We start from the raw sequence: 55,901 nt of genomic DNA, 5'->3' as shown, positions 1-55,901 counted from the left end.
CGTCAGCCGGGGGCGGCCGCGGCGAACCGTGCGAGCGTCTCGAAGTCGCCCTCGCGCAGGCCGGTGCGCGGGTTCACGTGGTGCAGGAGGGCGGGGCCCGGATGGCGGGCGGCCACGTACGCGGTGTCCGCCGGGCTCTGTTCGTCGTCCACCCATGCGAACGGGCGCCGTCCCGCGTACGTGAGGATCGCCTCCGTCTTCCGGTGGACGCCGTCCGGCCGCTCCGTCAGCAGCGTGTCCCCGAAGTCGACGTACGGCAGCTCGGGCAGGCCGACGACGGGAGCGATCCACCGATTGGCGGCGTCCATCCACGTAGTGGCCCAGCACAGGTCGAAGCCGAGACCGAGCAGCGCCCGCCCGTGGCCGGGGTGGAGCCACACCCGTAGGGGGCGGCCGGGCCGCAGGGCCACCAGGATCGTGGTGTAACCCTCGGGCGGACGCCGCGGCCCCGCCGCGTACGGGTTGAGGGGGCCGTCCACATCGAGGAACAGCAGGGGTCTGCTCACCCCGCCAACGTACGGCAGCGGGCGGCCGGCGCACCGGAAGGTTCTTTCTCGCGGGCGCAGGCATAGCGGGGGCCCGTCCGGAGCGTCACACGGGGCAGAGGGGACGGGCACATGCCCGGCCGGGGAAAGAGAAGGTGACGATGGATGCCGAAGGGCAGGAACGATTCCGGGAGTTCGTGGCGAACCGGTCGTCCGCGCTGCTGAAGACGGCCGTGCTCCTCAGCGGCGGGGACCGGCACGCGGCCGAGGACCTGCTGCAGAACGCCCTGATCAAGGCGGCCGGCCGCTGGCACCGCATCGACGAACCCGAGGCGTACGTACGGCAGATCCTCTACCGGCAGCAGATCAGCCGCTGGAGGCTGAAGTGGCCGCGCCGTGAACTGAGCGTCGCCGAGCCGCCGGAGGGGACGGCGGACGCGGACACCTCCGCCGCGGCCGACCTGCGCCTGCTGATGCGCGGGGCGCTCGCCCGGCTCACCGCCCGGCAGCGCACCGTGCTGGTGCTGCGCTACTTCGAGGACCTGCCGGAGGCCGACGTGGCCCGGCTCCTGGGCTGCTCCGTCGGAACCGTGCGGTCCACGACGCACCGCTCCCTCGCCCGGCTGCGCGCCCTCGCCCCCGAACTCGCCCCCCTGGCGCCGGCCGACGGCGAAGAGCGGCCGTCCCGTGACTTCTCGCCGATGGAGGCGCGCCCGTGAACGTCGAAGAACTGGTACGCGAGTCGCTCCGCGAGCAGGCCCTCGAACAGCCGCCGCTCGGCGCGGAGTTCGCCGATCGGGTGCTGGCCGTGCGCCGCCGCCGCACGCGGGCTTTCGCGTCCGCCGCCGCGGCCACCGCCGCCGTGGTCACCGTCGCCGTGGCGGTGCCGCTGCTCGGCTCCGGCAAGGACGAGGTGCGCCTCGCGAGCGAGATGAACCGCAGCGACATCATCGCCCACCCCGGCCAGACCCCGCCCAGGGACCTGATCGCGGCGGGCGACACCGCGCTGGCCGCCTACTACACCCTGCACCGGGTCGAGCGGAGCGCGAAGACGGCCGTCAACACCCGTACGTACTCCCTGCTGGACCAGAAGACCGGCAAGTACGTGAAGACGGCCAAGTGGTCCTTCGTCAGCGTCGCGCCGGGGATGCGCACCGCCGCCGTCCTGGAGAAGAAGCTGCCCGCGAAGCGGATCGGCGTGCTGGACCTGCTCACCGGCAAGGTCGAGCGCTGGATCCCGGCCGCCCGCGGCGTCGGGTCCGTCGAGTTCTCGCCCGACGGCGGCAAGCTGGTCGCGACGACGTACTCCGAGAACCCCGACCTGGTCTACAAGGCGGACTACGACAGCGACGGCGACGGCAAGAAGAACGACTGGATGCCGTCCTACGACCAGTCGCACCGCACCGGCTTCTACGTCGTCGACGTGGGCTCCGGCACGAGCTCCTGGGGCGGGGTGGAGAAGGAGACGTCGGAATCCGGGGGCGTCAACCCCCGCCAGGACTTCTCCTTCAGCGCCGACGCCGGACTGGTCTACTCGGGGCTCACCTCCGAGCCCTCCGAGCAGTACTACGACCTCAAGGGCAACAAGGTCCCCGAGCCCGCGAAGGAGAAGTACCTCCACTGGTACGTCCAGGCGCGGCTCTCGCCCGACGGCAAGCTCGCGGCCGGGGATTTCGCGGGCGGGGCGAAGACCACGGCCTCCGAGATCCTCGACCCCTACACCGGCAAGAGGGTGGCCAAGGTGCACGGCCAGCAGCTGCTGGCCTGGGTCGACAACAAGCGGCTCATCGCCTGGGACATCGAGCCCGGGACCAACGAGTTCCACAACCGGCTGATGCTCGTCACCATCGGCAGCGACAAGGTCGTCCCGCTCAGTGGTTTCCGCAAGGGCGACGAGAGCGGGGGCGGGCGCTGGACACCGGTCTTCGCCCGGCGCTGACGCGTCGGGCGACGCGGGGCGGGTGTCGGGAGCCGAGGGGCCGGGCTGGCCGGGGACCGGCCCGGCCCGTCAGGACGGTGGGGGCGGACGGGGGTCGGCCCCACCCGTCAGGACACCTCGGCGACCAGCCGCTCGTACGCGGCCAGCAGCCCGTCGGCCGCCTCGCGCCCGGCGGGCCGCAGCGGCGCGCGGACCGGTCCGGAGGGCAGATCGAGCCGGGCGAGGAGCGCCTTCGCGGTGACCGCTCCGGGCAGCCCCGCGGACATCATCAGCTCGGTCAGCCCGATGGTCAGCCGCTGCCTGCGCGCCGCCTCCGCCGTGTCACCGGCGTCGAACGCGTCGAGCACGGAACGGAACTGACGGGGCGCCACATTCGCGACCGTGGACACGTATCCCGCGCCACCGATCGCGTACAGGGCGAGGACCTGCTCGTCGCAGCCCGCGTAGAACGCCAACTCCGTGTGCGCCAGCACCTTCTGGGTGCCGAGGAGGTCGTACGCGCAGTCCTTGACCGCCACGATCCGGGGGTGCTCCGCCAGCCGGATCATCGTCGCCGGTTCGATCCGGGTCCCGGTGCGGCCGGGGATGTCGTAGAGCACGATCGGCAGTCCGCAGGCGTCGGCGACGTCCCGGAAGTGGGCCTCGACGGCGTCCTGGGGCGGCCTGCTGTAGTAGGGCGCGGTGACCAACAGCCCGTCCGCGCCCGCCTGTTCGGCCGCCAGGGCCAGTTCCACGGTGTGCCGCGTATCGGCGGTGCCCACCCCCGCGACGACCGGCACGTGCGGGCCGACCGCCGAGCGCACCGCGCGCACGAGCGCGGACTTCTCCGCGTCCGAGGTCGTCGGCGACTCACCCGTGGTGCCGGAGAGCACCAGGCCGTCGCACCCCTCGGCGATCAACCGGACGGCGAGCCGCCGTGCTCCGTCGAGGTCTAACGCGCCGCTCTCGTCGAACGGGGTGACCATCGCGCAGAGCGCGCGGCCGAAGGGGGCGCCGGGTGCCACCCGTGCGGTGCCCGGGGCGGTGCCAGGAACGGTGGCCTGCGTACTCATGCGGTGTCCTGTGTGCTCATACCGACAGTCTCGGCACCCGGACAGTGAAGCTCCACTTAATTCTGCTACGAGATATTGGGCGCGTTCACTACACAGTCGCGGCAGTGAGGGCGGGAGGCACTGGTGCCAAGCGGGCCCCTCATGGGTCACCATGACGGAGTCGGAGTCGACGGCAGGTCACGGGAGGCACGATGAGGCTGGGCAAGGCACTCGCCACCGGAGTCGCGGAGGAGACCGGCACCACCGAGCAGGAGGCCGACCTCCGGGTCGCCGAGGCCATGGAGGAGATCGACGCTCCGTCGCCCGAAGAGGTCCCGGTCGCCCGATGAGGCTGCGGCTCCCCGAGGAACGCCCGACGGAGCCGCCGACCGGATACAAGATCGCCCACCCGGTGCTGTCCCAGGACGGCACCCGGGCCGGGTTCACCGGCGTCTCGCTCGGCGGCGCGCTGCCGTACGGAGTGCTGGACGAGGCGCGCTGCGTCTACGGACGGCGCCACCGTGCACCCCACCGCCGCTGCGACTGCGGCTTCCACTGCGTGCACGACCGCGCCGCGGCCCGGGCCCTGCTGTGCACCGCCGAGCACCGGGCGGCGGTCCTGCTGGAGGTTTCGGTCCTCGGCGCCTACATCCGATTCGAACACGGATTCCGGTACGCCCGCCAGCGGGTCCGGACCGCCACCGTCGGCCCCTGTGCCTGCGGAGCCACGGCCGTGGCCCTCGCCGACGCGGCCTGGGGGCGCCCGGGGTGGCTCGCGCTCACGGCGGCGTGCGCGGGATGCGTACGCGGCCGTACGTCGCTGTCGCTCGCCGGATTCGCCCGCCTCGCCGGTGAGGGGCTGAGGGTACGAGCGGCCGACGGGATGGCTCTCCCGCCCGCCGAACAGGGCCTGCGCGAGCTGGTCGCGGAGGCCGCGTTCCTCCAGGCGCGGCTCGACGTGTTCCAGAGCCAGTTGGCGCGTCTGGACGAACGGGGACCGCAGGGGTAGCCCCCGCCGGTCCGGGTACCCGGCCCTCCTCAAGCGAGAGGAGGCGGGACACCGTGACCGGGATCATGAACAGCAGGCCCGTGCGGGACGAACACGGGAATCAGTCGGTGGGCGAGCTCGTCGGGCAGGCCACCGAGCAGCTCTCCCAGCTCGTACGCCAGGAGATGACCCTGGCCAAGGAGGAACTGGCCGAGAAGGGCCGGCGCGCGGGCAAGGGCGGCGGGATGATCGGCGCGGCCGGCGCCGTCGGCTACGTCGGGCTGATGGCCCTGGCCGGCACCGGCGTGGCCGCCCTCTCCCTGGTGTTGCCGGTGTGGGCCGCGGCGCTCATCGTGACGGCGGTGCTCTTCGTGATCGCCGGAGTACTGGCGGCCATGGGCCGGGCACAGCTGCGCCAGGCCACTCCGCCCACACCCGAACGGGCGCTTGACAGCGTCAAGGCCGATGTCGACGAGATCAAGGAAAGGGCGCATCGATGACGAACGACAAGACGGGCGCGGACGCCGCGAAGGCGGCCGGAGCACAGGTCCCCGGTGTGCAGCCGGGCACTGACACCGCCGGGGCCACCGCGGGCGCCAAGCCCGGTTCGGACGCCCCGGAGTCGGTGGGCGCCAAGGGCCCCGAGGAGCTGCGGCGGCAGATCGAGGAGACCAGGAGCCGGCTCGGCGACACGGTCGAGGAACTCGCCGCGAAGGCAGACGTGAAGGCCCGCGCCCGGGCCCGCGCCGCCGACCTCAAGGACAAGGCCGGCGCCATGACCGTCCAGATGAAGGGCACCGCCGGCCAGGCGGGCCAGGTCGTGCAGACCAAGGCCGCCCAGGCCGGACACGTCGTGCAGGGCAAGGCCGCCCAGTGCGGTCACGTCGTGCAGGAGAACATGCCGGAGCCGGTGCGCAACGCGGCGTCCACCGTCGTCCAGGCCGGACGTCGGCACCCCGGCCCCGTCCTGATCGGCGCGGGCGTGATCCTCGCGGTCTCCCTGATGCTGCGGCGCCACAACGGACACCACTGACACCGGCGGCACCGGCGGGCCCCCTGCCGGCGCCGACCCGGACGCCACCAAGCGCGCGACACCGCGCCAGTGCCCCTGAGAACCACGGCACTGGCGCTTCGTCGTGAGTGGGGGCGGGAGGTGGAGGCGTAGCAGCCGAACCGGGCGCGGAAGGCGGGGACTTGGGAGCAACGCCGGGCGTCGCGCCGGTGGTGGGGCGTTGAAGCGGCGCCGGGCATCGCGACGGCGGCGGGTGCGGGGGCGGCGGGCATCGCGATGGTGGCTGGGACGAGGGTGTCGCCCGGTGGCGGGGACTTGGGAGCCGCGTCGGACATCGTGACGGTGGGGGTACGGGAGCGGCTCCGGGCATCGCGACCGTGGTGCGGGTGCGGGAGCGGCGCGTCGGGCATCGCGACGCCGGCAGGGGTGCGGACGTAGGCGCGGCGGCCGCGACGACGAGCGGCGACGGGCGGGACCGACCAGGTCCCGCCGCCGTCGCCGCGTACGGTGGCGCCGCCGGACGGCACCCGCGTCCGGTGCGGCGCCGCCTCAGCCCGTCCTGCCGCCCTGCGCCGCCCGCGCCCGGGCCTCCCGGAGGGCCCGCAGCCGCGGCGGCCACTTGCGGGTGTCCCGCGGCTCCACGTAGGGCTCCTCGGTGGCCGGCTGACCTCCGGTGATCGCGCGCTGGCGGGCGAGTTCCGCGTCGAACTCCAGGCCCAGCAGGATCGCCAGGTTCGTCAGCCAGAGCCACACGAGGAAGATGATGGCGCCCGCGAGCGCGCCGTACGTCTTGTTGTAGGAACCGAAGTTGGCCGCGTAGAGGGCGAACCCGGCGGAGGCGGCCAGCCAGACGAGCGTGGCGAGGACGCTGCCGGGGCTCACCCAACGGAATCCGCGGTCACGGACGTTGGGGGCCGCCCAGTACAGCAGGGCGATCATCAGGATCACCAGTACCAGCAGTACGGGCCACTTGGCGATCGACCAGGCGGTGATCGCCGCGTCGCCGAGCCCGACCGCGGTGCCCGCCCGCTCGGCCAGCGGACCGGTGAACACGACGATCATGGCGCTCACCGCGAGCATCACCATCAGGGCGATGGTCAGGATCAGCCGCAGCGGGGTGACCTTCCAGACGGGGCGCCCCTCCGGCAGGTCGTACACCGCGTTCGAGGTGCGGATGAAGGCGGCGACGTAACCTGACGCGGACCACAGGGCGAAGAGCAGGCCGACGATCGCGAGCACGCTCCCCGTGCCGCCGCTGTCGCCCAGCTGCACGACCGCGTCGTGCAGGATGTCGCGGGCCGGCCCGGGGGCCAGGTCGCCGACGTTGTCGAGGAGTTTGTCCGTGGTGCGCTGTCCGGCCACGCCCAGCAGGGACACCAGCACCAGCAGCGCGGGGAACATCGACAGCACGCCGTAGTACGTCAACGCGGCCGCCCGGTCGGAGAGTTCGTCGTCCATGAACTCCTTCGCCGTGCGTCGCACCACCGCCCACCAGGAGTGCGCGGGCAACTCGGAGGGGCTGTCCTTCTCGGTCAGCCCCTCTCTCTCCGGATCCGGTCGCTTCTCGTCCATGACCTGACGTGTCTCCCGAAACGGCGCCGTGAAGCCGCCCCGGGAAGCCGAATCCTGCTTCGGTGCCCGGCGGGGCGCGGCCCGCCGACAATCCGAGTCGCCTGGACAAATTAATTTTTCGGTGAGACCGTGGAGGCATGCTGGACGTGACCGTGATCGAGGACGCAGAGGCCGCCGCCGCCTCCCTGGACCCGACGAGGGCCCGGCTGCTGGCGGAGCTGGCGGCCGGCCCGGCGTCGGCCGCCATGCTGGCGGGGCGGGTCGGGCTGCCCCGCCAGAAGGTGAACTACCACCTGAAGACCCTGGAGCGGCACGGCCTGGTCGAGCTCGCGGGCGAGCGCCGCAAGGGCAACGTCACCGAGCGGTTGATGCGCGCGACCGCGGCGTCGTACGTCATCTCGCCGCTCGCTCTCGCCGCCGTGCAGCCCGACCCCGACCGCTTCCGGGACCAGCTGTCCGCGCGGTGGCTGCTCGCGCTCGGCGCCCGGCTCGTCCGGGACGTCGGGTCACTGATCACCGGTGCGGCGAAGGCGCGCAAGCGCCTGGCCACCTACGCCCTCGACGGCGAGGTGACCTTCGCCTCCGCCGCCGACCGCGCCGCGTTCATCGAGGAGCTGACGCAGGGTGTCGGCGCCCTCGTCCGCAAGTACCACGACCCGGACGCGCAGGGCGGGCGGGACCACCGCATCGTCCTCGCCGTCCACCCCACGGTCAGACCCGGCACCGGTGCCGACGAACCGCCCGCGCCGGAGATCGGGGCGCCGTCATGAGCGCCGCCACCGCCGTCCGACCCGCCCCCCGAGTGCCCGCCCAGGGCCGAACAGCAGGAGTGACCGTCATGTCCAAGGAATTCGAGATCGCCCGCGAGTTCGAGGTCGAGGCCCCGCCCGAGAAGGTGTGGGAGGCGATCACCAGCGGTACGGGCGGCTGGCTGTGGCCCATGGAGTACGAGCCCAAGGAGGGCGGCACCGGACCCTACGGGGCCACCATCACCGCCTGGGACCCGCCGCACCGACTGACCAGCCGTGTCGAGGACGTCGACGGGATCGACGTCCAGACGCTCAACCAGCTCGACCACACCATCGAGTCCCGCGACGGCGGGCGCTCTTCCTGGGTGCGCTACGTGCACAGCGGCATCTTCGTCGACGACTGGGACAACCAGTACGACGGCGCCGCCAAGCACACCGACTTCTACCTGCACACCCTGCGCGAGTACGTGACGCACTTCGCGGGCCGCCCGGTCGCCTTCACCACCTTCGACGGACCCGAGGCGTCCGTCGCCCCGGAGGCCTTCGCCGCCGTCGGACGGGCGCTCGGTCTCGCCGACGACACCGCCGAGGGTGCGCGGGTGCGGGCCGAGGGACCCGAGGGCCGCGTCCTGGACGCCGTGGTCGACTACCGCAACCCGTACTTCATCGGCCTGCGCACCGACGACGCCCTCTACCGCTTCTTCGGTCGCAACCACTGGGGCGCCCCCGTCGGCGTCAGCGTCCACGACTTCGCGCCCGGTGCCGACGCCAAGGGCGCCGAGACGGCCTGGCGGGGCTGGCTCGACGGAGTCTTCGCCGGCTAGTAATGCCGTCCGGACTGCTCCGGGCCGCCGGACGCGAGGAGCCCGGCCCCCTGACGCGGGGCCGGGCTCCGGCGCGTGGGCGGCCGTGGCGGCGTACGAAGGCCGCCGGCCGCCGGTGCTACGGCTTGAAGCGGAGCACCTGCGGGTCGTGGTCGCTGATCTGGTCCGAGAACTCCGAGTTGATGTGCACGCTGTCGTACTCCAGGTCGCAGCCCTTGCGGATCGACGGGCTGACCAGGATCTGGTCCAGGACCTGGCTGTTGCCCTGGTAGTCGTACGTGTAACGCTCGCTCCTCGGCAGCGACTTGATCGCCGACCAGAGCTCGCCGTCGCCCTCCAGCAGCTCCGCCGTCCCGGAGAACTCGAAGTCGTTGATGTCGCCGAGCGTGACGACGTCCGCGTTCTTCTGCGTCGCGAGGATGTCCTTGACGAAGGAGTTCACCGCGGTCGCCTGGAGGTGGCGCTGGGTCTCCGAGCTGCGCACCGGCGGCTGGAACTGCCCGTGCAGCGACTGGTCGCCGCCCTTGGACGCGAAGTGGTTGGCGATCACGAAGACCGTCTTCCCGCGGAAGACGAACTCGCCCGCGAGCGGCTTGCGGCTGCTCTTCCAGGCGTCGGAGGCCGGGTCGATACGGCCGGGGGAGACCGTCAGGGCGGCCTTCCCGCGCTCCTTGGTGACCTCGACGGCGGTCGTCGCGTCGCCGCCCGCGCGGTCCGTGAAGGACACCCGCTCCGGGTTGAACAGGAACACCTGCCGGATGTTGCCGCCCGGCTCGCCGCCGTCGGCGAGGTCGACCGGGTCGATGGAGCGCCACTCGTAGGCCGGGCCGCCCGCCGCCGCGATGGCGTCGACCAGCTTGCGCATCGTCAGCTCGGCGGAGACCGTACCGTCGTTCTTGGCGCCGTTGTCGTCCTGGATCTCCTCCAGCGACACGATGTCCGGCGACTGGAGGTTGTTCACGATCGCGGACGCGTGGGCCGCGAACGTCGTGTCACCCGGGTCCAGGTTCTCGACGTTGTACGTCGCGACGGCCAGTTCCTTGCGGCCCTGCGCGTCGGTGGTCTCCCGCTCCAGGCCGCCCTTGTCCAGGGTGCCCAGCTTGCCGGCGACCAGCGTGTAGCCGCCGTACTGGTTGTAGTCGAGCGGGCCGGAGGTGGTGCCCGCGAGCTCGTCGCCCACGTTCGCCGTCGGGAAGTCGGCCGCGGCGCCCAGGGACTGGATCTGCAGCCGCCCGGTGTTCTGCGAGGTGTACGAGCCGTAGACCGTGCCGCCGCGACGGGCGGCGTGCTCGTGCGGCTTCACCGTGACCCACAGTTCGGCGTACGGGTCGGTGGCGGTGACCACCCGGACGTCGGAGACCTGGACGTTCATGCCCTCCAGGGACTCGTAGAGGTCCAGGGCGTACTCCGCCGGCCGGAGCGGCAGGCCGTTGACCGAACCGCCCGCGGCGGGGTCGCCGTCGGCCGTGTAGGCGTCCGGGACCGAGTCGGCGTCGACGACCGTGGCGGCCGGGACCGCGTTGCCCGCGGAGACCACGGTCACCGTCGGCTTGGTGATCTCCGTCAGCGACTGGTTGCCGGTGGAGGCGCCGCCCGGCACGTACTCGGAGACGGTGCCCGTGACCGTCACCTTGTCGCCGACGGCGACCTTCGGGGCGGAGCTGGTGAAGACGAACACGCCCTCACTGGTGGCCGGGTCGGCGTCCGCGTCCGGGTCCTGGAACCAGAACCCCTTCGACGAGCCGTAGGTGCGCACACCGGTGACGATGCCGGTCACGTCCGTGACCTTCTGGCCCGCGAACGGGGAGACGCGGGTGGTGCCCTGGATGTCGTGGATGTGGACGGTGTCCGCGTGGGCGGGTGCGGTGAGCACCACGGCGGAGACGGTGGAACAGACCGCGGCGACGGTCAGCGCGGCGATGCGCGCGGTTCTCTTGCTCGGCAAGGGAATCCCTCCGGGGACGTTACGTGAGCGCCGGGACGAGGGCGGATCGATGGCGGGAGCGCGACCTGCGTGCGGGCCGGTGACGCGCGTAGAAGCAGGTGGGGCGGGCGCCCGTTCGACTTCTACGCGCGTCAATCTCGTGTGTGGCCGGGGGAGTTGTCAAGGTTTCGGGGGTGTACGACTCCTGACAGGGACATGAACCGGGCGGCATGCGTCCAAATCCGTCTAGGCTGAGTCGCCACGGCTGTGCGGTGCGGGCGGCGGGGGGTCACGCGTCTCCACCACGCCCGCCTCCGCCCCGCCGTATCCGTTTTTGTCCGCCCCGCCGTCTCCGGCCCCGACCGTTCGCCCGACACCCGCCCGCGGTGCCGCCTCCCGGCGCCGTCCGCCCGCCCCGCGCCGTACGGTGCCCGGCCGTTCCGCCCGCCGGGCCGGCCCGGCCACCGACACCCCCCGCCTGTCCTGCTTGTCCGGAGGAGAACCAGCCGATGTCAGACAGCTCACCCCTGCCGCCCGTGCGGCTGTCGTCCGAAGCGGAGCTGGCGCGGGACGCGCTCGCCACCCCGCTGCTCTCCCGTGCCGCGCGGCTCGCCCGCTGGGCCGGTCCGGACACGCGTGTGGGCGCGGGCGGTGAACTGGTCGAGGAGCAGCTCGCGCGGGCGGCCGGCGAGCTCGGTCTCACCGGCGACGAGGCCGCGGCGTACGCCAGCGAGGCATGGCGGGTGGCCGTGGACGCCGGTCTGGTCGAGATCGTGGACGAGGAGGAGGGCACCGTCGCGGCGGGCGCCGACCTCGGGCAGCTGACTGCGGGCGCTCCGCACGACGTCCTCGGCGTGTGGCTCGCCGCCCTGGAGACCGTGCTGGCCGACGCGAGCGTGCCGGACCTCGACGACATCGTCGGCGCCATGGACGAGGGCGGCACGATCGACTTCTCCCAGCTCGACTGGGACCCCGAGGCGGAGGCCCGGTTCCTCGACGGCGTGCTCGGCAACCTGTACGTGCTGACGGTCAGTGAGGACGGCCCCGGCGGCAGCCCGGTCCCGCTGCCCGCCCTGGCCGCGTCGATGATCGTCCCCGACGACATGGGCGAGCCCACCAACGACGTGCTGGAGCAGGTGTCGGACGCGATGATGCGGCTCGACGACCAGTTCCGGCTGCTCGAACCGATCGGGCTCGTCGAGTTCCAGCCCGTCGACGAGGCGCTGATGGCGGACGCCGACGAGGAGCCGGCGGCGATCGACGAGACGGACGTCTCACGCTACGGAATGGTGCGGCTGACCCCGCTCGGCCTGTACGGGCTGCGGGCCCGGCTCCTGGAGTCCGGGATCGAGGCACCGGCGGTCGGCGACCTCACGGACAAGGGTGCCGACGCGCTGCTGCACGGTACCTCCGCGTTCCCCCCGGCGGCGGCCCAGGCCGAGACCGAGCAGTGGCTCGCCCGCCGCGAGGCCCTCGCCGCCGCACGCGAACTGCTGGCCGCCGCGCGGGGCGCCGACGCCGGTGCGCCGCTGCGCCGGCTGCGCTGCCAGCAGGCACTGTCGCTCGTCGGGGCCGAGGCGGAACCGGCGCTGCGCGAGGTGCTCGACGACCCCGAACTCGGCGGGCTGGCGCGGGTCTGGCTCACGGAGCGGGGCGCGGCCGACGTACCGGCGCCCTCGGAGGCGATGGTCTTCTGGCTGACCATCGACACCCTGGCCGCGCAGCTCGCGGCCGAGGGCAACTCCGACGAGCTGCAGGGCCTCGTCGAGGGGCTCGCCCAGCAGCACGGCGGCTTCTTCGCGACCGCCTGGCGGGTCGACCACCCGGCCACGCCGGACGTCCTGGAGGCGATGGGCCGTCTGCACCCGGACCGCAAGATCGCCAAGGAGGCCCGCAAGGCGGCGTTCAAGGCGCGCTCGCAGCAGGGGAGTTGACCCATCCCGGCCGGTGATTGAGGGCGGCCTCGCGGGGGCCCGTTCGTGAGGGTGGGCTCGCTGGGCGCCCGTCCGAGAGGCCGGGCTCAGGGGGTCCTGTCCGTGACGCCGGCCTCGTGGGGCGCTGTGTCCGTGAGGCCGGGCTCGCGGGGGCGCTGTCCGGCGGGCCCGGTCGCTTTCCCCGGACCGTGTGCCGGGGTCCGCCCGAATCGGCCCCGCCGCGGGCCGCGGCACCGCCGATCGCGGCCACGGCGACGAGCGCCGATCGCGGCGGCACCGACATCAGTCGGGCGCCCGGATGCTGTCGATGATGCGGGTCCAGTTGTCGCCGCCGTGCCCGGCCTCGATCGCGCGCCGGTAGTGGGCCTGCACGGCCGACGGCAGCGCCAGGTCCAGGCCGAGCGAGGCGCTGGTCTCGACGATGTGGTCGGACGTCGCGCCCATCATGGTGACCGTGCTGAGGTCGCCGGGGTGTTTCCCGGCGTCCAGCGCGCTGCCGGGGTGCTCCTCCGCCGACCGCAGGATGGCGCCGATGGAGTCGGCGGACGAGAGCAGCTCCGGCAGCGCCTGGGCCGCCTTCATCCCCGCGGTGCCCAGCATCGCCGTCGCGTGCATCAGCCCGGACAGCGTGGTGAGGAACACCGCGAGCTGGGCCTGGTACATCATCTGGGCGAGGCCCGGGTCCTCGCCCAGGTACTTCGGCGACCCGATCCGTGCCAGGACCGGACGGTGACGCTCCATCACCCCGGCGGGGCCGCTGTAGTAGACGTGGGCGGCCTCCGAACCGACCATCGGCGCGGGGACCATGACGCCTCCGGTGAGGAACGCGGCGCCGTGGTCCGCCGCCCAGGCCGCGGCCCGGCGTGAGCGGTCGGGGGTGTCGGAGCTCAGGTTGACCAGTGTCCGCCCGGCGAGCGAGGTGGCGGCGTCCCCGAGGATGTCGTACATCGCGCCGTAGTCGGTGAGGCTGAGGATCACGAGGCCGCTCGCCCCGACCGCCGCGGCCGGTGTCGCCGCGAGCGTCGCGCCGTCGGTGACGACGCCGTCGGCGCGGCCGGGAGTGCGGTTCCAGACCGTGACCGGGTGGCCGGCCGCGAGCAGGGTGCGGGTCATCGCCCGGCCCATCGGGCCGAGTCCGATCACGGTGACGGCGGTGTCCCGCCCGGTGGTGTCGTTCTGTAGTTCGTTCACCCCTCCATGCTCGGAGAGCACCGCCCCGCCCGGAAGTACCTACTATTTTCTGCGGTACTCACCTTTCGGTAAGGGGGAACAGCGATGGCCAAGGCACCGAGGAACGGGCCCTACATCTGCGGGATCGACGCCGCGCTCGACGTGGTGAGCGGCAAGTGGAAGGGGCTGATCCTGTGGGAGCTCCACGCGCACGGCGTACGCCGCTTCGCGGAGCTGCGCCGCGGTCTGCCGGGGGTCAGCGAGAAGATGCTGACCCAGCACCTGCGTGAGCTGGAGGCGGACGGGCTCGTGCACCGGAAGGTCCACGCCGAGGTGCCGCCCCGGGTGGAGTACACGCTGACCGAGCACGGGCACACCCTCAACCAGGCGCTCGCCCCGCTCGGTGCCTGGGGCGTCGAGCGGATGCGCCGCGAGGGCTGCGAGAGGGTCGGCGCGGCCGGGACCGCGCACGGGTAGGCGTCCCGGCCGGTGGCCAGGTGGATTCACGTAACGGGGTCCTCCGATGTCGGGCCGCGTTCAACTGCCGTTCAGCCGCGGGCGGGACGGTGGCGCCGCAACGAGGTCCGCCACCCCCCTCACGACAGTCCCACTCCACCGTCACAGGAGACAGCATGTCGCTCACCCGCAGGGACTTCGCCAGACGGTCCGCGCTCACCGGCGCCGGAGTCGCGCTGGCCGGCAGCGTCGGCGCCCTCGCCACCGCACCGAACGCCCTCGCGTCCACCGACACCGAGAGCACCGGCGACGACTCGGCGGACCGGCACGGGGGTGTCGGCTACGGACCGCTGATCCCCGACCCCGACGGCCTGCTCGCCCTGCCCGCCGGGTTCAAGTACCGCGTCATCACCTACAGCGGCCGCACCAAGCTGGAGTCCGGCGAGTTCACCCCGTCCAACCACGACGGCACGGCCACCTTCGACGGGCCGCGCGGCGCCACCCTCCTGGTCAACAACCACGAACTGTCCGGCGCCCGGTCCAAGTGGAAGTACCCCGTCCCGCTCACCGAGGGCCTGGTCTACGACCCGGCCGCGTCCGGTGGCTGCACGGTCGTCGAGGTCCGCCACGACAAGGTCGCCGAGTGGGTCGGCATCGCCGGCACCGCCACCAACTGCGCGGGCGGCAGCACTCCTTGGGGAACCTGGCTCACCTGCGAGGAGACCGAGGACAAGGCCGGCCAGAACGGCATGACCAAGGACCACGGCTACGTCTTCGAGGTCGACCCCGAGGACCGCCGCCGCAACCGCGACCCCAAGCCCGTCAAGGCCCTCGGTCGGTACGCCCACGAAGCCGTCGTCGTCGACCCCAAGCGCGGCCGCCTCTACCTCACCGAGGACGCCTCGAACCCGAACGGCCTCCTATACCGCTGGACCCCGCCGCAGGGCTTCGAGCACGGCCACGGCCGGCTGGCCGGCCTCGCCGACGACGCGGGCGCGCTCCAGGCGTTCAAGTGCTTCGACTCCGGCGGCCAGTTCGTCGACGACCTGTCCCGCGCGACCAGGATCGGCACGGTGTACGGCGTCGACTGGGTGGACGTCCCGGACCGCGACGCGAAGACGGTCTCCGTGCGCAAGCAGTTCGGCGCCGGCCAGGTCACCCGGGCCCGCAAGCTCGAAGGCATGTGGTGGAGCGACGGCGGCGCCTACATCGTCTCCTCGTTCGCCCGCGCGGAGAGCCCCCTCCAGCACGACGGCCAGGTCTGGTTCTACGACCCCAAGCGCCGCACGCTGACCCTGAAGGTCCTGCTCGGCGTCAACCCGGACCCCGGCAAGGACGGCGCCTTCGACGGCCCCGACAACATCACCGTCTCCCCGTACGGCGGACTCGTCATCGCCGAGGACGGCGCGGGCGTCCAGCACCTCTTCGGGGCCACCGACAGCGGCCGCACGTACCCGATCGCCCGCAACGAGCTCAACATCGGCACCGAAGAGGAGCCGGAGTACAGCGAGTTCACCGGTGTCACGTTCTCGCCCGACGGCCGGACCCTGTTCGCCAACATCCAGGACCCCGGCATCATGCTGGCGATCACGGGACCGTGGAAGCGTCAGCAGCGTCGGTGAGAATCCGCCCGCGGCGGGACGATTAATTCATTGGCCGGTTCCGCGGCCGCCCTTTTAGAGTGATGCCTGTCCAGGTGCGAAGGCAGGACCTACTTCCACTCATAATGGGGCGGCCACGGGTTCGAATCCCGTCACCGGTACCACGCGCCGGTGTAGCTCAGGGGCAGAGCACCTACGTCGGTTCCGCCGACCTGAACTCTGGACACCACAACTTCACGCACCTCCCGGTGCGCAGGCTGCGGCTACTTCTCTCTCAAAGAATCCCCGCCGCCGCCGACTTGATCTCGGGAGGCGCAGCTCATGGTGGGTGCCCGGTGCGCAGGCAACGGTTACTTCTTCCGGATCGGACGGTTGCGGGTTCGAGTCCCGTCATCGGCTCAGGGCCGATGTAGCTCAATCGGCAGAGCATCTGACAAGTCCGTCGCCGACCCCTGATCTCGGGCACCCTCCATTTGCCGCGCCTTCCGCCGAAAACGCGACAGTCACCGTCGCCGACGAATTCGGGGGAATTCATCATGGCGCGATTCAACATCAGGACCGCGAAGCCCAGGAGCACGTCGCGGGTGACCTCCACCGGCCGTGTCCTTCGCACCTACGAGGGCGGCCGCGGCCGTGAGCGCGACGCGCGCTCCGAGCTCTTCCTCCTGGCCGTCGCCAACTTCGTCTCGCAGAACACCTTCTACGAGACCGGCGCCGACCGCGACGACCGGTTCGCCGCGCTCGTACGGCGGCTCGCCGTCGAGGACCCGTCGTGGACGGCGGGACTGCTCGGCTGGCTGCGCGGCGAGGGCAACCTGCGGACCGCCTCGATCGTGGGCGCCGCCGAGTACGTGAAGGCGCGGCTCGACGCCGGCGCCACCGAAGGCCCCGCCAACCGCGAGGTCGTGGCCTCCGTGCTGCGGCGCCCGGACGAGCCCGGCGAGCTGCTCGCGTACTGGACCTCCCGCTACGGCCGCAACGTGCCCAAGCCCGTCAAGCGCGGTGTCGCCGACGCCGTACGGCGGCTCTACCACGGCGCGTCCCTGCTGAAGTACGACACCGCGTCCAAGGGCTACCGCTTCGGCGACATCCTCAACCTGGTGCACGCGGCGCCGGACCCCGACAAGCCGTGGCAGGGCGACCTCTTCCGGTACGCCCTCGACCGGCGCCACAACCCCGACACCGCCGTCCCGCCCGCCTCGAACCGCGTGCTCGTCGCGCACCGCGAGCTGATGGCGCTGCCGGTCGCCGAGCGGCGGGCCGTGGTCACCGCGCCCGACGGGCCCGAACGGCTGCGTGCGGCCGGTCTCACCTGGGAGGCGCTCGCCGGATGGCTCCAGGGCCCGATGGACCGGGCGGCCTGGGAGGCCGTGATCCCGTCCATGGGCGCGATGGCCCTCGTACGCAACCTGCGCAACTTCGACGAGGCGGGCGTCAGCGACGAGGTCGCGGCCCGGGTCGCGGCGAAGATCAGCGACCCGGCCGAGGTGGCGCGGTCCCGGCAGTTCCCCTTCCGCTACCTCGCCGCCTACCAGCACGCGCCCTCGCTGCGCTGGGCGTATCCGCTGGAGCAGGCGCTCGCCCACTCGCTGGCCAACGTGCCGGCGCTGGGCGGACGCACGCTCGTCCTCGTCGACCGGTCCGGCTCGATGTTCTACTCGCGCCTCTCGGAGCGCTCCGAGCTGAACCGGGCGGACGCGGCCGCGATCTTCGGTACGGCGCTCGCGCTGCGGGCGGCGGACGCGGACCTGGTCGAGTTCGGCACGAGCAGCGAGCCCGTGCGGTTCCGCCGGGGCGAGTCGGTGCTGCGGGTCCTGGAGCGGTTCGGGGACCTCGGCGGCACCGACACGAGTGCGGCGGTGCGCCGGCACTACCGGAAGCACGACCGGGTGCTCATCGTCACCGACGAGCAGGCCATGTACAGCCATCACGGCGACCCGACCGAGCAGGTCCCGGCCGACGTCCCCGTCTACACGTGGAACCTCGCGGGGTACCGGCCGGGCCACGGCCCGTCGGGCACGCCCCACCGGCACACCTTCGGGGGGCTCTCGGACGCTGCCTTCCGGATGGTGCCGCTCCTTGAGGGGGCACGGGACGCCGACTGGCCCTGGGCGAGTTGAGAGACGGGGGCGGAGGCGGGGCTCGGCTCGGGGCGGGCGCTGAGGGGGCGGTTCGTGGTGCGGGGTGGCTGACTGCTGGGGGGCGGTCCGTGGTCGTGCGGGTCGCCCTCTTGTGGCGCGGGGCAGCTGATATCTAACATTTCAGTTGTGGAGACGATGCGACCCGTGCGGCGGACCCTGCTCCGGGACCGGGCCTACGAGACCATCCGGGACGCCATCGTGGCCGGTGACCTCGCGCCGGGCGCGGTGGTGCGGGACGCCGAGCTCGCCGAGCGGCTCGGGCTGTCGCGGGCACCGGTCCGCGAGGCGTTCGCCCGGCTCGTGGACGACGGGCTCCTGGAGTCCAAGCCGCAGAGCTACACCAGGGTGACCCCCGTGAACGCCGCCGATGTGCGCGACGCCGCCGCCGTCGTCGGCGCCATGCACGAACTGGCCGTCCGTACGGCGGTTCCCCGGCTCGACGCCGGTCACATCACCGTGATGCGGGAGGCCAACGCGCGGTTCGCCCGCGCCGTGCGGGACGGTGACGTGGACGCCGCCCTGCGTGCCGACGACGAGCTGCACGACGTCCTGGTGCGGGCCGGCGGCAATCGTGCCGCCGCCGCCACCGTCGCCCGGTACACCCCCCTCATCCGGCGGCTGGAGCGGCGCCGCTTCGGTGAGGGGGGCAACTGCCGGTCGGCCGGTCTGCACGAGCGGCTGATCGACGCGTGTGCCGACGGGGACGTGGACGAGGCCGTCCGCGTCACGGCGGACATCTGGCGCGGGCTGGAGGAGCTGGCGGACGGGAAAGCCGGGGGCGGTGATGGTGGCACTGGCACTGGCACTGGCAGTGCTGGTGGTGGCGGTGGTGCGGGTGCCGTCGACGGTGGTTGAGAAGTGGTGAGCGTGCTGGTTTTCGAGACGGCACCCGAATCGGGGAGGACCCCCTCATGTCCCTTGCCTCGTACGCGCGTTACCCCCTGCTCTTCGGGCCCTCGCCCGTGCATTCCCTGGAGCGACTGACCGCACACCTCGGGGGCGCCGCGCTGTGGGCCAAGCGGGAGGACTGCAACTCCGGCATCGCCTACGGCGGCAACAAGACCCGCAAACTGGAGTACCTCGTCGCCGACGCGCTCGCCCAGGGCTGCGACACCCTCGTCTCGATCGGCGGGGTCCAGTCCAACCACACCCGCCAGGTCGCCGCCTGCGCCGCCCGCGCCGGTCTCAAGTGCGTCCTCGTGCAGGAGAGTTGGGTCGACTGGCCCGACGCCGTCTACGACAAGGTCGGCAACATCCTCCTCAGCAGGCTCGCCGGCGCCGACGTGCGGCTCGTCCGGGCCGGGTTCGGCATCGGCGTCAAGGAGAGCTGGGAGCGGGCGCTGCGTGAGGTCGAGGAGGCGGGCGGCAGGCCGTACGCCATCCCGGCGGGCGCCTCGGACCATCCGCTCGGCGGGCTCGGGTTCGCCGGCTGGGCCTACGAGGTCGCCGCACAGGAGGAGGAGCTGGGCGTCTTCTTCGACACCGTGGTGGTGTGCTCGGTGACCGGATCCACCCAGGCGGGGATGGTGGCCGGGTTCGCGGCGCTCGCCGAGGCGGGCGGGCGACCGCGTCGCGTCCTCGGGATCGACGCGTCGGCTGAGCCTGCCCGCACCCGCGAGCAGATCTCGCGCATCGCCCGGGGCACCGGCCGGCTGATCGGTCTGCGGGCCGAACTGACGGAGGCGGACGTCGAGCTCGACGAGAGGTACCACGCAGGTACCTACGGGGTTCCCGACGAGGCGACGCTGGAGGCGATGCGGCTCGCCGCGCGTACCGAGGGGATGGTCACCGACCCCGTCTACGAGGGGAAGTCGATGGCCGGCCTGATCGATCTGGTCGCTCGCGGCGAGATCGGGCGGGAGTCGACAGTGCTGTACGCCCACCTCGGGGGGCAGCCCGCCCTGAACGCCTACAGCGCCCTGTTCTGAGCCGGGCCGGACGGGCCTTCTCCGGTGCTCGTTACGATGCGGAGAGGGGCCCCGGTTGGTGAGGAGTGTGGGGATGGTGGGTGCGGGTGCGGGTGCGGGTGCGGGTGCGGGTTCCGGTGCGGGGGCCGTGCGGGGCATGAGGGCTGACGCGCGGCGGAACTACGAGCGGTTGCTCAAGGAGGCCGCGGTCGCGTTCGCCGAGCACGGGGAGAGCGCGTCGCTGGACGACATCGCCAAGCGGGCGGGGGTGGGGTCCGGCACGCTGTACCGGCATTTCCCCACGCGGCGGGCGCTGTTGGAGGCGGTGTACGTCGACAGTGTCGAAGCGCTGGCGGTCCGGGCGGACCAGATCGCGCGGGAGCTGCCGCCGGGCGAGGCGCTGGGGGAGTGGCTGAACGAACTCGGCGAGGGCATGGTCCGGATGCGCGGGCTGAAGGCGTTGCTCGGGTCGGCTGTCGCGGACGGGTGCGCTCCTGTGCTGAGCGCGTGTGGGGAGCCGTTGAAGCGGGCGGCGGGGCGGTTGGTGGGGGCGGCGCAGCGGGAGGGGACGCTGCGGGCGGATGTGGAGCCGATCGAGGTGCTGCGGCTGGCGCACGGGGTCGTCACGGCGTCGGAGCTGGCCGGGGGTGGGGGGCCGTGCATCCGGCGGTACCTGTCGCTGCTGACGGAGGGACTGCGGGCGTAGGGCCTCCGGCCGACTCCGGTGCGCTGGTCGCCGTTGGTGCGGTGTGGTGGGCGTCGGGCGCCTTCGGTTCGGTGGGTGGGTCGGGGCCGTGCCGGTACATCCGGCCGTCGGTAGTTGTTGTTGGCGTCCGTTACCAGCGTTCCTCGGTCGGGTACGTCCCCGTCTCGACGGCCATTTGATGTACCGGCACGGCCCCTTCGGTGCGATGGCGACTGCGGGTCGCGGGCGGCTGAGCTGCGGGGGCTCGGGCCCGGTGGCTCCCGTGCGGGCCGTGGGGGCTGAGCCCGCGGGGGCGCGGGGCCGGTTGCTCCCGTGCGGGCCGTGGGCGGCGGTCCCGCCCCTAGCTGCGCAATCCTGATGATGGGGAGGGTGGGCGCAGCGGCACCCGTTGGCGTCGGGTTCGCCGGCCCACCCTCGCGACCACCGGTGCTGAGGAGTGTGAGAGGAGTGGGCCCACCCGGGCGGCGTTTCAGGGCGGGTGGGCCTGGTGGGTGGGTCAGAGGGCGGCGGCTGCCGGCTTGACCATGCCTCGGACCGTGCGGGACTTGACGAAGTCGCCCACTGCCGTCATCTCCCACTCGCCGGAGAACTGCTTGATCAGCTTGGCCATGATGACGCCCGTCTGGGCCTCGGCGTTGGTGAGGTCGAAGCGGACCAGCTCCTCGCCCGTCGCGGCGTCGAGGAGGCGGCAGTAGGCCTTGGCGACCTCGGTGAACTTCTGGCCCGAGAAGGAGTTGACCGTGAAGACCAGGCCGGTGACCTCCTGGGGGAGACGGCCGAGGTCGACGACGATCACCTCGTCGTCACCGCCGCCCTCGCCCGTCAGGTTGTCGCCGGAGTGCTTGATCGCGCCGTTCACGATGGAGAGCTTGCCGAAGTAGCAGCTGTCGATGTGATTGCGCTGCGGCCCGTACGCGATGACCGAGGCGTCCAGGTCGATGTCCTTGCCGCGGAACGCGGGCTCCCAGCCGAGGCCCATCTTGACCTGGGAGAGCAGCGGGCGGCCGCCCTTGACCAGGGACACCGTCTGGTTCTTCTGCAGGCTCACCCGGCCCTTGTCGAGGTTGATCTTCCCGGACGAGGGGGCGGCGGGTGCGGCGGCGGGCGGTGCGGCCGGGACGGGCGGGGCCGCCACGGGCTGCGCCGGGGGTGCGGCCGGGGCGGCGGCGGGCGCCGGCTCCTCGACCGTCACACCGAAGTCCGTGGCGATGCCGGCCAGGCCGTTCGCGTAGCCCTGGCCGACCGCGCGGGCCTTCCAGACGCCGTTGCGCAGGTAGACCTCGACGATCACCAGGGCCGTCTCCGCGCCCAGCTGCGGCGGGGTGAAGGAGGCCAGCACGGAGTTGTCGTCCGCGTTGCGGATGGTGGCCGTGGGCTCGATGCCCTGGAAGGTCTGCCCCGCGGCGTCCGGGCTCGCGGTGACGACGATCTTCTCGATGCCCGGGGGGACCGCGGCCGTGTCGACCGTGATCGCGTCCGGCGCGGAACCGCCGCCCGAGCGGTACGTCACGCCGGGGCCCGCGGGCTGGTTGTAGAAGATGAAGTCGTCGTCGGAGCGCACCTTGCCGTCGGCGGTGAGCAGCAGGCCCGAAACGTCGAGCCGCACGGGAGCGGCGACGTCCACCGTCACGCGGGTGACGGGGAGAGGGATGTTCGAGCCGGGGGTCATAGCGGTCATGCCGGGTGAACGACCGACACCGCTTTACCGTTCCCTTACCCGAGGGCCAATCGGGTCATCGCCGGTTGCGGGGGTGGTTGCGCGCCGTGCGTTCGTTGCCGTGCTTGTAGTTCCCGGTCCAGCGGGCCATCACCAGCTGGGGGTCCCCGGCCGCGATCTCGGCGAGGAACCGTTCGGCGCGGGCGCCGCGCAGGATGCCCGCGGGGCGGTCACGGTGGGTGATGGTGACCGAGCCGTCCGCGTGCTCCTCGTACCGGAATCCCTGGGGTGCTGGCATGGCCGGATGCTAGGCCCCCGGCCATGCCCGGGACCACCGGTTTACGGCGTCACCACGATCTTGCGGCCGACGCCCGCCGCGAACTGCTCCAGTGCCTGCGGGTAGCTGGTCAGCGGCAGCCGGTCGCTGATGAAGACGTCCGGGTCGAGGACGCCGTTCGCGAACAGCTCGGCTGCGCGTTCGAAACTGTGCAGGACCGCCATCGAGCCGGTGATGGTGATCTCCTGGTTGTAGATGCGGTACGGGTCGATGGTGACCCGGGTCGCGTAGTCGGCGACGCCGAACTGGAGGAAAGTGCCGGCCTTGGCGACCCGGTCCAGGCCGTCCTGGATCGCGGCGCCGTTGCCGGTCGCGTCGACGACCACGTCCCAGCCCTGCGGACGGTCCAGTTCGTCGGCGCCGGTGGCGGCCCCGGAGACGCCGAGGAGCCTGGCCGTGGACAGCCGCTGCTCGTTGAGGTCCACCACGTCGACGCTCGCCGCGCCGGTCCGCTTGGCGAGCTCCAGCATCATCAGGCCCATCGTGCCCGAGCCGTAGATGAGGACGTGGGCGCCGAGGCGGGAGTTGAGGACGTCGTAGCCGCGCACCGCGCAGGAGAGCGGCTCGACGAGGGCGGCGTCCTGGGTACGGACGTGCTCGGGCAGCTTCACGCAGTTCGCGACGGGGGCCACCGCGTACTGGGCGGCGCCGCCGGCCGTGGTGACGCCGATCGCCGCCCACCGCTCGCAGAGGTTGTTGTGGCCGGTACGGCAGTGCCGGCACTCGTGGCAGTAGAGGGAGGGGTCCACGGCCACGCGGTCGCCGATCGCCAGCTCGGTGACGCCGGTGCCGACACCGACCACCTCGCCCGCGAACTCGTGCCCCGGCACGATGGGCAGCTTCGGCGCGAACTCGCCCTGGAGGATGTGCAGATCGGTGCCGCACAGACCGCAGGCCGCGACCTCGACGACCACCTCGCGCGGCCCCGGCGTCGGGTCCGGGACCTCGGTGACGACGGCCCTGCCCACGGACTCGATGACGGCGGCCTTCATTTCACGGCTCCCAACGACAGGCCCTGGACCAGTTTGTCCTGGGCGGCGAACCCCGCGGCGAGCACCGGCAGGGAGATGACGAGCGACGCGGCGCACACCTTGGCCAGGAACAGGCCCTGGCTGGTGATGAAGCCGGTCAGGAAGACGGGCGCGGTCTCGGCCACCACGCCGGTCAGCACCCGGGCGAACAGCAGCTCGTTCCAGCTGAAGATGAAGCAGATCAGGGCGGTGGCCGCGATGCCGGGCGCGGAGATCGGGGCCACGATGCGGGCGAGGACCGTCGGCAGCCGGGCCCCGTCGATCTGCGCGGCCTCGATGACCGCGACCGGCACCTCGGCGAGGAAGGACTGCATCATCCACACCGCGATCGGCAGGTTCATGGAGGTGTAGAGGATGACCAGCAGCCAGATGTTGTCGAGCAGGCCGGTGTTCTTGGCGAACAGGTAGATCGGCAGGAGGCCCGCGACGACCGGCAGCATCTTGGTGGAGAGGAAGAAGAACAGGACGTCGGTCCACTTCCGCACCGGCCGGATGGACAGGGCGTACGCGGCGGGCAGCGCCAGCAGCAGGACGCACAGGGTGGAGACGACGGACGCCACCGTGGAGTTGATCAGGGACGGCCAGGGGCTGGCGCCGCCGCCGGAGCCGAAGAACTCGCGGTAGCCGTCGAGGGTGAGCGAGGCCGCGAAGGACGGCGGGTTGGTCGCCGCGTCCGACTCGGAGTGGAAGGACGTCAGCGCCATCCACGCGACGGGCAGGAAGAAGACGAGGCCTGCCAGCCAGGCGACCAGGCCGAGGCCCGCGCCACGGGTGCGGCGGCTGCGTACGGGGGCTGCGGTGGCGCTCATGCGCGGGACGCCTCCTCGCTGAACAGGGACGACACCACGCGCAGGGCGAAGGTCGCGATGATGATCGAACCGATGACGACCAGGACGCCGGCGGCGGACGCGAGGCCGTTCTCGTGGGCCTGGTAGAAGCTCTGGTAGACGGTGTACGGCAGGTTCGCGGTGCCGAGGCCGCCCGAGGTGATGGTGAAGACGGCGTCGAAGTTCTGCACGATGTAGATCGAGCCGAGCAGGGCGCCGAGTTCGAGATAGCGGCGCAGGTGGGGCAGGGTCAGATGGCGGAAGATCTGCCAGTCGCTCGCCCCGTCGACGCGGGCCGCCTCGATCTGCTCGTGGGAGCGGCTCTGCAGTCCGGCCAGCAGGATCAGCATCATGAACGGCGTCCACTGCCAGACCAGGGAAGCCTCGACCGCCAGCAGCGGGGTGTCGGAGATCCAGTCGGGCTGTGGGCCGCCCACATAGTGCAGGAGACCGTTGAAAAGGCCGTACTCCGGGTTGTAGAGCACATGCTTCCAGAGCAGCGCGGCGGCCACCGGGACGACCAGGAACGGCGCGATGAGCAGCGTGCGGACCAGGCCCCGGCCCCGGAACCTGCGGTCCATGAGTAGGGCGAGGCCGAGCCCCACGAGCAGGCTGACGATGACCACGGTGGCGGTCAGCAGGATCGTGGTGAGGACCGACTTGCGCAGGTCCGGGTCGGTGAGGACGTCCCCGTAGTTGGCGAGGCCGGTGAAGTGACGGGCCTTCGGATAGAGGGAGTTCCAGTCGAAGAAGGAGATCACCAGCGTGGCCACGAAGGGGAGCTGGGTCACGGCGATCATGAAGATCAGGGCAGGGAGCAGCGGGGCGCGGGTGGCCCAGGCGCGGAGCCGTCCCGAGGACCTGGGGGCGGTGCTCGCGGGAGCGGTGGCGATCGGGGCTGTCGTCGTGGCGGTCATCGTCCCTCGTACTCCTCGGAGATCTGCTCGGCCAGCCGCTGGGACTTCTTCAGGGCCGACTCGACGGACTGGCGTCCGGCGACGGCCGCGCTGATCTCCTGGGAGACCTTGGTGCCGAGATCGGTGAACTCGGGGATGCCGACGAACTGGATGCCGGGCGCCGGCCGCGGCTGCACTCCCGGGTCGCGGGGCCGGGCCCCCTCGATGGCGGCCCGCGTCATGTCCTGGAAGGCCGCAGCCTCCTTGCGGTAGTCGGCGTTGGTGTACGTCGAGGCGCGCTTCCCGGCCGGGACGTCGGACCAGCCGACCTTGTCCCCGACGAGCTGCTCGTACTCCTTGCTCGACGCCCAGGAGACGAACTTCCAGGCCTTGTCGGAGTTGTGGGAGGCCTTCTGCATGCCCCAGGCCCAGGTGTAGAGCCAGCCGGAGCTCTCCGTCTTCTCGACCGGCGCCGGCGCGTAGCCGATCTTCCCCTTGACCGGGGACTTGGCCGACTCCAGCGATCCGGCGGCGGAGGTGGCGTCGTACCACATGGCCGTCTTGCCCTGGGTGAGGTTGTTGAGGCACTCGGCGAAGCCGGACTGGGCGGCGCCGGACTCGCCGTGCTCGCGGACCAGGCCGACGTAGAACTTCGTCGCCTTCACGAACTCGGGGGAGTCCAGGCGGGCCTTCCAGTCCTTGTCGAACCAGGTCCCGCCGAAGGTGTTCACGACCGTGGTGAGCGGCGCCATGATCTCGCCCCAGCCGGGCAGACCGCGCAGGCAGATGCCGCGCATGCCGGACTCGGCGCCGTCCACCTTCGCGGCGAGGTCCGCCACCTGCCGCCAGGTCGGGTGCGCGGGCATCCTCAGGCCCTTCGCGGCGAACACGTCCTTGCGGTACATCAGGAACGAGGACTCGCCGTAGAAGGGCTGCCCGTAGAGCTTGCCGTCGTCGCCGGTCAGGGACTGGCGCATGGGCTTGAGTACGTCCTGCTCGTCGTACGCGGGGTCCTCGCGGACGTACGAGTCCATCTCGTGCAGCCAGCCGTTCCTGGCGTAGATCGGTATCTCGTAGTTGCTGAGGGTGGCGACGTCGTACTGCCCGGCCTGGTTGGCGAAGTCCTGGCTGATCTTGTCGCGGACGTCGTTCTCGGGCAGGACGGTGAAGTTCACCTCGATGCCGGTCTCCTTGGTGAAGTGCGCGGCGGTGAGCTTCTGGAGTTCGACCATCTGTGGGTTGTTGACCATCAGCACGTTGATGGAGTCGCCGCCGGAACCGGCTCCGCCCGCCCCGGCCCAGCAGCCGGAGAGCAGCGGGGCGAGCAGCGTCCCTGCGGCGGCCGCGGCGAGCGCGCGCGGCCTCCGTCGGCTCTGGGTTCGCATGGATCGCTCCTGGACGTAGGGGGAGACAAGGGGGAGGGCATGGGTGTGACGGCGCCCTGCGCGAAGTGCGGGGCGCGATGCGGAGAGGGTGGTTCGCCCGGGTCGCCTGAGCTCTCAGACGCGGATGACCTGAGGCCCCTGGAGGGAGTAGCGATGGGCTTCGGACGAGGGGAGCAGGGTGCTGGTGACGATCGCCTCCAGCACGCTGATGTCGGCGAACCGGCAGAAGCTCACCGCTCCGAACTTGGTGTGCACGCCCGCGAAGACGGTCCGCCGTGAGGCGCGGACGGCCTGGGCCTTGACCTCGCTGACCGCCGGGTCGGGGGTGGTCAGGCCCTGTTCGCGGGAGATGCCGTTGGCGCCGATGAACGCCAGGTCGATGACGAAGCCGGCGAGCATCTTCGTCGTCCAGTGGTCGACGGTGGCGAGCGTGCCGGGGCGGACCCGGCCGCCGAGCAGCAGGACGCTCGTGTTGTCGGCCTCGGCCAGGGCGCCCGCGGTGGCGAGCGAGGCGGTGACCACGGTCAGCGGGCGGTCCCGGGGCAGGGCCTCGGCGATGAGCTGGGGGGTGAATCCCTCGTCGATGAAGACGGTCTCGGCGTCCCCGAGCAACTCGGCCGCCGCGGCGGCGATCCTGCGCTTCTCGGGGACGTGACTGGTGGTGCGGAAGGCGAGCGTCGTCTCGAAGCCCGCGCTCTCCACCGGGTAGGCGCCGCCGTGGGTGCGCCGCACCAGGCCGTGGTCCTCCAGGGTGCGCAGATCGCGCCGGACGGTCTCCTTGGCCACGCCCAGTTCGGCGGCGAGTGTGGTGACGTCCACCGCGCCGGTGCGGCGCGCGGCCCGGACGATCTCACGCTGTCGTTCTTCCGCGGTCATGGCCGTCATCTGCTCCCTGTGCGCCCTGCTGGACTGCCCGTTCGGGCCCGGTGAGGCCCACGTGGGAAGTTCTACAGCGCGTTGTGGCCAGTGACCAGGCCTGTTCCTTGCCCGATGATGCCCGGCTGTGCCCGTTTCGCGGCTCCGCTTGTCCGTGTCGGACCTGCGGCGGAGCAGGTGAGGGGGTGCGTTCGGGCAGCCGCTGTGCCCGAACAGGGGTGCGGGCGGGCCCGTTCGGTGCCCGCCCGCCCCTGAACGCGTTCCCGTCGCCGGGTCAGTACGGCCAGATCGGCGGGTTCGTGACGAAGTGGCCGCCCAGGTGGGCGTGGTCCGGGTTGTCCGGGTCGAGCTCGCCCTGTTCGGCGACGAGCTTCTCGGCGTACGGCTCGGAGTCGTCCTGCGGCTCGTAGCCGAGGGCCCGCGCGGTCGTGAGGTCCCACCACAGGCGGGTGTTGGCGGAGGAGCCGTAGACGACCGTGTGCCCGACGTCCTCGGCGGTGAGGGCGGCGTGGAAGAGGCGGGCGCCGTCCTCGGGGCTCATCCACACGGAGAGCATGCGGACGCTGGTGGGCTCGGCGAAGCAGGAGCCGATGCGCACCGAGACCGTCTCCAGGCCGTGCTTGTCCCAGTAGAACTGCGCGAGGTCCTCGCCGAAGGACTTCGACAGGCCGTAGAAGGTGTCCGGGCGGCGCGGGGTGTCGATCGGGATCAGAGCGCCGGGTTCGTGGGGTGCCTCGCCCCGCGGCCGGGGCGTGAAGCCGACCGCGTGGTTGGAGGAGGCGAAGACGATCCGGCGTACGCCCTCCTCCAGGGCGGCCTCGTACAGGTTGTACGTCCCCTCGATGTTCGCCTTGAGGATCTTGTCGAAGGAGGCTTCCAGGGAGATGCCCGCGAGGTGGACGACCGCGTCGACGCCCCGTACCGCCTCGCGCAGCGCGGTCCGGTCCGAGAGGTCCGCGGTGATCGCGTCCGGCTCGCCCTCCACGGGGCGCATGTCCAGCAGGCGCAGCTGGTACCCGTACCGCGGCAGCAGTCCCCGCATGAGGGTGCCGAGTCCGCCGGCGGCGCCGGTGAGCAGAACGGTGCGGGGAGCGGGCATCCTCGGTCTCCTTGCATCGGCAGCCGTAAATCATGCGTATGCGTGTACGGCATTCACATTCATGGACACGCTAGGGATCTCCGCCGTCCCGCGTCAAGTGTCGCGCGGAGGCGCTCAATCCGCCTCCGTGTCGCGGGTTTGCGCGCTTGACCGGCCCCGAGGTCGCGGCTTAGCGTGGGCGCGTTCAGAAATATAGACGTGGATCAGAGACGTGCACTGTGTGGTGTGTGCGTGAGCGCCGGCGACGGCGCGGCGCGCCGGGCGCCGTGCCTGTTCAGGGAGAGCCCGTGACGCCAGCCCCGCTCGCCGCCCGACTGCGTGCCCCCAGCGGCCCGCTGTTCTTCCCCGTCACCGCGTACGGCCCCGACGGCTCCGTCGACCTCGACGTCTACCGCGAGCACGTGCGCCGGGGCGTCGACGCCGGAGCGGCGGCCGTGTTCGCGTGCTGCGGCACGGGCGAGTTCCACGCGCTCACGCCCGAGGAGTTCCAGGCGTGCGTACGGGCGGCCGTGGAGGCGGCGGCGGGACGCGTCCCGGTGGTCGCGGGCGCCGGCTACGGCACCGCGCTCGCCGTCCGCTTCGCCCGGCTCGCCGAGGAGGCGGGAGCGGACGGCCTGCTCGCCATGCCGCCGTACCTCGTCGTCGCCGCACAGGAGGGCCTGCTGCGGCACTACCGCGAACTCGCCGCCGCGACCTCCCTCGACATCGTCGTCTACCAGCGCGACAACGCCCTGTTCACCCCCGGCACGGTCGTCGAACTCGCCCGCACCGACGGGATTATCGGCTTCAAGGACGGACTGGGCGACCTCGACCTGATGCAGCGCGTCGTGAGCGCGGTGCGCAGCGAGGCCCCGGGAGACTTCCTCTACTTCAACGGCCTGCCCACCGCCGAACTCACCGCCCTCGCCTACCGCGGCATCGGCATCACCCTGTACTCCTCCGCCGTCTTCTGCTTCGCCCCGGAGATCGCCCTCGCCTTCCACACCGCGCTGAACTCCGGCGACGACACCACCGCCAACCGACTGCTCGACGGCTTCTACCGGCCGTTCGTCGACCTGCGGGGGCTCGGCCGCGGCTACGCCGTCTCGCTGGTCAAGGCGGGCGTACGGCTGCGAGGACTCGACGTCGGCGAGGTCCGGCCGCCCCTGCACGAACCCCCGGAGGAGCACGTCAAACAGCTCGCCGAACTCGTCGAGCGGGGCCACGCGCTGATCGAGGAGGGCCGGTGAGCGCGGCCGGCGGCCGGACCGTGACGCCGCGCGCGGCGGCGTTCGTCTACCCCTGGGACGTCAACGGCGACCCCGGCGCCGCGGCCCGCCTCGCCGCACTCGGCGTACACCAGGCGACGCTCGCCTCCGCCTACCACTCCACCCGCGCCCTCACCCCCCGCCACCCGCGGCACCGCGTCGTCACCGCCTCGCACGCCGCCGTCCTCTACCCGCCGGACGGCGAGCGCTGGAAGGGGCACCGGCTGCGCCCGTACCCGGCCGGGGACTGGGCGCCCGGGGACGCCTACGGGGAGGCCGCCGCCGCCCTCGCCGGAGCCGGCCTCGACGTGCACACCTGGGTGGTCCTCGCCCACAACTCCCGGCTGGGCGAGGAGTTCCCCGACACGTCCGTCGTCAACGCCTACGGGGACCGCTATCCCTGGGCGCCCTGCATCGCGCAGCCCGGCACGCGCGCGTACCTGACCGGCCTCGCCGTGGACGCGGCCGTGAGGCCCGGGGCCGCCGGGACGGAACTGGAGTCCCTCGGCTGGTACGGGCTCGCCCATCTCCACGCCCACGACAAGACGGCGGGAGTGCGCCTCGGGGACGCCGGCCAGTACCTGATGTCGCTCTGCTTCTGCCCCTCGTGCCGCGACGGGTACGCGGGCCGGGGGCTCGACCCCGACGAGACGGCGGACGCGGTACGGCGCGCGCTGGAGCCGGTCTGGCGGGGCGAGGCGCCCGGCGGGGGCTGGGAGGCGGTGGAGAAGCTCCTCGGCGGGGAGCGCGCGGCCGCCACGCGCGCGTGGCGGGACTCCGTCGCCCGGTCCCTCCAGCAGGAGACGGTCGCCGCCGTACGCGCCGCCGCGCCGGACGGCTTCCGCGTCCTGCTCCACGCGGACCCGGTGTCCTACCACTGCGGCGCGAACGCCGGAGTGGACCCCGGGCACATCCTGTCGGTCGCCGACGGCGTCGTCGTGCCCTGCACCGGGGGACCGGAGCTGCTGGCACCCTTCGCCGAACAGCGGGTCGCGGGGCGCGTGCTGGCGGCCAACCTCACCGTGGTGAGCGGGATGGGCGGCAGCCCCGCCACCCTGGGCGCGGACATCGCGCGGGCGGCCGGCCTCGGAGCCACCGAAGTGCGGCTCTATCACGCGGGGCTGGCGTCCGACGAGGACCTGTCGCTCGTCGCGGAGGCGCTCGCCCGCCGCGCGTGAGCCCTGAGCAGCGGCACGACGCCCACCGGCAGGGCCGCTCCGAGCAGTACCAGCACCAGCTGGTGGGGGACCAGTTCGACCAGGCCGGCGCCCACGCCGAGACCCACCGCGTTCGGCGCGAACATCAGGGTGCCGGCCGTCGCCGCCGCACGGCCCAGCAGCGCGTCCGGCGTCTCCCGCTGGACCGCCGTCAGGGCGGCCACCAGCACGCACGGCAGGCCCAGGCCGATCGCCGCGCTGCTCACCAGCGCCACGGGGTCGGACGGAACGGCCCGTGCCGCCACGGCGACGGCGGTGACGGCGATCCCGCAGGCGGCGAAGCGCAGACCGCCGAACCTGCGCAGGAGCGGACCCGCGGCCAGCCCGCCGGCCACCGAACCCGCCCCCTGGACGGTGTAGAGCACCCCGGCGTACGCGGGAGGCCGCCCGAGTCCGTCCACCACCGCGTACAGCAGCGCGCCGTTGACGCCCGCGAAGAGCATGGTCGTGCCGCCCGCGAGGACCAGCGCCCGCGGCGTCGGGTGACGCCACAGCACGCGGGCGCCCTCGGCGGTACGCTCCCACGGGCTCCCCTGCACCCGGCGCGGGCTCTCCTCGCGGACGCGCAGCAGGGCGTACAGGGCCGCAGCCAGTACGAAGGTGCACGCGTCGAGGACGGCGACCCAGGCGCCGCCGCAGGCCGCGTACAGGCCCGCTCCCGCCAGTGGGGCGACCAGCTTCATGCCCTCGGCGGCGGCCGTCCGCAGCCCGTTGAGGTCGCCGAGCAGCCGCCGGTCGACCGCCACCGCCACCAGGGCCGCCTCCGCCGCGTCCTGGACGACGCCCGTCGCGCCGTAGACGAGGAGCACCGCGAACAGCAGCCACACGGTGTCCCGCGACCCCACGGCGCAGAGCGGCAGAAGCAGCGCGGCCAGGCCCAGATTCGTCCACACCAGCAGCGGTCCGCGCCGGGTGCGGTCCGCGAGGGCGCCCAGCAGGGGACCCGCGAGGGTGGGCGCCCACAGGGCGAGGACGCACAGCGCCGCCAGGCCGTCCGAACCCGTCAGGTCCTTCACCCAGACGCCCGCCACCAGGCACATCGCCGACGAGCCGAACCCGGACACGACCACCGCGCCCAGGTACAGCCCCGCCTCGCGGTCCCGCAGGACACGCGTCACCGTCCATGTCGTCATGGACGGCAAGCGTGCGGCTAAGGCCCCCTCGCCGGGATCGGGCAACTGCCCTACGCGGCCTGCGGGACGGTGACCACCAGCTTGCCCCGGGGGTGGCCGTCCGTCAGATGGCGGACGGCGTCGGCGGCCTCGGACAGGGGGTAGGTGCGGTCGACGGCCGGGACGATCTCGCCGCTCTCGGCGAGGCTCCGCAGCGTCAGCAGGTCCTCGCGGCGGGACACGGACATCAGGTTGCGGAGGTTCTGGCGCACGAACGGCGACAGCAGGACGGCGCGCAGCTGGCGGTCCAGGCCGCCCAGCCACGGGCCGCCGCCCTCGCCGCCGGCGATGACGAGGGTGCCGCGCGGGGCGAGGACGCGGCGCAGGCGCGGCAGCGGGCGGTTGCCCGCCACGTCGAGGATCACGTCGTAGCGGACCGGGCCCTCGGTGACGTCCTCGCGGGTGTAGTCGACGACCCTGGTGGCGCCCAGCGAGCGGACGAGGTCCGCGCCGCCGGGGCCGCACACGCCGGTCACCTCCGCGCCGTACATCACCGCGAGCTGCACGGCGAAGCTCCCCACGCCCCCCGAGGCGCCGATGACGAGGACCTTCTGCCCCGGCCGGGGGCGGGCCGTGCCGCGCAGGGCCTGGAGGGCGGTCTGGCCGGAGACGGGGAGGGCGGCGGCCTGCTCGAAGGTGAGGTTCGCCGGCTTGGGGACGAGCCGGCCGGCCTTGGCGCACGTGTACTCGGCGAAGGCGCCCTCGCAGGTGCCGAAGACCTCGTCGCCCGGCTTCAGGCCGGTCACCTTCGCCCCGACGGCCTCCACGGTGCCGGCGCCGTCCCAGCCGCGGACCGGGTTCCTGGGTCTGCGGAGGCCGAGGGCGATGCGGGCGACGTAGGGGCGGCCGGTCATGAGGTGCCACACGCTCGGGTCGACTCCGGCGGCGCGGACCCGGACGAGCACCTCGTCGTCCCCGGGTACGGGACGGTCGATGTCCCGCAGTTCCAGGACGTCGACGGGGCCGTAGACATCCTGAACGATCGCTTTCATGGGGATCCCCTCTCGCGGGCCGGTGCACGGAGCACCCCGGCGGCGATGACTTTCGCGGCCGCCGCCGGTCTACCTCAGGAGTGGAGACGCCTACGGAGGAGTTTCGGATGACCGACACCATGCTCGACCTCGGACCGCAGGCCCGGATCGTGGCCGGGCTCGCCGAGCGGGTGCGCGAGGAGCAGCTCGACGGCGTGACCCCGTGCCCCGCGTACGCGGTGCGCAATCTGCTCGGCCATCTGACCGGGCTCGCCATCGCCTTCCGGGACGCCGCGCGCAAGGATCTCGGGCCGACGACGGACACTCCCCCGGACACCGGCCTGCCCGACATCGGGCCCGGCTGGCGCGAGGACCTGGCGAAGGCCCTGGACGAGTTCGCCGAGGCGTGGCGCGACCCGGCCGCCTTCACCGGTGAGACCCGGGCGGGCGGGGTGGCGCTGCCGGGCGCGGTCGCCGCCGCGGTCGCGGCCGACGAACTCGTCGTGCACGGCTGGGACCTGGCCCGCGCCACCGGCCAGGAGTACGAGCCCGACGCGGACGCGCTCCTGGTGGCGCACGGATTCCTCGCCGCCTCGGCGGCGGAACCGGCCGGCGGGGACGGCATCTTCGGCCCCGTCGTGCCCGTGCCGGACGACGCGCCCCTCCTGACCCGGGCGATCGGCCTGAGCGGCCGCGACCCCCACTGGACCCCGTAGGACACCCGCCCCCGACCTCCGCCCGGCCCGGAGACCGCCCCTCCACGGCGACACCCGGGGGCGCGGGGCCGGCGGTGCGGTCGGGGGGACCGGATTCCGTCCCGCGAGGTCGGTACGCCGCTGGGCAGGCCGGGGGACGCCAGGTCGGCGGGGTGGGCAGGCCGACCGGGTGCGCCTCGCGCGGTCGGTGCGGCAGGCGCCGGTCGGCCGCACGCCCGGACCTGTGGCGCCCCCGCGTGCCAACTGCTCCCCGTCCAGGGGGATGTGGCCGCCCGCCCGGGCGTCACGAGGGTGAGAGCCTGCCCCGCGTGGGCGAGGCCCTGCCCTGACCGCTTCCTGGCTGGTCCGGGGTACCCGTGTCGCCCTCGCGGGTCTCCGGCCCCGGGTGGCCAAGCTCCCTCACGCAGACGCCAGTTGGCGTGCCCGCACCTGGGCGGCCCGGGTGCCGGTACGGGGGCGTCGCCGGCGAAGTGTGGGTGGGGGGTGCCCCTCGGGGCGGGGTTTCGTAGGCTCGCTCCCGTGGCGATCACCCTCACCGTCCTCGGCACCGCCTCCCCGCACCCGGGGCCCGGCCGTCCCTGCTCCGGGTATCTGCTGAGCGGCGGCGGCGCCGAGGTGTGGGTCGACGCCGGGCCCGGCAGCTTCGCGGAGTTGCAGAGGTACACGGATCCGGCACGGCTGAGCGCGATCTGGATCTCGCATCTGCACGCGGACCACAGCGCCGACCTGCTGTCGGCCGTCTACGGGTTCGCCTACGGCGGGCTCACCCCGTCGCGGCCCGTCCCCGTCCTCGCGCCCGAGGCGTGCGGACAGCGGCTCGCCGGTTTCTTCGGGCGGCCCGACGCGGGGTTCCTGGACGGAATCCTCGACCTCAGGCCGCTCCGGGACGGTGCCGAGGCACGCTTCGGCGGGCTGCGGCTGACCAGCCGCGCTGTCGTGCACGACACCGAGGCGTACGGGCTGCGCGCCGAGTGCGCGGGCGCCGTCCTCGCGTACTCCGGGGACACCGGCCCCTGTGCCGCGCTCACCCGGCTCGCGGACGGCGCCGACGTGTTCCTCTGCGAGGCCGACGTCGACCGGCATCCCGGCGGCGAAGAGCGAACGCGGGTCCATCTCACGCCGGAGGAAGCGGGCGAGGCGGCCCGCAGGGCGGGCGTCGGCGAGCTGCTCGTGACCCATGTCGGACCCACGCTCACCCGGGAGTCGGCGACCGCGCGGGCCGCCGCCGTGTTCGGCGGCCGTACCGTCACCGCACGCGAGGGCGACGTCCGGACCGTCCGCGGCGCCGGGGGACCCCGCCGGTAAGTCGTCCGGACTTCTTTTGCCGGAAGCGTTGACGAAACACGAGCGCGCTTCTAGCTTCAACGCGTCGTACTTCGTACGTCATATATGAGACGCGATACGCGAGATCAGATGTACGCGATCCGCACGTGAGATCCGAGAGGCGCGCATGACCTCTGTGCCCACACCGATCCCGTCCCGCACGCAGTACGTGCTGGAGGGGATCAAACACCGCATCCTGACCGGGCAGTTGACCCCGGGTCAGGCCCTGGTCGAAACCGAACTCGCCGCGCAGTTCGGGGTGTCCAAGACCCCCGTGCGCGAGGCGCTCAAGACCCTGGCCGGGACCGGGCTCGTCGTGATGAACCAGTACAAGGGCGTCACGGTGCGCATGGTGGACGCGGACATGGCGCGCGAGGTGTACGACGTACGGCTGCTCCTCGAACCCGAGGCACTGCGGCGGGCGGTGCGCCGCGGAGCCTCCCTGGACGCGGCGCGCGATGCCCTCGGCCGTTCCGACGACGCCTCCGACACCGCCGAACGCTCCCTGGCCAACCGGGAGTTCCACCGCGCCCTGTACGTCTCCTGCGGCAACCCGCTGCTCGGCCGGATGCTGGACGAGGTCCGTGACCAGGCCGCCCTGGTCTCCGCCGTCGCCTGGGCGGCCGACCCGTCCTGGGAACGCGAGGCGAACGAGCACCGGGAGATCCTGCGGCTGGCCCTCGACGGCGACGCGGACGGCGCGGCGAGCGCCCTCCACGCGCACATCGCGTCGTTCGTGCAGCGGGCCTTCCCCGAGGCCCGGGGAGAGGACGGTCAGGGATGACGGCGGCGTACGAGACCCAGCGGGCCGCGCTCGCCGAGGTCGTGGCGATCCCGGTGACCCCCTTCGCCGAGGACGGCACGGTCGACCGCGACACCCACCGGGCCCTGCTGCGCCGACTGCTCGACGGCGGTGTGCGCACCCTCACCCCGAACGGCAACACCGGCGAGTTCTACGCGCTGACCCCCGAGGAGCGGCAGCTCGTCACGGAGCTGACCGTCGAGGAGGCGGGGGACCGCGCCGTGACCCTGGTCGGCGTCGGCCACGACGTGCCGACCGCCGTCGCCTCCGCCCGGCACGCCCGCGAACTGGGCGCGCAGATGGTGATGGTCCACCAGCCCGTGCACCCGTACGTGTCCGACGGGGGCTGGGTCGACTACCACCGGGCCATCGCGGAGGCCGTGCCCGAGCTGGGCGTCGTCCCGTACCTGCGCAACGCGCTGCTCCCGGGCGCGCGGCTCGCCGAACTCGCCGACGCCTGCCCGAACGTCATCGGCGTGAAGTACGCGGTCCCGGACGCGGCGCGCTTCGCCGCCTTCGCCCGCGACGCCGGCCTGGAACGGTTCGTGTGGGTGGCCGGACTCGCCGAGCCGTACGCCCCCTCGTACTTCTCCGCGGGCGCCACCGGCTTCACCTCGGGGCTGGTGAACGTCGCCCCGTCCGTCTCGCTGAACATGATCGAAGCGCTTCGATCCGGGGACTATCCGGCGGCCATGAAGGTGTGGGAGCAGATCCGCCGGTTCGAGGAGCTGCGCGCCGCCGACGGCTCCGCGAACAACGTGACCGTGGTCAAGGAGGCGCTCGCCTCGCTCGGTCTGTGCCGTCGCGACGTACGGGCCCCGAGCAAGCCGCTGCCGGAGCCCGAGCGGGCGGAAGTCGCCGCGATAGCCGCGGGGTGGTCGCAGTGAAGCGCCCCGAAGACCTCAGAAGCCACCAGTGGTACGGCAGCGGCGTCTCCTCGGGTCTGCGCTCCTTCAGCCACCGCGCCCGCACCCGCCAGCTCGGCTACCTCCCCGAGGAGCACCTGGGCAAGCCGGTCATCGCGATCCTGAACACCTGGTCGGACATCAACCCCTGCCACGTGCACCTGCGGGACCGCGCACAGGCCGTGAAGCGGGGGGTGTGGCAGGCCGGCGGCTTCCCGCTGGAGTTCCCGGTCTCCACCCTGAGCGAGACCTTCCAGAAGCCGACCCCCATGCTCTACCGCAACCTGCTCGCGATGGAGACCGAGGAGCTGCTCCGGTCCTACCCCGTGGACGGCGCGGTGCTGATGGGCGGCTGCGACAAGTCCACGCCCGCCCTGCTGATGGGCGCGGCCTCCGTCGACCTGCCGGCCGTTTTCGTGCCCGCCGGGCCCATGCTGCCCGGCCACTGGCGCAACGAGGTCCTCGGCTCCGGCACCGACATGTGGAAGTACTGGGACGACAAGCGCGCCGGCCTGATCGGCGACTGCGAGATGTCCGAGCTGGAGAGCGGACTCGCCCGCTCCCCGGGCCACTGCATGACGATGGGCACGGCGTCCACGCTCACCGCCGCCGCCGAGGCCCTCGGCGTCACCGTCCCGGGCGCCTCCAGCATCCCGGCCGTCGACTCCGGGCACGACCGGATGGCCGCCGCGGCGGGCCTTCGCATCGTCGAACTGGTGCACAAGGACCGCAGGTTGAGCCACATCCTCACCGAGGACGCCTTCACCGACGCGGTCACCACCGTCCTCGGGCTCGGCGGCTCCACCAACGCGGTGATCCACCTGATCGCGATGGCCGGCCGCGCGGGCGTGCGCCTCACCCTGGACGACTTCGACCGCATCGCCCGCACGGTCCCGGTGCTCGCCAACGTCCGGCCCGGCGGACGGACGTACCTGATGGAGGACTTCCACTTCGCCGGCGGCCTGCCCGGGTTCCTGTCCCGGATCCCGGACCTGCTGCACCTGGACCGGCCCACCGTCTCGCACGACACGATGCGCGAGCAGCTCGCCGGCGCCCGGGTGCACGACGACGACGTCATCCGCCCGCGGGACAACCCGGTCGCGGACGAGGGCGGAGTCGCCGTGCTGCGCGGCAACCTCTGTCCCGACGGGGCCGTCATCAAGCACATCACCGCCGAACCGCGCCTGCTGCGGCACACCGGTCCCGCCGTCGTCTTCGACGACTACCGCACCATGCAGCGCACCATCGACGACCCGGACCTGGGCATCACCGCCGACAGCGTGCTGGTGCTGCGCAACGCCGGCCCCAAGGGCGGCCCCGGCATGCCGGAGTACGGCATGCTGCCGATCCCCGACCGGCTGCTCAAGCAGGGGGTGCGGGACATGGTGCGGATCTCGGACGCCCGCATGAGCGGCACGAGTTACGGCGCCTGCGTCCTGCACGTGGCACCGGAGTCCTACGTCGGCGGGCCGCTCGCCCTGGTGCGCACCGGCGACAGCATCACCCTCGACGTCGCGGCGCGGTCGCTGCGACTCGACGTCGACGACGCCGAGCTGGAGCGGCGCCGGGCGCGGTGGACGCCGCCGCCCGAGCGGTACGAGCGAGGCTACGGCGCGCTCTACGCCGAACAGATCACGCAGGCCGACACCGGCTGCGACTTCGCCTTCCTGGCCAGGCCGGGGAAGGTGCCGGACCCGTACGCGGGCTGACTCCACGGCCGCGCCCCCACGGCCGAGCACACGAACACCGTACGTGAAGCGCTTCGACGGAACCGCTCAGAAGCGCACAGCACCACCGGCTCGACCGCACCGGCGCGCACCGCGCGACCGGCCCGACCGCACCGGCGTGACCCGCCCGGCTCGCAGACCGGCGCGAGCGGGTCGACGCGCGCACCCCGAGAACGGCTCGACCCGCACACCACGAACGGAGAACAGTCATGGCACAAGCCGCAGCCGTGGCGAAACAGCCCGCGCCACCCCGGCGGCGCCGTGGCTCGTCGACGCCGCGCAGACTCCCGTACCTGCTGATCGCACCCGCCGGCCTGCTCATGCTGGGCTTCATCGCCTACCCGGTGATCAGCGTCTTCTACTACAGCCTGCAGCACTACAACCCCACCAAACCCTGGCGCAACGGCTACGCGGGCCTCGACAACTTCGCGCACGCCTTCACCGAGGACCCGCAGTTCTGGGACACGCTGACCTTCAGCGCCCAGTGGGTCGTCGTCGAGGTGGGACTGCAACTGCTCTTCGGCCTCGCGCTCGCCCTGATCGTCAACCAGACCTTCGTGGGGCGGGCGATCGGCCGGGCGCTGGTGTTCTCGCCGTGGGCCGTCTCCGGCGTCCTGACCTCCGCGATCTGGGTGCTGCTCTACAACTCCCAGACCGGCATCACCCGTTACCTGGCCGACGTGGGGATCGGCGAGTACGGCACCAGCTGGCTGTCGGACACGGCCACCGTCTTCCCGGCCGCCGTCGTCGCCGACCTGTGGCGCGGAGTCCCCTTCTTCGCGATCCTCATCCTCGCCGACCTCCAGTCCGTCTCCAAGGACCTGTACGAGGCCGCCGAGGTCGACGGGGCCAGCCGCTTCAAGCAGTTCCTGCACATCACGCTGCCCCACATCAAGGACGCCATCGTCCTGTCCACGCTGCTGCGCGCCGTGTGGGAGTTCAACAACGTCGACCTCCTCTACACCCTGACCGGCGGCGGACCCGCGGGCGAGACGACCACCCTCCCGCTCTACATCGCCAACACCAGCGTCGACGCCCACAACTTCGGCTACGCGTCCGCCCTCACCACGGTCGCGTTCGTGATTCTGCTGTTCTGCTCGATCGTCTATCTGCGACTGAGCAAGTTCGGAGGCGGAGACAAGTGATCACCAAGGACGCCGAGACCCTCGTCCCGGTGGTGCCCGCGCCGGTCGCCGAGCAGCCCCGGCCGCGCCCACGCCGTACCCGCCGCGCCTGGGACGAGGTCCCCCGCTGGCACATCTACCTCCCGCTCTCCGTCTACCTGGTCTTCACCCTCGTCCCCTTCTACTGGATCCTGCTCTTCGCGCTCCGGCCCGCCGGCTCGACCTCGCTCCTGCCGTGGCCCGTCACCTTCGAGCACTTCGACAAGGTGTGGACCGAGCGCAGCTTCGGGGTCTACTTCCAGAACAGCGTCCTGATCGCTGTGACCACCCTGGTGATGACGACGGTCGTCGCGCTGGCCGGCGGTTACGCGCTCGCCCGCTTCGACTTCAAGGTCAAGCGCGCCTTCATGCTGGCGCTGCTCTGCTCGCAGTTCGTGCCGGGCGCCCTGCTGCTCGTGCCGCTGTTCCAGATCTTCGCCAAGCTCCAGTTGATCAACTCGATCGGCAGCGTCGTCATCGCCGAGACGGTCTTCCAGCTGCCGCTGTCGATGATCCTCATCAGCGGCTTCATCAGGAACGTGCCGTACTCCCTGGAAGAGGCCGCCTGGGTCGACGGCTGCAACCGCTTCCGCGCCTTCCGGATCGTCGTACTCCCGCTGCTGCGGCCGGGGTTGATCGCCGTCGGCTCCTTCGCCTTCGTGCACGCCTGGAACCACTTCCTGTTCGCCCTGATGTTCCTCAGCAACCAGGACAAGCAGACCCTCCCCGTCGGCCTCAACACCCTGATGAGCTCGGACAGCGTGGACCTGGGCGCGCTCGCCGCGGGCGGCATCATCGCGGCCGTACCCGTGGTCATCGTCTTCGCCTTCATCCAGAGGTGGCTGATCACCGGCTTCAGCGCGGGGGCGGTGAAGGGATGAGCCGCCCGCTGCCACCGCGCACGCCCACCGGCACCGCGCCGCTGCCCGTCGTCCTCGCGGGTGCCCGCGGCCACGGCCGCTGGCACCTGGCCAACATCCGCCGGCTCCAGGACAAGAGCCTCGTCCGGCTGGCGGGCGTCTGCGAGCTGACGCCGCTCACCGGCGAGGAACTGGACGGCTTCACCGGTCCGGGCCAACTCCCCGCGCAGTCGGCCGACTTCGGCGCCCTCCTCGACGCCACCGGCGCGAGCGTCGCGGTGATCTGCACCCCCATCCCCACCCACGCCGACCTCGCGCTGACGGCCGCCGCACGGGGCGTGCACCTGCTCCTGGAGAAGCCGCCCGCGCCGTCCTACGCCGAGTTCCGCAGGATGGCCGAGGGCATCGCCGCGGCCGGTGTCGCCTGCCAGATCGGCTTCCAGTCGCTGGGCTCGCACGCCGTGCCCGCCATCCGCGAGCTGATCGCCTCGGGCGCGCTCGGCCCGGTGGCCGGGATCGGCGCGGCCGGCGCCTGGGCCCGGGACGAGGACTACTACCGGCGGGCACCGTGGGCGGGCAGGCGCCGGATGGACGGCGCCGACGTGGTCGACGGCGCGCTGACGAACCCGCTCGCCCACGCCGTCGCCACCGCGCTCGCACTCGACGGCGGCACACGCGCCGAGGACGTCGCCGGGATCGAGACGGAGCTGCTGCGCGCCAACGACATCGAGTCCGACGACACCTCCTGCGTCCGCGTCACCACCCGGGACGGCGGCCGGATCACCGTGGCCGTCACCCTGTGCGCCGAACACCCGGACGAGCCGTACGTGCTGGTGCACGGCGGCAGCGGACGCGTCACCTTCTGGTACAAGCAGGACCGCGTGCTCGTGCAGCGGTCGGGACGCGGACCCGAGGAGATCCAGTACGGCCGCACGGACCTGCTGGAGAACCTGGTCGCCCATCTGACGGACGGCACCGACCTGCTGGTCACCCCCGAGTCGACCGGCGCGTTCATGAAGGTCGTCGAAGCGGTCCGCCGGGCCCCGGACCCGGTCGCGCTGCCCGAGGACTTCTGGGAGACGGTCCCCGGGGAGAACCGCCGGGTCGTGCGCGGCATCGACGGACTGGTCGCGGCCGCCGCCGACACCCTCGCCCTCTACTCCGAACTCGGCGCCCCCTGGGCGCTGTCGAACGAGGTGAGCAGCCGATGAACAACGATTCGCTCGTCCTGCGCGTCGCCGGCCGCCCGGTCGGCCGTTACGTCACCCGGCCCGAGCTGCCGCCCCGGCTCTCGCCCCGCCCCTACCTCCACCCGGTCACCACCCTGGCGGGCACGGCCGTCACCGAGCTGAGCCCCGCCGACCACACCCACCACCTCGGCGTCGGTGTCGCCGTTCCCGACGTCGAGGGGCACAACTTCTGGGGCGGACGCACCTACGTCCGCGACCGGGGACCGACCGAGCTGGACAACCACGGCGCCCAGCGGCACGGCGGCTTCCAACTGCGCGATCCCGACGGCTTCGTGGAGGAACTGCGCTGGATCGCCGCGAGCCGCGAGCTGCTGCACGAACGCCGTACGGTCGCCGCCACCGGACTCACCGACACCGCCTGGGCGCTGGACTTCACGTTCTCGCTCACCAACACGACCGGGCGGACGCTGTCCATCGGCAGCCCCGCCACCAACGGGCGGCCCGGCGCGGCCTACGGCGGCTTCTTCTGGCGGGCCCGCAAGGAGGCCGGGGCGCCGCGGGTGTTCACAGCCGGCACCGAGGGCGAGGACCGGGTCCACGGCTCGCGCGCCGACTGGCTGGCCCTGGTGGGCAGTTCCTGGACGCTCGTCTTCGCCGGCGCCACCGAGGACACGCGCCGCGACCCGTGGTTCGTCCGCACCGCCGAGTACCCGGGCGTCGGCTCCTCCCTCGCCCACGACGAGCGGCTGCCGCTCGCCGCCGGGGAGACGGCCGTCCGGCGGATCGTCACCGTGGTCGCCGACGGCTGCCTGGACCGGGACGCGGCAGCGGCCCTCGTGCGCAAGGCGGTGAGCCCGTGACCAGGGACTTCAGCGCGGACCTCGGGGACGGGACCTACCGCAACCCCGTCCTCGACGCCGACTGGTCCGACCCCGACGTCCTCCGCGTGGGCGACGACTTCTACCTGACCGCCTCCAGCTTCGGCCGCGCCCCCGGCCTGCCGCTGCTGCACTCCCGGGACCTGGTCAACTGGACCCTGGTCGGCCACGCCCTCGAACGCCTGGAACCCGCCGAGGAGTTCGCGAGGCCCCGGCACGACCGCGGCGTCTGGGCGCCCTCCCTGCGCCGTCACGACGAGCGGTTCTGGATCTTCTGGGGCGACCCCGACCACGGCGTCTTCCAGGTCAACGCGCCCGAGATCCGCGGACCTTGGACCCGGCCGCACCTGGTCAAGGAGGGCAAGGGGCTCATCGACGCCTGCCCGCTGTGGGACGAGGAGAGCGGCGAGGCCTATCTCGTGCACGCCTGGGCCAAATCGCGCTCCGGCGTCAAGAACCGGCTCACCGGGCACCGGATGCGGCCCGACGGCACCGGACTGCTCGACGAGGGCAAGGTGATCGTCGACGCCGACCGGATCCCCGGCTGGTTCACCCTCGAAGGGCCCAAGCTGTACCGGCACGACGGCTGGTTCTGGATCTTCGCGCCCGCCGGGGGAGTCGAGACCGGCTGGCAGGGCGTCTTCCGCTCCCGGGGCTTCTTCGGGCCCTACGAGGAACGGATCGTGCTGGAGCAGGGGGACACGCAGGTCAACGGCCCGCACCAGGGCGCCTGGGTGCGCACCGCGTCCGGCGAGGACTGGTTCCTGCACTTCCAGTCCCGCGGCCCGTACGGGCGGGTCGTCCACCTCCAGCCGATGCGGTGGGCGGACAGCGGCGGTTCCGACGCGGACGCGGGGGCCGAGGCGGGCTGGCCGGTGCTCGGTGACGCGGGCACCCCCGTCGCCGTACACCGCAAGCCGGACCTGCCGCGTCAGCCTCCGCACGCGCCGGGCACCGACGACGACTTCCCCGGCGGGCGGTTCGGCCGGCAGTGGCAGTGGACCGCCAACCCCCAGGACGGCTGGGCCACCCAGCACTCCGCCGACGGACTGCGGCTGACCTGTGTACGGACGGCGGACGCGCACGATCTGCGGCTGCTGCCGAACGTACTCACGCAGCGGCTGCCCGGGATCGCCGCCACCGTCGAGGTCGAACTCGCCCTGACGGGCGAGGAACCGGGCGCCCGCGCGGGACTCGCCGTCCTCGGCGACGCCTACAGCTGGATCGGCCTCGAACGGGGGAGCGACGGGGCGGTGCGGCTCGTGCACCGCTTCGCCGAGCCCGTGACCGAGCGGGAGCGGGACGCCGCGCACCCGCGGCCCGCCCCCAAAGGACGGGCGCGGCTGCGGATCGACATCGGCGCGGGAGCGCGCTGCCGTTTCTCCTGCGATCTCGGGGACGGCCCGCTGCCGTCCGGCCCGGTGTTCGCGGCCACGCCCTGGCGCTGGGTCGGCGCCCTGCTCGGCCTCTTCGCGCTCGCGCCCGACGGCACCGGACACGCCGGCGCTGCCACGTTCACGCACTTCCGCGTCACCGCGACCCCCTGAGGGTCGACTCCACCTCCGTCGTACGCCTGTCGGGAGCCGCCATGTCACACCCATCGAGCAAGCGCTTACCGAGACCGGGACCGGGCGCCCCCACGGCCGCCGCCGGCCCGGCGGACGACGGAGCCCGGGCACCCCGTGCCCGCCACTGAGCCCCCCGCCCGGCCCCTGGACCCCGAGCCCCCGACGGGACTCGCGGGCCGCTCGGTCCGGGGCAGCACTCGCAGCACCCACCACCCCGTTGGATCCAGCAGAAGAAGAGAGCCGACCATGAAGAGCAGCATCCGGAGAAACAGCCGAGGCGGGTACCGCGCGGCCACGGCCGTCGCCCTGAGCGCCGTCCTCGCGCTCACCGCCACCGCCTGCGGAGACGACGGCAGCGGTGCCGGCGGGGACAAGGGCGACGAGGGATCGGGCAAGGGCGAGATCACCTTCTGGGACAACAACACGGCCGTCCGCCGTGACGTCTGGATGGAGATCATCAAGGACTTCGAGAAGAAGTACCCCGACATCGAGGTCAACTACGTCGGGATCCCCGCCGAGAGCGTCCAGTCCAAGTACGACACGGCCATCCAGGGCGGCGGCCTGCCGGACGTCGGCGGTGTCGGTGCCGCGATGCTCGCCGGGATCGCTGCGCAGAACGCCCTCGAACCCCTGGACTCGCGCCTCGCCGAGAGCCCGCTCGACGGCAAGCTGAACGAGGGCATGCTCGACTCGGTGAAGGTCGCCGGCGGCCAGGACAAGCTGTTCACCGTCCCGACCTCCGCGAGCAACGGCGTGCTGTACTACCGCACCGACCTGTTCAAGGCGGCGGGTCTGGAGGCGCCGACCACCTGGTCCAAGTTCTACGAGGCCGCCGCCAAGCTCACGGACAAGGGCAAGAACGAGTTCGGCTACACGATCCGCGGCGGCGCCGGTTCCATCGCGCAGGCCCTGGACGCGATGTACGGCCAGACCGGGATCACCGAGTTCTGGGACGGCGACAAGACCACGGTCGACGACCCGAAGAACGTGGCCGCGCTGGAGAAGTACGCCGCGCTCTACAAGAAGGCCACCCCGTCCGCCGACGTCAACAACGACTTCACCAAGATGGTCTCGCAGTGGGACAGCGGCAGGATCGGCATGCTGAGCCACAACCTGGGCTCCTACCAGGACCACGTGAAGGCGCTCGGTGACGACAAGTTCCGCGGCCTGCCGAACCCGACCACGGACGACGGCACCCGGGTCCAGGTGTCCAACCCCGTCGACGGGCTCGCCCTGTTCAAGTCCAGCAAGAACAAGTCGGCCGCCTGGCGGTTCATCGAGTTCGCCGCCTCCCACGAGGCCAACAGCAAGTGGAACGAGTCGGCGGGCGCCATCCCGTCCAACACGGAGGCGGCCGGGGACGCGTGGATCCAGAAGGCCGAGCCGACCAAGCTCGCGGCCGAGGCACTGAACAGCGGCAGCACGAAGATCGTGCAGCTGCCGTACTACCTGCCGGACTGGAACACCATCTCCAAGACCGACAACGAGCCGAACTTCCAGAAGGTCCTGCTCGGCAAGATGTCGGCCGAGGACTTCCTGCACACCCTGGCCGACCAGCTCGACGAGGCCCAGGCGGAGTGGAAGCAGCAGCAGAAGTAGCGGCTCCGCCCCCGAGCGCGGGGGCCGGCGGCGGTCCGTCCGAGGGCGCCGCCGCCGGCCCCGCCCCCCGAACTCCCCCGCAGCGCGCCGAAAGCGAGGCACCCCGACGTGTCCCTCACCCGCAGACAGGTCACCGCGGCGGCCCTCGCCGCCGTTCCGCTCACCGCCGCGGCGGCGGCCCCCGCGTCCGCCGGCCACTCGCCGCAGGGGCCCCGGCGGGGGCGCACCCTCTTCATCGCAGGTGACTCCACCGCCGCCCAGAAGTACGCCGACGCCGCGCCGGAGACCGGCTGGGGCATGGCGCTGCCGTTCTTCCTGCACCGGGACCTCGCGGTCGCCAACCACGCCGTGAACGGGCGCAGTTCGAAGAGCTTCGTCGACGAGGGGCGCCTCGACGCCGTCCTCGCGGCGATCCGGCCGGGCGACCTCCTCCTCGTCCAGTTCGGTCACAACGACGAGAAGACCGCCGACCCCACCCGCTACACCGAGCCCTGGACCACCTACCAGGACCAGCTGCGGCTGTACGTCGACGGGGCGCGGGCCCGGGATGCGCGGCCGGTGCTCGCCACCTCCGTCGAGCGCAGGAGGTTCGACGCGGACGGCACCGCCCTGCCGACCCACGGCGACTACCCGGCGGCGATGCGGGCGCTCGCCGAGGAGGAGGGCGTCGCCCTGCTGGACGTCCAGGCCCTGTCGCTCGCCCTGTGGCAGCGGCTCGGCCCGGAGGAGACCAAGAGGTACTTCAACTGGACCGCGACGGAGCAGGACAACACCCACTTCAACCCGCCCGGCGCGATCGCCGTGGCCCGCCTCGTCGCGGGCGAGCTGCTGCGCCGCCGGGCCGTCGCACCGCGGGACGTGCGCCGGCTCGACGGCGACGTTCCCGAGTCCTGGATCACCTGGCCCACCGCCTGACGGAAAGAGAGCCGCACGATGAGCAGATCCAAGCGTCATGCACGTGTCATGGGAGGCCTGCGGGCCGCCGTGTCCCTGGCCGGCTGCACCGCCCTGGTGCTGGCCGTCACGGGCACCACCACCGCCCAGGCCCAGGGCCGCGACCCGGGCCGCGAGAGGCTGGCCGCCGGTGACGGCTGGGGCTCCGCGGGCACCGGCACCACCGGGGGCTCGGCGGCCGACGCCGCGCACGTCAGGACCGTCACCACCTGGGAGCAGTTCAGGACCGCGCTCCGGGAGGGCGGCACCGCACCGAAGATCATCAAGATCAGGGGCACGATCGACGCCAACGCCGCGGGCTGCTCCTCCTTCGCGGCCGACGGCTACGACTTCGGCGCCTACCTGGAGAAGTACTCCCCGGAGAACTGGGGCCTGGACACGGACCTGGAGGGCGAGCCCGCCGACAGCCCCGAGGGACTGCGCCGGATCTCCGCCGCCCGCCAGGCCGAGGCCGTCAAGGTGAGCATCCCGGCCAACACGACCGTCATCGGCGTCGGGAGGAACGCGGGGCTGAAGGGCGCGAGCCTGCAGATCACCGGCGTGGACAACGTGATCGTCCGCAACCTCACCGTCGAGAGCCCCCTCGACTGCTTCCCGCAGTGGGACCCCACCGACGGCGCCACCGGCAACTGGAACTCCGAGTACGACAGCGCGGTCGTGTACGGCTCCACGCACGTCTGGCTGGACCACAACACGTTCACCGACGGCGCCCATCCCGACAGTTCGCTGCCCAGGTACTTCGGCATGGTCTACCAGCAGCACGACGGCGAGCTCGACATCGTGAAGGGCGCCGACTTCGTGACGGCCTCCTGGAACGTCTTCACCGAGCACGACAAGACCCTCATGATCGGCAACAGCGACAGCGCGGCCACCGCCGCCGTCGACCGCGGCCACCTCAAGGTGACGCTGCACCACAACCTGTTCTCCGGCGTCGTCGAGCGCGCCCCGCGCGTCCGCTTCGGGCAGGTCGACGCGTACAACAACCACTACGTCGCCGACACGTCGTACGCCTACAGCTTCGGCATCGGCATGGAGTCCCGGCTCGTCGCCGAGAAGAACGCGTTCACGCTGCCGGCCGGCGTCAGCGCCGCGAAGATCCTCAAGAAGTGGAAGGAGGCCCCGGTCACCGCCACGGGCAACCACGTCAACGGCGCACCCGTCGACCTGATCGCCGTGCACAACGCGGAGATCCCGGCGGAGACGCTCCAGTCGGGGGCGGGCTGGACGCCGACCCTGCGCACGCGGGTCGACTCCCCGAAGGCGGTGCCCGGCATCGTCGACCACCGCGCGGGCGCCGGAAAGATCTGCTGACCCGCGCCGACCGGCCGGGCCGGAGCGGCTCCGCACGCGCCCCGCACCCGGGGCCCGCCGCTCCGGCCCTCCGGCCCCACACCCGCACCCGCACCCGCACCCGGAACCTGGCTGCGCACCCGCACCCGCACCCGGAACCTGGCTCCGGCCCCGCACCCGGAACCTCTCGGGGTCCGGACCGGGGCCTGCCGCTCCGCCCCCTCCCCACCACCGCCTCCGCGACCTGGCGAAGACCCGGGCCGCGGCGAAGGAGCATCACCATGCCCTCGCGTCATCCCCGGCCCGCCCCCGGACGCAGGACCTTCCTCGTCGCCGGCACCGGAGCCGCCCTCGCGCTCGGACTGTCCGGCCCCGCGCACGCGGCCCCGCGGTCACCCTTCGGACGGTACGGCTCGCCCGCCGCCCGCCTCACGGAGCGGACCGTGTACGTGGACGCGTCCGGCGCCGGTGACTTCACCGGCGTCCAGGCCGCGGTCAGCGCCACCACCGGCGCCGGCACCACCCTCGTCATCGCCCCCGGCGTCTACCGCGAGACGGTCGCCGTCGGCACCGCGCGTACGGACATGACCTGGATCGGCGCCTCCGAGAACCCCCGTGACGTCGTGGTCGTCTACGACAACGCCAACGGCACCCCGAAGCCCGGCGGCGGCACCTACGGCACGACCGGATCCGCCACCACCACCGTGCAGGCCGACGGCTTCACCGCCCGCTGGATCACCTTCGCCAACGACTGGCTGCGCGCCGACCACCCGGAGACCACCGGCACCCAGGCCGTCGCCCTCAAGGTCCAGGGCGACCGCTCCGCCTTCCACCACTGCCGGTTCCTCGGCCACCAGGACACGCTGTACGCCGACTCGGCGGCGCTCGGCACCTTCGCCCGCCAGTACTACGCCCACTGCTACGCCGAGGGCGACGTGGACTTCGTCTTCGGCCGGGCGACCGCGGTGTTCGACCACTGCCGCTTCCACACCCTGGACCGCACCGACCTCGCCGGCGCCCCCTACGGCTTCGTCTTCGCCCCGTCCACCGCCGCCGCCAACCCGCGCGGCTACCTCGTCACGCACAGCCGGATCACCAGCGGGGCGCCGGACGCGTACTACAAGCTGGCCCGGCCCTGGGTGCCCGGCTCGGACCCCACCGCCCGCCCCATGCTGACCGTCCGCGACACCCGCCTGGACGCCGGGACCGACGCCCGCGCGCCCTACACCGACATGTCCGCCGCCCACCCGTGGCAGGACCAGCGCTTCGCCGAGTACCGCAACACGGGCCCGGGCGCCGCCGTTCCGGTCCCGGAGAACCGGCCCCAGCTCACTCGGACCGAGGCCGCGTCGGCGACCCGCGAGGCGTACCTCGGCGACTGGACACCGTGGAGGCAGTGCTGACAGACACAGGCTTACGCTCTCCTGCACCAGGGCCGGCGCGAACGGCCGTGCCCCGTACGCACGGACGCCCCCGCCGGTCGTCACCGGCGTGGGCGTCGTCCCACCGGCCCTCACCGGCAGGGGTGTTGCTCCGCCGGCCGAGGGGGTTCGGCCGGCGGGACTCGGAGACGGCGGGGCGGTCAGTCGTAACTGACGTCCGACGCCTTGTACTTGCAGGTGGTGCCGTCGGGGCCGCTGCCGAGCTGCGTGGGCTCCTTGCCGGTGTTGTTGCCCTGGAAGCGGACGCACGGCTTGATCTTCTTGCCGCCGTCGCCGTGGACGCGCACCCTGCTGAGCGTCGCGGTGTCCCCGTAGTTGGCGTTGACGCCGACCAGCGTCTTGCCCGGCGTGGTCACGTCGACGTCGTCCACGACGATCGTGCGCTTGTACTGCTTGGAGCAGTTGCCGCACGAGCGGACCAGCTTGCCGAAGTTCTCGACCTGGAAGCCGGTCACGGTCAGCTTGCCGGCACCGTTGAACTGGAACACCTTGTCCGAGGCGGACCTGGCGCCGCCCCCGGTCACGGTGTAGGTGGCCGACGACGAGGTGCCCTTGAAGCTCGCCGCGTCCTCGCCGACGTCCAGCCACCACACGTTCCGCAGGGTGCAACTGCCCTTGCAGTGCACGCCGTCGGCACCCGGGGTGCCGATGACGACGTTCTTGAGGACCGCGCCGTCCGCCAGCTCGAAGACGGGGTCCTGGCCCTCGGACTGCCCGCCGTCGCCGAGGGCGCCGCTGCCGTGGAACTCGCGCAGCTTGCCGTCGTAGGTGCCCGAGACCTCGATCGTCTTCGTCACGGCCTTGCTGCCCTTGGCGTCCGGCCAGGACGTCGCGGCGCCGGCCGTGCCCAGCATCGAGGTGGTGACGATCGCCGCGCCGGTGAGGCCGAGAGCGGCCGCGCCGCCGATGACGGCGCGCCGCCGGGTGACCGTGCGGCGGTGGCGTACGCGCTGTTCGACTCGTGCAGTCATGAACCGTGTTCCTTGGGGGTGGGGGAGATCTTTACGTCTCCTGGTCGCCGCCCGCCCGGAAAGGGTTGCCGCCCACGCGCACTTTTCTCACACCGCGTCTCCACGGACCGCGATCCGTTCCTCCACGGGCCGCGGCCGGACGCCGCTAGGAGCCACCGTCGTCCGTGCCCCGGCGCGCGAAGTCGCCGGCCACGCGCAGCCGCAGGTCCGCCGCCTCGGCGGTCGCCGTGTAGCGGTCGTCCTTCGCGTCCCGGCCGCCGCGCGCATGGTCGTACTGGCCGGCGAACACCCACTCGCCGGCCGGGACGCCGCGGCCCGCCTTGAGGACCCACGTGTAGACGAGGAACCCGTCACGTTCGTCCACAGTCAGCGTGAAGTCGTCCTCCGGCAGCGACCGCCAGGCACCGGCCGACGACACCCCGCCGGTGAGCGCGATCCGCAACTCCACGGTGAGCGCCGTGAGCCGCCTCCCCGTCTTGAGGGTCACCTCGCTCTGCGCCCAGAAGTCGTTGCTGTGCGGGTCGACCGATCCGTCGGACCACAGCGGGCCGTCCTCGACACCCGCCGCGGGTGACCGCGGCGTCGCGGGAGCGGACGCCGCGGCGCCGTCCCGGGCCGTCGGCGTGGGCGACGGGGACGCGGCCGGTTTCCCGGACCGCTCCGGCGCGCCCGAACCTTCCGGCGAGTCCGCCGGCCGCGGTGCCCGGCTCGTCGCGCCCGGGGAGGCGTCGGGGGAGGGGGAGACGGCGACGGTCCGCTGCGCGGGGCCCTCGTCCCGCAGGGCCGACGCGACCGCGTAGCCGCCCACCGCGAGGACACCGGCGACCGCGGCCGTGGCGCCGACGACCCGGACCCAGCCCAGAGCCCTGGGGCCCGCCGTGCGCGCGGGGCCCTCGTCGGAGCCCGCCATCCCGCGCTCGACGCGGGCCAGCATGCGTGCCCGGTCCGGCTCGTGCGACCCGACCGCCTCCCGCAGCCTGCCGCGCAGCTCGTCGTGCACGTCCGGCGCCTTCCTCATCGGTCCGTTCCTCCGGCTCCGCCCGCGCGCAGCACCGCTGCGTGCACGCGCCGCGGGGCCTCCTGCGTCCCGAGGAGCCGCTGCAGTTCGGCCATCCCCTTGGACGTCTGGCTCTTCACCGTACCGACCGAGACACCGAGCGCGAGCGCCGTGTCCTTCTCCGAGAGGTCGAAGGCGTGCCGCAGCACCACGCACGCGCGCTTGCGGAACGGCAGCCGGCGCAGCGCCTCCTGGACGTCCACCACCCCCGGCACGTCGGGGTTCTCGACCCTGTCCTCGCGCTGCGACCAGAACAGGGTGATCCGGCGGCGCTCGCGCACCGCGCTGCGTACGCGGGTGCGGGCCAGGTTGGCGACCACGCCCCGCGCGTACGCCACAGGATGGTCCGCGGCGCGTACCCGGTCCCAGCGGTGCCACAGGGCGAGCAGCGCGTCCGCCGCGAGGTCGTCGGCCGCGTCCGCCTCGCCCGTCAACAGGTGGGCCAGACGCGCCAGTTCGGCGTAGTGCCGTTCGAAGAAGGCGTGGAACTCCACGGAGGCGGCGTCGTCGACGACCGTGCCCACGGGCGACCTCTCCTCGCTGCGTCTTCTCGGCGACCGGTGCTGGGGGCGCGTATACGGCCCCCGGTTCGACCCGGGCGCCGACTCGCGGGCCGCCAGGGCGAGATGCGTGAGCGTACCAGCGTACGTACGGGTCTTCGAACGGCGTATGGCGGGCCGAACCCGATTCCGTAACACGGGGAAAACCTGAACGGGGCGCATCACGGGAACAATCCAGCCAGCATCCGCACACCCGCCACGCAGGCAACGAGGAGCAGCACCATGTCCGATACGCAGAAGGTGGCCGAGCGCCCGGCGTCCCCGACGCCCGCCGTGAACGGCGTCGACCGGTACTTCAAGATCTCCGCCCGCGGTTCCACCTTCGGCAGAGAGATACGCGGCGGCTTCGCCACGTTCTTCACCATGGCCTACATCCTCGTCCTGAACCCGATCATCCTGGGCAGCGCGAAGGACAAGTTCGGCCACCAGCTCGACGCCGTCCAACTCACCACCGCCACGGCCCTGGTGGCCGCCGTCATGACGATCGTGATGGGCATCGGCGGCAACCTCCCGCTCGCCCTCGCCGCGGGCCTCGGCCTCAACGCCGTCGTCGCCTTCCAGATCGCCCCGCTGATGAGCTGGGACGACGCGATGGGCCTGATCGTCCTCGAAGGCCTGCTCATCTGCGTGCTGGTGGTGACCGGTCTGCGGGAGGCCGTCATGCACGCCATCCCGCAGCCCCTGAAGCAGGCGATCAGTGTGGGCATCGGCCTGTTCATCGCCTTCATCGGCTTCGTCGACGCCGGGTTCGTCAGCCGCATCCCCGACGCCGCGAACACCACCGTCCCGGTGCAGCTCGGCGGCACCGGAGCGCTCGCCGGCTGGCCGGTCCTCGTCTTCTGCCTCGGCGTGCTGCTGACCATCGGACTGCTCGCCCGCAAGGTCAAGGGCGCCATCCTCATCAGCATCGTCACCATGACGGTCGTCGCGATCGTCATCAACTCCGTCGCCGACGTGAAGAGTTGGGGACTGACCACACCGAAGGTCCCCGACGACGTGGTGGCCTCACCCGACTTCGGGCTGCTCGGCGACTTCAGCCTGTTCGGCGCCTTCGGCGAGGCGAGCGCGATCACCGTGGTGCTGCTCGTCTTCACGCTGGTCCTGTCCGACTTCTTCGACACCATGGGCACGGTCGTCGGCATCAGCGCGGAGGCGGGCCTGCTGGACGAGGACGGCAAGGTGCCGCAGCTGGGCCGGGTGCTGCTGATCGACGGGGTGGCGGCGGTCGCCGGAGGCGCGGCCTCGGCGTCCTCGTCCACCTCGTACATCGAGTCGGCGGCGGGCGTCGGCGAGGGTTCGCGCACCGGCTTCTCGAACCTGGTCACGGGCGGCCTGTTCGCCCTCGCGCTGTTCCTGACCCCGGTTCTGACCATCGTCCCGCTGCAGGCCGCCGCCCCCGCGCTCGTCGCCGTCGGCTTCCTGATGATGACCCAGGTCAAGCACATCGACTGGGACCGCTACGAGATCGCCATCCCGGCGTTCCTCACCATCGCCGTGATGCCCTTCACGTACTCGATCACCAACGGCATCGGCGCGGGCTTCGTCTCCTACGTCCTCATCAAGACGGTCCTCGGCAGGGCGAAGGAGGTCCACTGGCTGCTGTGGGGCGCGTCGGCCCTGTTCCTGGTGTACTTCGCCATCGACCCGGTCGAGCAGATCCTCGGCGTGAAGTAGTAGCCGCCGGCACGCCGCGGGCCGCCCTCCGGATGTGAGGGCGGCCCGCAGACTCGTGCGCACCGCGTCGAACGCGGGCTCAGTCCCGCAGCGCGGCCTCCATCGCGGCCTTCGCGACCGGGGCGGCCAGGCCGTTGCCGCTGACCTCCGAGCGGGCCGCGTCGGACTGCTCGACCAGGACCGCCACGGCGACCTCCTTGCCCGTGGAGTCCGACGTCGCGTACGACGTGAACCACGCGTACGGCGTCTTGCTGTTGTTCTCGCCGTGCTGCGCCGTACCGGTCTTGCCGCCCACCGTGGCACCGGCGATCCGCGCGTTCGTGCCCGTGCCCTCCTCCACGACCGTCCGCATCGCGGACCGCAGCTGCTCGGCCGTGGACGCGCTGACGATCCGCTCGGTGCCGGTGCTGTCGTCGTAGTCCTTCAGCACGTCGCCGTCGGCGTCGCTGGTCCGCGCCACCATGTGCGGCGAGACCAGCTCGCCGCCGTTCGCGATGGCCGCCGAGACCATGGCCATCTGCAGCGGCGTCGCCGTCACGTCGAACTGGCCGATGCCCGTCAGCGCCGTCTGCGCCGGGTCCATGCCCGAGGGGTACACGCTCGGGTAGGCGCGCACCGGCACGTCCTGCGTCCGGTCGTTGAAGCCGAACTTCTCCGCCATCGCGCGGACCTTGTCCTGGCCGAGGCTCACGGCCATCTTCGCGAAGACGTTGTTGCAGGAGTACTGGAGGGCGACCCGGATCGACGCGTCCTCGCAGGGCGCGGAGGCGTTCTCGTTCGCCAGGACCCGGGTCGTGCCCGGCAGCGTGTACGGGTTCGGGCTGTCCGTCCGCGCGTCCACGTCCCGGTACAGCCCGTCCTCCAGGGCGGCCGCCGCGACGACCAGTTTGAACGTCGAACCGGGCGGCAGCGGCTGGCGCAGCGCGCGGTTCGTCATCGGCTTGTCCGAGGACTTGGTCAGCCGCTTCCAGGCGGCGGAGTCGCCGGTGCTGAGCAGGCCGGGGTCGTACGAGGGGGTGGAGACGGCGGCCAGGATGCGCCCGGTCTTCGGGTCGATCGCGACCGCGGCGCCCTTCTTGTCGCCGAGCGCACGGTAGGCGGCCTTCTGCACGGCCGGGTCGATCGTCGTGACGACGTCACCGGGGTCGGCGCGCTTGTTCGTCAGGGTGTCCAGCGGGTTCTTCAGCTGGTTGTCCGTGCCGTCGAGCAGGCTGCGGTAGACGCCCTCCAGCTGCGTCGCCCCGTACACCTGCGAGCTGTAGCCCGTCACCGCCGCGTACAGACTGCCGTTCTTGTACGTGCGCTTGTACTCCAGGTCACCGCCCTTCGTCCGCGCCGAGCCGGTGATCGCGTCGCCGGCCACGATGATGTCCCCGAGCGGGTGCGCGTACTGCTCGATCGCGTTCCGCCGGTTGTGCTTGTCGTCCGCGAGTGCCGTCCCGTCGTAGAACTGCACCCAGGTCGCCCGGACCAGCAGGGCGAGCACGAGCAGCAGCGTGAAGACGGCGGCATGCCTGATCGTCTTGTTCATTGCGCCCTGGAAGACGAATGAACGGGCTCGAATCGTTCCCTTCCGTCCGCATTTCTCATCCGCCTTTCATGAAACGGGGCGCTCAGGCGGAGTCCCGTACGAAGCGCGCCTCGTACGCGGCGATCACCGCCTGGGTGCGGTCCCGGGTGCCCGTCTTCGCCAGGACGGCGGCCACATGGGACTTCACCGTCGCGGGCCCCACGCCGATCCGGGCGGCGATCTCGGCGTTGGTGAGGCCCGTCGCCATCAGCCGCAGCACGTCCCGCTCGCGGTCGGTGAGCCGCGCCACCCACGCGGGCGGCTCGGGGTGGGCGCGGGCGTGCTCGGCGGCCAGCGCCCGCACCGCCGAGGGGAACAGCAGGCTGTCGCTGCGCGCGACCAGCCGCACGGCCTGGACGAGCGCGTCCGCGTCGGCGCGCTTGAGCAGGAACCCCGAGGCGCCGGCGCGCAGCGCCTCGTACACGTAGGAGTCGTTCTCGAAGGTGGTCACCACCACGACGCGGGGCGGGTCGGGGAGCGTCGCGAGGATCTGCCCGG

The 55,901-nt window shown here is 72.5% G+C and carries 52 protein-coding genes and 1 tRNA gene (1 of these 53 cut by a window edge); 33 read left to right on the top strand and 20 right to left on the bottom strand.

Annotated features, from left to right (window positions below):
* Positions 1 to 2 precede the first annotated feature (2 nt).
* A complete protein-coding gene (locus ACFYQQ_RS27105) occupies positions 3 to 506 on the bottom strand; it encodes a hypothetical protein (RefSeq protein ID WP_355786759.1) in 504 nt (167 codons plus the stop codon).
* A gap of 140 nt (positions 507 to 646) precedes the next feature.
* On the opposite strand from ACFYQQ_RS27105, the gene ACFYQQ_RS27100 reads away from it, so the two are divergent.
* Complete coding sequence (locus ACFYQQ_RS27100) at positions 647 to 1,204, top strand: SigE family RNA polymerase sigma factor (protein ID WP_355786756.1); 558 nt, start codon at positions 647 to 649, stop codon at positions 1,202 to 1,204.
* Positions 1,201 to 2,424, top strand: a complete 1,224-nt coding sequence (locus ACFYQQ_RS27095; RefSeq protein ID WP_355786754.1) for a WD40 repeat domain-containing protein — start codon at positions 1,201 to 1,203, stop codon at positions 2,422 to 2,424. Before ACFYQQ_RS27100 ends, ACFYQQ_RS27095 begins: the two co-directional genes overlap by 4 nt.
* A 107-nt stretch (positions 2,425 to 2,531) precedes the next feature.
* On the opposite strand, the gene dapA is transcribed toward ACFYQQ_RS27095, so the two are convergent.
* Positions 2,532 to 3,476, bottom strand: coding sequence for a 4-hydroxy-tetrahydrodipicolinate synthase (gene dapA, locus ACFYQQ_RS27090; RefSeq protein WP_355786751.1), 945 nt, complete (start codon positions 3,474 to 3,476; stop codon positions 2,532 to 2,534).
* 191 nt (positions 3,477 to 3,667) lie between these two features.
* Here dapA and ACFYQQ_RS27085 point away from each other — a divergent pair, with 191 nt between their 5' ends.
* The 4 genes from ACFYQQ_RS27085 (at position 3,668) to ACFYQQ_RS27070 (ending at position 5,476) form a co-directional block, all read left to right on the top strand.
* A complete protein-coding gene (locus ACFYQQ_RS27085) occupies positions 3,668 to 3,805 on the top strand; it encodes a hypothetical protein (protein WP_355786749.1) in 138 nt (45 codons plus the stop codon).
* Positions 3,802 to 4,464, top strand: a complete 663-nt coding sequence (locus ACFYQQ_RS27080; RefSeq protein ID WP_355782625.1) for a hypothetical protein — start codon at positions 3,802 to 3,804, stop codon at positions 4,462 to 4,464. The genes ACFYQQ_RS27085 and ACFYQQ_RS27080 overlap by 4 nt, the downstream gene beginning before the upstream one ends.
* A gap of 65 nt (positions 4,465 to 4,529) precedes the next feature.
* A complete protein-coding gene (locus ACFYQQ_RS27075) occupies positions 4,530 to 4,943 on the top strand; it encodes a phage holin family protein (RefSeq protein ID WP_388905466.1) in 414 nt (137 codons plus the stop codon).
* Entirely contained in the window at positions 4,940 to 5,476 is a 537-nt protein-coding gene (locus ACFYQQ_RS27070) for a DUF3618 domain-containing protein (protein ID WP_388905385.1), read from the top strand. Before ACFYQQ_RS27075 ends, ACFYQQ_RS27070 begins: the two co-directional genes overlap by 4 nt.
* Positions 5,477 to 6,004: 528 nt before the next feature.
* On the opposite strand, the gene ACFYQQ_RS27065 is transcribed toward ACFYQQ_RS27070, so the two are convergent.
* A complete protein-coding gene (locus tag ACFYQQ_RS27065; protein ID WP_356175617.1) occupies positions 6,005 to 7,027 on the bottom strand; it encodes a YihY/virulence factor BrkB family protein in 1,023 nt (340 codons plus the stop codon).
* A 137-nt stretch (positions 7,028 to 7,164) separates the two neighbouring features.
* Between ACFYQQ_RS27065 and ACFYQQ_RS27060 the strand changes: the two genes are divergently transcribed.
* Positions 7,165 to 7,797, top strand: a complete 633-nt coding sequence (locus tag ACFYQQ_RS27060; protein ID WP_355786721.1) for a helix-turn-helix domain-containing protein — start codon at positions 7,165 to 7,167, stop codon at positions 7,795 to 7,797.
* Positions 7,798 to 7,865: 68 nt separating this feature from the next.
* On the top strand, positions 7,866 to 8,600 hold the full coding sequence (locus ACFYQQ_RS27055) for an SRPBCC domain-containing protein (protein WP_388905382.1): 735 nt from the start codon (positions 7,866 to 7,868) through the stop codon (positions 8,598 to 8,600).
* A 118-nt stretch (positions 8,601 to 8,718) separates the two neighbouring features.
* Here the strand turns inward: ACFYQQ_RS27055 and ACFYQQ_RS27050 are convergent, their stop codons facing one another.
* The gene (locus ACFYQQ_RS27050; RefSeq protein WP_355781702.1) at positions 8,719 to 10,545 is read right to left on the bottom strand and encodes an endonuclease/exonuclease/phosphatase family protein; all 1,827 of its coding nucleotides are present in this window, start codon (positions 10,543 to 10,545) and stop codon (positions 8,719 to 8,721) included.
* Positions 10,546 to 11,033: 488 nt separating this feature from the next.
* Between ACFYQQ_RS27050 and ACFYQQ_RS27045 the strand changes: the two genes are divergently transcribed.
* Positions 11,034 to 12,458 (top strand): hypothetical protein, encoded by a 1,425-nt coding sequence (locus tag ACFYQQ_RS27045; RefSeq protein WP_356175609.1) that lies wholly within the window; start codon positions 11,034 to 11,036, stop codon positions 12,456 to 12,458.
* Positions 12,459 to 12,740: 282 nt separating this feature from the next.
* Here ACFYQQ_RS27045 and ACFYQQ_RS27040 read toward each other — a convergent pair whose 3' ends face one another.
* Positions 12,741 to 13,649, bottom strand: a complete 909-nt coding sequence (locus ACFYQQ_RS27040) for an NAD(P)-binding domain-containing protein (RefSeq protein ID WP_355785197.1) — start codon at positions 13,647 to 13,649, stop codon at positions 12,741 to 12,743.
* 84 nt (positions 13,650 to 13,733) lie between these two features.
* Between ACFYQQ_RS27040 and ACFYQQ_RS27035 the strand changes: the two genes are divergently transcribed.
* The 7 genes from ACFYQQ_RS27035 to ACFYQQ_RS27005 all read left to right on the top strand — a co-directional run bounded on the left by ACFYQQ_RS27035 (position 13,734) and on the right by ACFYQQ_RS27005 (position 20,439).
* The gene (locus ACFYQQ_RS27035; RefSeq protein WP_355785199.1) at positions 13,734 to 14,105 is read left to right on the top strand and encodes a helix-turn-helix domain-containing protein; all 372 of its coding nucleotides are present in this window, start codon (positions 13,734 to 13,736) and stop codon (positions 14,103 to 14,105) included.
* 155 nt (positions 14,106 to 14,260) lie between these two features.
* Positions 14,261 to 15,706, top strand: a complete 1,446-nt coding sequence (locus ACFYQQ_RS27030) for an alkaline phosphatase PhoX (protein ID WP_355785201.1) — start codon at positions 14,261 to 14,263, stop codon at positions 15,704 to 15,706.
* Between the two features lie 64 nt (positions 15,707 to 15,770).
* Positions 15,771 to 15,849, top strand: a tRNA-Met gene (locus tag ACFYQQ_RS27025).
* A gap of 372 nt (positions 15,850 to 16,221) precedes the next feature.
* Complete coding sequence (locus tag ACFYQQ_RS27020; RefSeq protein ID WP_355785203.1) at positions 16,222 to 17,805, top strand: TROVE domain-containing protein; 1,584 nt, start codon at positions 16,222 to 16,224, stop codon at positions 17,803 to 17,805.
* A gap of 147 nt (positions 17,806 to 17,952) precedes the next feature.
* Positions 17,953 to 18,681, top strand: coding sequence for a GntR family transcriptional regulator (locus tag ACFYQQ_RS27015; RefSeq protein WP_355785206.1), 729 nt, complete (start codon positions 17,953 to 17,955; stop codon positions 18,679 to 18,681).
* Between the two features lie 56 nt (positions 18,682 to 18,737).
* The gene (locus ACFYQQ_RS27010) at positions 18,738 to 19,754 is read left to right on the top strand and encodes a 1-aminocyclopropane-1-carboxylate deaminase (protein ID WP_356239109.1); all 1,017 of its coding nucleotides are present in this window, start codon (positions 18,738 to 18,740) and stop codon (positions 19,752 to 19,754) included.
* 136 nt (positions 19,755 to 19,890) lie between these two features.
* On the top strand, positions 19,891 to 20,439 hold the full coding sequence (locus ACFYQQ_RS27005) for a helix-turn-helix domain-containing protein (protein WP_355795866.1): 549 nt from the start codon (positions 19,891 to 19,893) through the stop codon (positions 20,437 to 20,439).
* 496 nt (positions 20,440 to 20,935) lie between these two features.
* Here ACFYQQ_RS27005 and ACFYQQ_RS27000 read toward each other — a convergent pair whose 3' ends face one another.
* The 8 genes from ACFYQQ_RS27000 to ACFYQQ_RS26965 all read right to left on the bottom strand — a co-directional run bounded on the left by ACFYQQ_RS27000 (position 20,936) and on the right by ACFYQQ_RS26965 (position 28,547).
* Complete coding sequence (locus ACFYQQ_RS27000; protein ID WP_356173560.1) at positions 20,936 to 22,108, bottom strand: TerD family protein; 1,173 nt, start codon at positions 22,106 to 22,108, stop codon at positions 20,936 to 20,938.
* Positions 22,109 to 22,172: 64 nt separating this feature from the next.
* Positions 22,173 to 22,394, bottom strand: a complete 222-nt coding sequence (locus tag ACFYQQ_RS26995) for a hypothetical protein (RefSeq protein WP_355787187.1) — start codon at positions 22,392 to 22,394, stop codon at positions 22,173 to 22,175.
* A gap of 41 nt (positions 22,395 to 22,435) precedes the next feature.
* Entirely contained in the window at positions 22,436 to 23,425 is a 990-nt protein-coding gene (locus ACFYQQ_RS26990) for a zinc-dependent alcohol dehydrogenase family protein (RefSeq protein ID WP_355787189.1), read from the bottom strand.
* Positions 23,422 to 24,273, bottom strand: a complete 852-nt coding sequence (locus ACFYQQ_RS26985) for a carbohydrate ABC transporter permease (RefSeq protein ID WP_356173414.1) — start codon at positions 24,271 to 24,273, stop codon at positions 23,422 to 23,424. Before ACFYQQ_RS26985 ends, ACFYQQ_RS26990 begins: the two co-directional genes overlap by 4 nt.
* A complete protein-coding gene (locus ACFYQQ_RS26980; protein WP_355785561.1) occupies positions 24,270 to 25,208 on the bottom strand; it encodes a sugar ABC transporter permease in 939 nt (312 codons plus the stop codon). Before ACFYQQ_RS26980 ends, ACFYQQ_RS26985 begins: the two co-directional genes overlap by 4 nt.
* A complete protein-coding gene (locus ACFYQQ_RS26975; RefSeq protein ID WP_355785564.1) occupies positions 25,205 to 26,572 on the bottom strand; it encodes a sugar ABC transporter substrate-binding protein in 1,368 nt (455 codons plus the stop codon). Before ACFYQQ_RS26975 ends, ACFYQQ_RS26980 begins: the two co-directional genes overlap by 4 nt.
* 114 nt (positions 26,573 to 26,686) lie before the next feature.
* Positions 26,687 to 27,457: a DeoR/GlpR family DNA-binding transcription regulator gene (locus ACFYQQ_RS26970; RefSeq protein WP_356173422.1), complete on the bottom strand. Its 771-nt coding sequence runs from the start codon at positions 27,455 to 27,457 to the stop codon at positions 26,687 to 26,689.
* Positions 27,458 to 27,722: 265 nt separating this feature from the next.
* On the bottom strand, positions 27,723 to 28,547 hold the full coding sequence (locus tag ACFYQQ_RS26965) for an NAD(P)-dependent oxidoreductase (RefSeq protein ID WP_355785567.1): 825 nt from the start codon (positions 28,545 to 28,547) through the stop codon (positions 27,723 to 27,725).
* Between the two features lie 287 nt (positions 28,548 to 28,834).
* Here ACFYQQ_RS26965 and ACFYQQ_RS26960 point away from each other — a divergent pair, with 287 nt between their 5' ends.
* Together ACFYQQ_RS26960 and ACFYQQ_RS26955 are read left to right on the top strand one after the other, a co-directional pair.
* Positions 28,835 to 29,776 (top strand): 5-dehydro-4-deoxyglucarate dehydratase, encoded by a 942-nt coding sequence (locus tag ACFYQQ_RS26960; protein ID WP_388905376.1) that lies wholly within the window; start codon positions 28,835 to 28,837, stop codon positions 29,774 to 29,776.
* Positions 29,773 to 30,972, top strand: coding sequence for a hypothetical protein (locus ACFYQQ_RS26955; RefSeq protein ID WP_356239118.1), 1,200 nt, complete (start codon positions 29,773 to 29,775; stop codon positions 30,970 to 30,972). Before ACFYQQ_RS26960 ends, ACFYQQ_RS26955 begins: the two co-directional genes overlap by 4 nt.
* Here the strand turns inward: ACFYQQ_RS26955 and ACFYQQ_RS26950 are convergent.
* Positions 30,906 to 32,144, bottom strand: coding sequence for an MFS transporter (locus ACFYQQ_RS26950; RefSeq protein ID WP_355794688.1), 1,239 nt, complete (start codon positions 32,142 to 32,144; stop codon positions 30,906 to 30,908). The genes ACFYQQ_RS26955 and ACFYQQ_RS26950 overlap by 67 nt on opposite strands.
* A 50-nt stretch (positions 32,145 to 32,194) precedes the next feature.
* Entirely contained in the window at positions 32,195 to 33,175 is a 981-nt protein-coding gene (locus ACFYQQ_RS26945; protein WP_356173437.1) for an NAD(P)-dependent alcohol dehydrogenase, read from the bottom strand.
* 107 nt (positions 33,176 to 33,282) lie between these two features.
* On the opposite strand from ACFYQQ_RS26945, the gene ACFYQQ_RS26940 reads away from it, so the two are divergent.
* The 14 genes from ACFYQQ_RS26940 (at position 33,283) to ACFYQQ_RS26875 (ending at position 49,532) form a co-directional block, all read left to right on the top strand.
* Positions 33,283 to 33,870, top strand: a complete 588-nt coding sequence (locus ACFYQQ_RS26940) for a TIGR03086 family metal-binding protein (protein ID WP_356173440.1) — start codon at positions 33,283 to 33,285, stop codon at positions 33,868 to 33,870.
* Positions 33,871 to 34,389: 519 nt separating this feature from the next.
* Positions 34,390 to 35,175, top strand: coding sequence for an MBL fold metallo-hydrolase (locus tag ACFYQQ_RS26935; protein ID WP_355790165.1), 786 nt, complete (start codon positions 34,390 to 34,392; stop codon positions 35,173 to 35,175).
* A gap of 145 nt (positions 35,176 to 35,320) precedes the next feature.
* Positions 35,321 to 35,977: a GntR family transcriptional regulator gene (locus tag ACFYQQ_RS26930; RefSeq protein ID WP_355790167.1), complete on the top strand. Its 657-nt coding sequence runs from the start codon at positions 35,321 to 35,323 to the stop codon at positions 35,975 to 35,977.
* On the top strand, positions 35,974 to 36,882 hold the full coding sequence (locus ACFYQQ_RS26925; protein ID WP_355790169.1) for a dihydrodipicolinate synthase family protein: 909 nt from the start codon (positions 35,974 to 35,976) through the stop codon (positions 36,880 to 36,882). Before ACFYQQ_RS26930 ends, ACFYQQ_RS26925 begins: the two co-directional genes overlap by 4 nt.
* Positions 36,870 to 38,609 carry an L-arabinonate dehydratase gene (gene araD, locus ACFYQQ_RS26920; RefSeq protein ID WP_388905372.1) on the top strand — a complete coding sequence of 580 codons (1,740 nt, stop codon included), beginning with the start codon at positions 36,870 to 36,872 and terminating at the stop codon, positions 38,607 to 38,609. Before ACFYQQ_RS26925 ends, araD begins: the two co-directional genes overlap by 13 nt.
* Positions 38,610 to 38,836: 227 nt before the next feature.
* Complete coding sequence (locus tag ACFYQQ_RS26915; protein WP_355788123.1) at positions 38,837 to 39,772, top strand: sugar ABC transporter permease; 936 nt, start codon at positions 38,837 to 38,839, stop codon at positions 39,770 to 39,772.
* The gene (locus ACFYQQ_RS26910; RefSeq protein ID WP_388905370.1) at positions 39,769 to 40,671 is read left to right on the top strand and encodes a carbohydrate ABC transporter permease; all 903 of its coding nucleotides are present in this window, start codon (positions 39,769 to 39,771) and stop codon (positions 40,669 to 40,671) included. Before ACFYQQ_RS26915 ends, ACFYQQ_RS26910 begins: the two co-directional genes overlap by 4 nt.
* Entirely contained in the window at positions 40,668 to 41,861 is a 1,194-nt protein-coding gene (locus ACFYQQ_RS26905) for a Gfo/Idh/MocA family oxidoreductase (RefSeq protein ID WP_355788121.1), read from the top strand. Before ACFYQQ_RS26910 ends, ACFYQQ_RS26905 begins: the two co-directional genes overlap by 4 nt.
* Positions 41,858 to 42,700, top strand: a complete 843-nt coding sequence (locus tag ACFYQQ_RS26900) for a PmoA family protein (protein WP_355788118.1) — start codon at positions 41,858 to 41,860, stop codon at positions 42,698 to 42,700. The genes ACFYQQ_RS26905 and ACFYQQ_RS26900 overlap by 4 nt, the downstream gene beginning before the upstream one ends.
* Positions 42,697 to 44,265, top strand: a complete 1,569-nt coding sequence (locus tag ACFYQQ_RS26895; RefSeq protein WP_355788116.1) for a glycoside hydrolase 43 family protein — start codon at positions 42,697 to 42,699, stop codon at positions 44,263 to 44,265. The genes ACFYQQ_RS26900 and ACFYQQ_RS26895 overlap by 4 nt, the downstream gene beginning before the upstream one ends.
* A 267-nt stretch (positions 44,266 to 44,532) precedes the next feature.
* A complete protein-coding gene (locus ACFYQQ_RS26890; protein ID WP_355795105.1) occupies positions 44,533 to 45,885 on the top strand; it encodes a sugar ABC transporter substrate-binding protein in 1,353 nt (450 codons plus the stop codon).
* Positions 45,886 to 45,993: 108 nt separating this feature from the next.
* On the top strand, positions 45,994 to 46,800 hold the full coding sequence (locus ACFYQQ_RS26885; RefSeq protein WP_388905367.1) for a rhamnogalacturonan acetylesterase: 807 nt from the start codon (positions 45,994 to 45,996) through the stop codon (positions 46,798 to 46,800).
* 18 nt (positions 46,801 to 46,818) lie between these two features.
* A complete protein-coding gene (locus ACFYQQ_RS26880; protein ID WP_355792427.1) occupies positions 46,819 to 48,150 on the top strand; it encodes a polysaccharide lyase family 1 protein in 1,332 nt (443 codons plus the stop codon).
* Between the two features lie 260 nt (positions 48,151 to 48,410).
* Positions 48,411 to 49,532: a pectinesterase family protein gene (locus tag ACFYQQ_RS26875; RefSeq protein WP_355792429.1), complete on the top strand. Its 1,122-nt coding sequence runs from the start codon at positions 48,411 to 48,413 to the stop codon at positions 49,530 to 49,532.
* 179 nt (positions 49,533 to 49,711) lie between these two features.
* On the opposite strand, the gene ACFYQQ_RS26870 is transcribed toward ACFYQQ_RS26875, so the two are convergent.
* The 3 genes from ACFYQQ_RS26870 to ACFYQQ_RS26860 all read right to left on the bottom strand — a co-directional run bounded on the left by ACFYQQ_RS26870 (position 49,712) and on the right by ACFYQQ_RS26860 (position 52,123).
* Positions 49,712 to 50,542: a pectate lyase gene (locus tag ACFYQQ_RS26870; protein ID WP_355795021.1), complete on the bottom strand. Its 831-nt coding sequence runs from the start codon at positions 50,540 to 50,542 to the stop codon at positions 49,712 to 49,714.
* Positions 50,543 to 50,687: 145 nt separating this feature from the next.
* On the bottom strand, positions 50,688 to 51,560 hold the full coding sequence (locus ACFYQQ_RS26865; protein WP_356239140.1) for a hypothetical protein: 873 nt from the start codon (positions 51,558 to 51,560) through the stop codon (positions 50,688 to 50,690).
* Positions 51,557 to 52,123, bottom strand: coding sequence for a SigE family RNA polymerase sigma factor (locus tag ACFYQQ_RS26860; RefSeq protein WP_356239143.1), 567 nt, complete (start codon positions 52,121 to 52,123; stop codon positions 51,557 to 51,559). The genes ACFYQQ_RS26865 and ACFYQQ_RS26860 overlap by 4 nt, the downstream gene beginning before the upstream one ends.
* Before the next feature lie 258 nt (positions 52,124 to 52,381).
* On the opposite strand from ACFYQQ_RS26860, the gene ACFYQQ_RS26855 reads away from it, so the two are divergent.
* Positions 52,382 to 53,833: an NCS2 family permease gene (locus tag ACFYQQ_RS26855; protein WP_355792360.1), complete on the top strand. Its 1,452-nt coding sequence runs from the start codon at positions 52,382 to 52,384 to the stop codon at positions 53,831 to 53,833.
* Between the two features lie 79 nt (positions 53,834 to 53,912).
* On the opposite strand, the gene ACFYQQ_RS26850 is transcribed toward ACFYQQ_RS26855, so the two are convergent.
* Positions 53,913 to 55,364 (bottom strand): penicillin-binding protein 2, encoded by a 1,452-nt coding sequence (locus tag ACFYQQ_RS26850; protein WP_355792363.1) that lies wholly within the window; start codon positions 55,362 to 55,364, stop codon positions 53,913 to 53,915.
* Positions 55,365 to 55,446: 82 nt separating this feature from the next.
* Positions 55,447 to 55,901: the 3' portion of a response regulator transcription factor gene (locus ACFYQQ_RS26845; RefSeq protein ID WP_356173478.1), read on the bottom strand. 208 nt of this gene lie beyond the right edge of the window; 455 of the gene's 663 nt are visible here — the last part of the coding sequence; the start codon falls outside the window, past its right edge — the gene reads right to left on this strand; its stop codon occupies positions 55,447 to 55,449.

Origin of the sequence: Streptomyces sp. NPDC005496, from assembly GCF_042872045.1 — a bacterium.
Taxonomy (GTDB): Bacteria; Actinomycetota; Actinomycetes; order Streptomycetales; family Streptomycetaceae; genus Streptomyces.
Note: the sequence above shows the minus strand (reverse complement) of the source record. Positions and strands in the feature narration are given on the sequence as shown.

Bases quoted from the DNA above. Each gene is read 5' to 3' on its own strand.
- ACFYQQ_RS27070 (WP_388905385.1), top strand. From the start codon at position 4,940: ATGACGAACGACAAGACGGGCGCGGACGCCGCGAAGGCGGCCGGAGCA.
- ACFYQQ_RS27005 (WP_355795866.1), top strand. From the start codon at position 19,891: ATGAGGGCTGACGCGCGGCGGAACTACGAGCGGTTGCTCAAGGAGGCC.
- ACFYQQ_RS26875 (WP_355792429.1), top strand. From the start codon at position 48,411: ATGCCCTCGCGTCATCCCCGGCCCGCCCCCGGACGCAGGACCTTCCTC.
- ACFYQQ_RS27080 (WP_355782625.1), top strand. From the start codon at position 3,802: ATGAGGCTGCGGCTCCCCGAGGAACGCCCGACGGAGCCGCCGACCGGA.
- dapA (WP_355786751.1), bottom strand. From the start codon at position 3,476: ATGAGTACGCAGGCCACCGTTCCTGGCACCGCCCCGGGCACCGCACGG.
- ACFYQQ_RS27000 (WP_356173560.1), bottom strand. From the start codon at position 22,108: ATGACCCCCGGCTCGAACATCCCTCTCCCCGTCACCCGCGTGACGGTG.
- ACFYQQ_RS27075 (WP_388905466.1), top strand. From the start codon at position 4,530: ATGAACAGCAGGCCCGTGCGGGACGAACACGGGAATCAGTCGGTGGGC.
- ACFYQQ_RS27045 (WP_356175609.1), top strand. From the start codon at position 11,034: ATGTCAGACAGCTCACCCCTGCCGCCCGTGCGGCTGTCGTCCGAAGCG.
- ACFYQQ_RS26850 (WP_355792363.1), bottom strand. From the start codon at position 55,364: ATGAACAAGACGATCAGGCATGCCGCCGTCTTCACGCTGCTGCTCGTG.
- ACFYQQ_RS26970 (WP_356173422.1), bottom strand. From the start codon at position 27,457: ATGACGGCCATGACCGCGGAAGAACGACAGCGTGAGATCGTCCGGGCC.
- ACFYQQ_RS27055 (WP_388905382.1), top strand. From the start codon at position 7,866: ATGTCCAAGGAATTCGAGATCGCCCGCGAGTTCGAGGTCGAGGCCCCG.
- ACFYQQ_RS26980 (WP_355785561.1), bottom strand. From the start codon at position 25,208: ATGACCGCCACGACGACAGCCCCGATCGCCACCGCTCCCGCGAGCACC.
- ACFYQQ_RS26985 (WP_356173414.1), bottom strand. From the start codon at position 24,273: ATGAGCGCCACCGCAGCCCCCGTACGCAGCCGCCGCACCCGTGGCGCG.
- ACFYQQ_RS26925 (WP_355790169.1), top strand. From the start codon at position 35,974: ATGACGGCGGCGTACGAGACCCAGCGGGCCGCGCTCGCCGAGGTCGTG.
- ACFYQQ_RS26995 (WP_355787187.1), bottom strand. From the start codon at position 22,394: ATGCCAGCACCCCAGGGATTCCGGTACGAGGAGCACGCGGACGGCTCG.
- ACFYQQ_RS26990 (WP_355787189.1), bottom strand. From the start codon at position 23,425: ATGAAGGCCGCCGTCATCGAGTCCGTGGGCAGGGCCGTCGTCACCGAG.
- ACFYQQ_RS27065 (WP_356175617.1), bottom strand. From the start codon at position 7,027: ATGGACGAGAAGCGACCGGATCCGGAGAGAGAGGGGCTGACCGAGAAG.
- ACFYQQ_RS26890 (WP_355795105.1), top strand. From the start codon at position 44,533: ATGAAGAGCAGCATCCGGAGAAACAGCCGAGGCGGGTACCGCGCGGCC.
- ACFYQQ_RS26865 (WP_356239140.1), bottom strand. From the start codon at position 51,560: ATGAGGAAGGCGCCGGACGTGCACGACGAGCTGCGCGGCAGGCTGCGG.
- ACFYQQ_RS26870 (WP_355795021.1), bottom strand. From the start codon at position 50,542: ATGACTGCACGAGTCGAACAGCGCGTACGCCACCGCCGCACGGTCACC.
- ACFYQQ_RS27035 (WP_355785199.1), top strand. From the start codon at position 13,734: ATGGCCAAGGCACCGAGGAACGGGCCCTACATCTGCGGGATCGACGCC.
- ACFYQQ_RS27020 (WP_355785203.1), top strand. From the start codon at position 16,222: ATGGCGCGATTCAACATCAGGACCGCGAAGCCCAGGAGCACGTCGCGG.
- ACFYQQ_RS27030 (WP_355785201.1), top strand. From the start codon at position 14,261: ATGTCGCTCACCCGCAGGGACTTCGCCAGACGGTCCGCGCTCACCGGC.
- ACFYQQ_RS27100 (WP_355786756.1), top strand. From the start codon at position 647: ATGGATGCCGAAGGGCAGGAACGATTCCGGGAGTTCGTGGCGAACCGG.
- ACFYQQ_RS26965 (WP_355785567.1), bottom strand. From the start codon at position 28,547: ATGCCCGCTCCCCGCACCGTTCTGCTCACCGGCGCCGCCGGCGGACTC.
- ACFYQQ_RS26975 (WP_355785564.1), bottom strand. From the start codon at position 26,572: ATGCGAACCCAGAGCCGACGGAGGCCGCGCGCGCTCGCCGCGGCCGCC.
- ACFYQQ_RS26905 (WP_355788121.1), top strand. From the start codon at position 40,668: ATGAGCCGCCCGCTGCCACCGCGCACGCCCACCGGCACCGCGCCGCTG.
- ACFYQQ_RS26855 (WP_355792360.1), top strand. From the start codon at position 52,382: ATGTCCGATACGCAGAAGGTGGCCGAGCGCCCGGCGTCCCCGACGCCC.
- ACFYQQ_RS26950 (WP_355794688.1), bottom strand. From the start codon at position 32,144: ATGACGACATGGACGGTGACGCGTGTCCTGCGGGACCGCGAGGCGGGG.
- ACFYQQ_RS26900 (WP_355788118.1), top strand. From the start codon at position 41,858: ATGAACAACGATTCGCTCGTCCTGCGCGTCGCCGGCCGCCCGGTCGGC.
- ACFYQQ_RS26940 (WP_356173440.1), top strand. From the start codon at position 33,283: ATGACCGACACCATGCTCGACCTCGGACCGCAGGCCCGGATCGTGGCC.
- ACFYQQ_RS27060 (WP_355786721.1), top strand. From the start codon at position 7,165: ATGCTGGACGTGACCGTGATCGAGGACGCAGAGGCCGCCGCCGCCTCC.
- ACFYQQ_RS26930 (WP_355790167.1), top strand. From the start codon at position 35,321: ATGACCTCTGTGCCCACACCGATCCCGTCCCGCACGCAGTACGTGCTG.
- ACFYQQ_RS27085 (WP_355786749.1), top strand. From the start codon at position 3,668: ATGAGGCTGGGCAAGGCACTCGCCACCGGAGTCGCGGAGGAGACCGGC.
- ACFYQQ_RS26915 (WP_355788123.1), top strand. From the start codon at position 38,837: ATGGCACAAGCCGCAGCCGTGGCGAAACAGCCCGCGCCACCCCGGCGG.
- ACFYQQ_RS27010 (WP_356239109.1), top strand. From the start codon at position 18,738: ATGTCCCTTGCCTCGTACGCGCGTTACCCCCTGCTCTTCGGGCCCTCG.
- ACFYQQ_RS26880 (WP_355792427.1), top strand. From the start codon at position 46,819: ATGAGCAGATCCAAGCGTCATGCACGTGTCATGGGAGGCCTGCGGGCC.
- ACFYQQ_RS26945 (WP_356173437.1), bottom strand. From the start codon at position 33,175: ATGAAAGCGATCGTTCAGGATGTCTACGGCCCCGTCGACGTCCTGGAA.